The organism is Arthrobacter sp. ZBG10 (assembly GCF_001238605.1).
Classification (GTDB): domain Bacteria; phylum Actinomycetota; class Actinomycetes; order Actinomycetales; family Micrococcaceae; genus Arthrobacter.
Genome location: NZ_LFQH01000053.1, coordinates 56,300 through 113,970 on the forward strand (window position 1 = coordinate 56,300; position 57,671 = coordinate 113,970).

45 protein-coding genes (2 of these 45 running past the window's edge) are annotated in these 57,671 nt (G+C 68.4%); 20 read left to right on the forward strand and 25 right to left on the reverse strand.

Going from position 1 to position 57,671, the window contains the following annotated elements; all coding sequences use genetic code 11:
- Positions 1-192, reverse strand: partial view of an alanine racemase gene (locus ACU18_RS13625; protein ID WP_050686337.1) — the 5' end (the start) only. The gene continues 906 nt to the left of window position 1, outside the view; 192 of the gene's 1,098 nt are visible here — the first part of the coding sequence; it begins with the start codon at positions 190-192; the stop codon falls past the left edge of the window.
- A gap of 37 nt (positions 193-229) precedes the next feature.
- Positions 230-820, reverse strand: a complete 591-nt coding sequence (locus ACU18_RS13630; RefSeq protein ID WP_050686339.1) for a TetR/AcrR family transcriptional regulator — start codon at positions 818-820, stop codon at positions 230-232.
- Between the two features lie 124 nt (positions 821-944).
- Between ACU18_RS13630 and ACU18_RS13635 the strand changes: the two genes are divergently transcribed.
- The gene (locus ACU18_RS13635) at positions 945-2,921 is read left to right on the forward strand and encodes a primary-amine oxidase (RefSeq protein WP_050686341.1); all 1,977 of its coding nucleotides are present in this window, start codon (positions 945-947) and stop codon (positions 2,919-2,921) included.
- Complete coding sequence (locus tag ACU18_RS13640) at positions 2,912-3,355, forward strand: hypothetical protein (protein ID WP_050686343.1); 444 nt, start codon at positions 2,912-2,914, stop codon at positions 3,353-3,355. Before ACU18_RS13635 ends, ACU18_RS13640 begins: the two co-directional genes overlap by 10 nt.
- An 85-nt stretch (positions 3,356-3,440) precedes the next feature.
- Here the strand turns inward: ACU18_RS13640 and ACU18_RS13645 are convergent, their stop codons facing one another.
- Genes ACU18_RS13645 through ACU18_RS13665 form a run of 5 tightly spaced genes read right to left on the reverse strand, consistent with a single transcriptional unit; the run spans position 3,441 to position 8,358 of the window.
- Positions 3,441-4,151 (reverse strand): hypothetical protein, encoded by a 711-nt coding sequence (locus tag ACU18_RS13645; protein WP_050686345.1) that lies wholly within the window; start codon positions 4,149-4,151, stop codon positions 3,441-3,443.
- Positions 4,148-5,077: a carbohydrate ABC transporter permease gene (locus tag ACU18_RS13650; protein ID WP_050686347.1), complete on the reverse strand. Its 930-nt coding sequence runs from the start codon at positions 5,075-5,077 to the stop codon at positions 4,148-4,150. The genes ACU18_RS13645 and ACU18_RS13650 overlap by 4 nt, the downstream gene beginning before the upstream one ends.
- On the reverse strand, positions 5,077-6,000 hold the full coding sequence (locus ACU18_RS13655; protein WP_050686349.1) for a carbohydrate ABC transporter permease: 924 nt from the start codon (positions 5,998-6,000) through the stop codon (positions 5,077-5,079). The genes ACU18_RS13650 and ACU18_RS13655 overlap by 1 nt, the downstream gene beginning before the upstream one ends.
- Before the next feature lie 8 nt (positions 6,001-6,008).
- Complete coding sequence (locus ACU18_RS13660; RefSeq protein ID WP_050686352.1) at positions 6,009-7,289, reverse strand: ABC transporter substrate-binding protein; 1,281 nt, start codon at positions 7,287-7,289, stop codon at positions 6,009-6,011.
- A 55-nt stretch (positions 7,290-7,344) separates the two neighbouring features.
- Positions 7,345-8,358, reverse strand: a complete 1,014-nt coding sequence (locus tag ACU18_RS13665) for a hydroxyacid dehydrogenase (RefSeq protein WP_050686354.1) — start codon at positions 8,356-8,358, stop codon at positions 7,345-7,347.
- Between the two features lie 162 nt (positions 8,359-8,520).
- Between ACU18_RS13665 and ACU18_RS13670 the strand changes: the two genes are divergently transcribed.
- The 4 genes from ACU18_RS13670 to ACU18_RS13685 all read left to right on the forward strand — a co-directional run bounded on the left by ACU18_RS13670 (position 8,521) and on the right by ACU18_RS13685 (position 14,491).
- A complete protein-coding gene (locus ACU18_RS13670; RefSeq protein ID WP_082178331.1) occupies positions 8,521-10,596 on the forward strand; it encodes a heparinase II/III family protein in 2,076 nt (691 codons plus the stop codon).
- Positions 10,593-11,741 carry a LacI family DNA-binding transcriptional regulator gene (locus ACU18_RS13675; protein WP_050686356.1) on the forward strand — a complete coding sequence of 383 codons (1,149 nt, stop codon included), beginning with the start codon at positions 10,593-10,595 and terminating at the stop codon, positions 11,739-11,741. The genes ACU18_RS13670 and ACU18_RS13675 overlap by 4 nt, the downstream gene beginning before the upstream one ends.
- Entirely contained in the window at positions 11,741-12,487 is a 747-nt protein-coding gene (locus ACU18_RS13680) for a ThuA domain-containing protein (RefSeq protein WP_050686358.1), read from the forward strand. Before ACU18_RS13675 ends, ACU18_RS13680 begins: the two co-directional genes overlap by 1 nt.
- A gap of 78 nt (positions 12,488-12,565) precedes the next feature.
- Positions 12,566-14,491, forward strand: coding sequence for a DUF2264 domain-containing protein (locus tag ACU18_RS13685; protein ID WP_050686360.1), 1,926 nt, complete (start codon positions 12,566-12,568; stop codon positions 14,489-14,491).
- A 102-nt stretch (positions 14,492-14,593) separates the two neighbouring features.
- On the opposite strand, the gene ACU18_RS13690 is transcribed toward ACU18_RS13685, so the two are convergent.
- Positions 14,594-18,151 (reverse strand): discoidin domain-containing protein, encoded by a 3,558-nt coding sequence (locus ACU18_RS13690; protein ID WP_082178332.1) that lies wholly within the window; start codon positions 18,149-18,151, stop codon positions 14,594-14,596.
- A gap of 448 nt (positions 18,152-18,599) precedes the next feature.
- Here ACU18_RS13690 and ACU18_RS13695 point away from each other — a divergent pair, with 448 nt between their 5' ends.
- The gene (locus ACU18_RS13695; protein WP_050686364.1) at positions 18,600-19,889 is read left to right on the forward strand and encodes an ammonium transporter; all 1,290 of its coding nucleotides are present in this window, start codon (positions 18,600-18,602) and stop codon (positions 19,887-19,889) included.
- Between the two features lie 133 nt (positions 19,890-20,022).
- Here the strand turns inward: ACU18_RS13695 and ACU18_RS13700 are convergent, their stop codons facing one another.
- Positions 20,023-21,021: a family 43 glycosylhydrolase gene (locus ACU18_RS13700; RefSeq protein ID WP_231686082.1), complete on the reverse strand. Its 999-nt coding sequence runs from the start codon at positions 21,019-21,021 to the stop codon at positions 20,023-20,025.
- A gap of 174 nt (positions 21,022-21,195) precedes the next feature.
- Positions 21,196-24,684, reverse strand: coding sequence for a DEAD/DEAH box helicase (locus ACU18_RS13705; RefSeq protein WP_050686427.1), 3,489 nt, complete (start codon positions 24,682-24,684; stop codon positions 21,196-21,198).
- A 221-nt stretch (positions 24,685-24,905) separates the two neighbouring features.
- Here ACU18_RS13705 and ACU18_RS13710 point away from each other — a divergent pair, with 221 nt between their 5' ends.
- Entirely contained in the window at positions 24,906-25,751 is an 846-nt protein-coding gene (locus ACU18_RS13710; RefSeq protein ID WP_050686366.1) for a DMP19 family protein, read from the forward strand.
- A 64-nt stretch (positions 25,752-25,815) separates the two neighbouring features.
- Here the strand turns inward: ACU18_RS13710 and ACU18_RS13715 are convergent, their stop codons facing one another.
- On the reverse strand, positions 25,816-28,755 hold the full coding sequence (locus ACU18_RS13715) for a glycoside hydrolase family 3 C-terminal domain-containing protein (protein WP_050686367.1): 2,940 nt from the start codon (positions 28,753-28,755) through the stop codon (positions 25,816-25,818).
- 196 nt (positions 28,756-28,951) lie between these two features.
- Between ACU18_RS13715 and ACU18_RS13720 the strand changes: the two genes are divergently transcribed.
- The 3 genes from ACU18_RS13720 (at position 28,952) to ACU18_RS13730 (ending at position 32,804) form a co-directional block, all read left to right on the forward strand.
- Entirely contained in the window at positions 28,952-30,652 is a 1,701-nt protein-coding gene (locus tag ACU18_RS13720) for an extracellular solute-binding protein (RefSeq protein ID WP_082178333.1), read from the forward strand.
- Between the two features lie 164 nt (positions 30,653-30,816).
- Positions 30,817-31,854 (forward strand): ABC transporter permease, encoded by a 1,038-nt coding sequence (locus tag ACU18_RS13725; protein ID WP_442853713.1) that lies wholly within the window; start codon positions 30,817-30,819, stop codon positions 31,852-31,854.
- Positions 31,851-32,804 (forward strand): carbohydrate ABC transporter permease, encoded by a 954-nt coding sequence (locus tag ACU18_RS13730; RefSeq protein WP_050686371.1) that lies wholly within the window; start codon positions 31,851-31,853, stop codon positions 32,802-32,804. Before ACU18_RS13725 ends, ACU18_RS13730 begins: the two co-directional genes overlap by 4 nt.
- Before the next feature lie 47 nt (positions 32,805-32,851).
- Here the strand turns inward: ACU18_RS13730 and ACU18_RS13735 are convergent, their stop codons facing one another.
- Entirely contained in the window at positions 32,852-33,877 is a 1,026-nt protein-coding gene (locus ACU18_RS13735) for a LacI family DNA-binding transcriptional regulator (protein WP_050686373.1), read from the reverse strand.
- A gap of 25 nt (positions 33,878-33,902) precedes the next feature.
- Between ACU18_RS13735 and ACU18_RS13740 the strand changes: the two genes are divergently transcribed.
- Both ACU18_RS13740 and yicI read left to right on the forward strand, forming a co-directional pair.
- On the forward strand, positions 33,903-35,996 hold the full coding sequence (locus ACU18_RS13740) for a beta-galactosidase (protein WP_050686375.1): 2,094 nt from the start codon (positions 33,903-33,905) through the stop codon (positions 35,994-35,996).
- Positions 35,997-36,001: 5 nt separating this feature from the next.
- Positions 36,002-38,182 carry an alpha-xylosidase gene (gene yicI, locus ACU18_RS13745; protein WP_050686377.1) on the forward strand — a complete coding sequence of 727 codons (2,181 nt, stop codon included), beginning with the start codon at positions 36,002-36,004 and terminating at the stop codon, positions 38,180-38,182.
- 85 nt (positions 38,183-38,267) lie between these two features.
- On the opposite strand, the gene ACU18_RS13750 is transcribed toward yicI, so the two are convergent.
- Genes ACU18_RS13750 through ACU18_RS13770 form a run of 5 tightly spaced genes read right to left on the reverse strand, consistent with a single transcriptional unit; the run spans position 38,268 to position 43,392 of the window.
- A complete protein-coding gene (locus ACU18_RS13750; RefSeq protein WP_231686083.1) occupies positions 38,268-39,428 on the reverse strand; it encodes a Gfo/Idh/MocA family protein in 1,161 nt (386 codons plus the stop codon).
- A complete protein-coding gene (locus ACU18_RS13755; protein WP_050686379.1) occupies positions 39,425-40,204 on the reverse strand; it encodes a ThuA domain-containing protein in 780 nt (259 codons plus the stop codon). The genes ACU18_RS13750 and ACU18_RS13755 overlap by 4 nt, the downstream gene beginning before the upstream one ends.
- A gap of 41 nt (positions 40,205-40,245) precedes the next feature.
- On the reverse strand, positions 40,246-41,133 hold the full coding sequence (locus ACU18_RS13760) for a carbohydrate ABC transporter permease (protein WP_442853712.1): 888 nt from the start codon (positions 41,131-41,133) through the stop codon (positions 40,246-40,248).
- A gap of 10 nt (positions 41,134-41,143) precedes the next feature.
- Positions 41,144-42,163: a carbohydrate ABC transporter permease gene (locus ACU18_RS13765; RefSeq protein WP_082178334.1), complete on the reverse strand. Its 1,020-nt coding sequence runs from the start codon at positions 42,161-42,163 to the stop codon at positions 41,144-41,146.
- Positions 42,164-42,168: 5 nt separating this feature from the next.
- A complete protein-coding gene (locus tag ACU18_RS13770) occupies positions 42,169-43,392 on the reverse strand; it encodes a sugar ABC transporter substrate-binding protein (RefSeq protein ID WP_050686381.1) in 1,224 nt (407 codons plus the stop codon).
- A gap of 230 nt (positions 43,393-43,622) precedes the next feature.
- Here ACU18_RS13770 and ACU18_RS13775 point away from each other — a divergent pair, with 230 nt between their 5' ends.
- On the forward strand, positions 43,623-44,648 hold the full coding sequence (locus ACU18_RS13775; protein WP_231686085.1) for a LacI family DNA-binding transcriptional regulator: 1,026 nt from the start codon (positions 43,623-43,625) through the stop codon (positions 44,646-44,648).
- A gap of 25 nt (positions 44,649-44,673) precedes the next feature.
- On the opposite strand, the gene ACU18_RS13780 is transcribed toward ACU18_RS13775, so the two are convergent.
- Positions 44,674-45,168, reverse strand: coding sequence for a type II toxin-antitoxin system RatA family toxin (locus ACU18_RS13780; protein ID WP_050686385.1), 495 nt, complete (start codon positions 45,166-45,168; stop codon positions 44,674-44,676).
- 31 nt (positions 45,169-45,199) lie between these two features.
- Positions 45,200-46,078, reverse strand: coding sequence for a DUF1206 domain-containing protein (locus ACU18_RS13785; protein ID WP_050686387.1), 879 nt, complete (start codon positions 46,076-46,078; stop codon positions 45,200-45,202).
- 168 nt (positions 46,079-46,246) lie between these two features.
- On the opposite strand from ACU18_RS13785, the gene ACU18_RS13790 reads away from it, so the two are divergent.
- Together ACU18_RS13790 and ACU18_RS13795 are read left to right on the forward strand one after the other, a co-directional pair.
- Positions 46,247-47,836 (forward strand): WXG100 family type VII secretion target, encoded by a 1,590-nt coding sequence (locus ACU18_RS13790; RefSeq protein ID WP_050686389.1) that lies wholly within the window; start codon positions 46,247-46,249, stop codon positions 47,834-47,836.
- A 2-nt stretch (positions 47,837-47,838) separates the two neighbouring features.
- A complete protein-coding gene (locus ACU18_RS13795) occupies positions 47,839-48,285 on the forward strand; it encodes a hypothetical protein (RefSeq protein WP_050686391.1) in 447 nt (148 codons plus the stop codon).
- Here ACU18_RS13795 and trmB read toward each other — a convergent pair.
- Positions 48,278-49,207, reverse strand: coding sequence for a tRNA (guanosine(46)-N7)-methyltransferase TrmB (trmB, locus tag ACU18_RS13800; protein WP_050686437.1), 930 nt, complete (start codon positions 49,205-49,207; stop codon positions 48,278-48,280). The genes ACU18_RS13795 and trmB overlap by 8 nt on opposite strands.
- A gap of 73 nt (positions 49,208-49,280) precedes the next feature.
- Between trmB and ACU18_RS13805 the strand changes: the two genes are divergently transcribed.
- Positions 49,281-50,537, forward strand: a complete 1,257-nt coding sequence (locus tag ACU18_RS13805; protein WP_082178335.1) for an MFS transporter — start codon at positions 49,281-49,283, stop codon at positions 50,535-50,537.
- Here ACU18_RS13805 and soxR read toward each other — a convergent pair.
- Complete coding sequence (gene soxR / locus ACU18_RS13810) at positions 50,525-51,010, reverse strand: redox-sensitive transcriptional activator SoxR (protein WP_050686393.1); 486 nt, start codon at positions 51,008-51,010, stop codon at positions 50,525-50,527. The genes ACU18_RS13805 and soxR overlap by 13 nt on opposite strands.
- A gap of 86 nt (positions 51,011-51,096) precedes the next feature.
- Here soxR and ACU18_RS13815 point away from each other — a divergent pair, with 86 nt between their 5' ends.
- Entirely contained in the window at positions 51,097-52,530 is a 1,434-nt protein-coding gene (locus ACU18_RS13815) for an MFS transporter (protein WP_050686395.1), read from the forward strand.
- A gap of 57 nt (positions 52,531-52,587) precedes the next feature.
- Here the strand turns inward: ACU18_RS13815 and ACU18_RS13820 are convergent, their stop codons facing one another.
- Entirely contained in the window at positions 52,588-53,298 is a 711-nt protein-coding gene (locus ACU18_RS13820) for an SAM-dependent methyltransferase (RefSeq protein ID WP_050686397.1), read from the reverse strand.
- Between the two features lie 403 nt (positions 53,299-53,701).
- On the opposite strand from ACU18_RS13820, the gene ACU18_RS13825 reads away from it, so the two are divergent.
- Positions 53,702-55,603 carry a DEAD/DEAH box helicase gene (locus ACU18_RS13825; protein ID WP_050686399.1) on the forward strand — a complete coding sequence of 634 codons (1,902 nt, stop codon included), beginning with the start codon at positions 53,702-53,704 and terminating at the stop codon, positions 55,601-55,603.
- Between the two features lie 97 nt (positions 55,604-55,700).
- On the opposite strand, the gene ACU18_RS13830 is transcribed toward ACU18_RS13825, so the two are convergent.
- Genes ACU18_RS13830 through ACU18_RS13840 form a run of 3 tightly spaced genes read right to left on the reverse strand, consistent with a single transcriptional unit; the run spans position 55,701 to position 56,914 of the window.
- Positions 55,701-56,351: an MBL fold metallo-hydrolase gene (locus ACU18_RS13830; RefSeq protein ID WP_050686400.1), complete on the reverse strand. Its 651-nt coding sequence runs from the start codon at positions 56,349-56,351 to the stop codon at positions 55,701-55,703.
- A 35-nt stretch (positions 56,352-56,386) separates the two neighbouring features.
- Positions 56,387-56,599: a hypothetical protein gene (locus tag ACU18_RS13835; protein ID WP_050686403.1), complete on the reverse strand. Its 213-nt coding sequence runs from the start codon at positions 56,597-56,599 to the stop codon at positions 56,387-56,389.
- A 12-nt stretch (positions 56,600-56,611) separates the two neighbouring features.
- Positions 56,612-56,914 carry a putative quinol monooxygenase gene (locus ACU18_RS13840; RefSeq protein WP_050686406.1) on the reverse strand — a complete coding sequence of 101 codons (303 nt, stop codon included), beginning with the start codon at positions 56,912-56,914 and terminating at the stop codon, positions 56,612-56,614.
- A gap of 269 nt (positions 56,915-57,183) precedes the next feature.
- Between ACU18_RS13840 and betT the strand changes: the two genes are divergently transcribed.
- Positions 57,184-57,671 carry the start of a choline BCCT transporter BetT gene (gene betT / locus ACU18_RS13845; RefSeq protein WP_050686407.1) on the forward strand. 1,678 nt of this gene lie beyond the right edge of the window, so 488 of the gene's 2,166 nt are visible here — the first part of the coding sequence; the start codon lies at positions 57,184-57,186; the stop codon falls past the right edge of the window.

Sequence of the window (57,671 nt, forward strand, 5' to 3'; positions counted from 1 at the left end):
GGCCACCGTCAGTCCGGCCGCCCCGGCAGCGATCTGGCGGGCTGCGATCTCCGGGATCTTGTGCGTCTTGGCGTGCGGCCGAAGGGCCAGGCCCCTGGAGCGCACCGAGGCGGCCATCCGGGCGATGTTCCGGTCCAGGATGTCCACGTCCACCAGGATGTCCGGGGTGTCGATGCTGTGGGGGATGGCCATGGGGGAGCTCCTTCGTGGAAACGGAAAACGGGTGGGGTCAGGCGGCCAGGAGGGCCAGGTAGCCCTCCAGCTGCTCGGCCTGGCCGGCGATGGGGGACCCGGCGGGGGAGAGGGCGGCGGCAATCTGCGCGCCCAGCAGCATGTCCAGGAGCTGGCCCGCCAGGAGTGCGTCGTCCACGGCCGCCCGGATGTCGCCCGCGGCCCGGGCCTCGGCCAGGAGCCGCTGGATGGTGGTGGCCCACTCTGCCATGGACTGCTGGTGGATCCGGGCCTTTTGCGGGTCGTTGACGGCCTTTTGCCAGAACGGGATGACGATCCGGGCCTCGTTGATCCGTTCCTCGTCCAGCGGCAGGACCTCCAGGCAGAAAGCGCGCAGTGCGGCCAGTCCGGTCATGGTGCCCAGGACCCTAGCGATCCGCTGGTTGGTCCGGTTGAACACATGGCTGAAGGCGAATTCCAGCAGGGTGTCCTTGGTGGGGAAGTACGGCTTCAGCGCCCCGTTGGCGAAGCCGGCCTCCAGGGCGATTTCCCGGAGGGTGGCGCCTTCCAGCCCGTTGCGGGCGATGATCCGCCAGGTGGCATCGACCAGTTCCAGGCGCCGTTCGTGATGGTCAACTATCTTCGGCACCGCGGCTGCTCCCAGGAAATATTTTGGCTTCGACTCTTGTGAGCCATGGTACGGAGGTTTATTCTCTACAACTATAGAAAATAAAGCCCGGAGACCCCCAGGGTCCTGACCAAAGGCAGTTCCCATGACACCTGCGCCATCCGCCACAGCAGCCGCGTTCGGCCTGGCCAACGAAGCCGAGATCCTTGCCGCAGCAGCCATCCTCCGGGCATCGGGCCACCTGGAGCCCCACCACCGGATTGCCTACCTTGGCCTTGTGGAACCCGCCGGCCGCAGGGGTGCCCAGGGCGCGGACGACGCCGGCCCAACAGCAGGCGGGCAGCCTGCGGACAGGCGGTTCCGGGCCCTTGTCCACGACATTTCCGGCGGGGCGCCCACCGATGTTGTGGTCTCGGTGACGCACGGGCTGGTGGTGTCCGCCGTGGTGCTGGATACCTCGCTGACCGGTGAACTGCCGGTCCTGGAAGAGGAATTCGGGCTGGTGGAAGACCTGCTGGCCGGCGACGAACGCTGGCTCAAGGCGCTCGCCGACCGCGGTTTGGACGTGGCCAGGGTCCGCGTGGCCCCGCTGTCCGCCGGCGTCTTCGACTACCCGGAGGAAAAAGGCCGCCGGATCCTGCGCGGTCTGGCCTTTGTGCAGGATTTCCCCGGCGACAGCGCCTGGGCGCACCCTGTGGACGGCCTGGTGGCCTACGTGGACGTGGTCAGCAAGGAGGTCACCCGGGTACTCGACCTGGGGGCCATGCCCGTTCCGGCTGAGCACGGAAACTACACGGATCCGGAACTGACCGGCCCGTTGCGCACCACGCAGAAACCGATCAGCATCACCCAGCCCGAAGGCCCCAGCTTCACGGTGACCAACGGAAACCACGTGGAGTGGGAAAAGTGGAGCGTGGACGTCGGGTTCGACGTCCGCGAGGGGGTGGTCCTGCACAACCTCGCGTTCCAGGACGGGAACCGGCTTCGGCCCATCATCAACCGCGCCTCGATTGCCGAGATGGTGGTTCCGTACGGCGATCCCTCCCCGGTGCGGTCCTGGCAGAACTACTTCGACACCGGCGAATACCTGGTGGGCCAGTACGCCAACTCACTCGAACTCGGCTGCGACTGCCTGGGCGAGATCACCTACCTCAGCCCCGTAATCAGCGATGCTGTGGGCAATCCGCGCGAAATCCGGAACGGCATCTGCATGCACGAGGAGGACTGGGGGATCCTGGCCAAACACAGCGACCTGTGGAGCGGGATCAACTACACCCGCCGCAACCGCCGGCTGGTGATCTCCTTCTTCACCACCGTGGGCAACTACGATTACGGGTTCTACTGGTACCTGTACCTGGACGGCACCATCGAATTCGAGGCCAAGGCCACCGGCGTGGTGTTCACCAGCGCCTTTCCCGAGGGCGGGTCGGACAACATCTCCCAGCTCGCCCCGGGCCTGGGCGCACCCTTCCACCAGCACCTCTTCAGCGCCCGGCTGGACATGGCCGTGGACGGCTTCACCAACCGGGTGGTGGAAGAGGACGTAGTCCGGCAGGCCATGGGCGAAGGCAATGAGCGCGGCAACGCCTTCACCCGCAAGCGCACGGTCCTGGCCCGCGAATCCGATGGCGTCCGCGAGGCCGACGCCAAGGCCGGCCGGACCTGGATCATTTCCAACCCGGAGTCCCGCAACCGGCTGGGTGAGCCGGTGGGCTACAAGCTCCATTCCCAGAACCAGCCCACTTTGCTGGCGGACCCGGACTCATCCATCGCCAGGCGGGCAGCCTTCGCCACCAAGGACCTCTGGGTCACCCGCTACGCCGAGGACGAGCGGTATCCCACGGGCGACTTTGTGAACCAGCACCCCGGTGGGGCCGGCCTGCCGGCCTACGTGGCGCAGGACCGGGACCTCGACGGCCAGGACCTGGTGGTGTGGCACACCTTTGGCCTCACCCACTTCCCACGGGTGGAGGACTGGCCCATCATGCCGGTGGACACCGTAGGCTTCAAGCTCCGGCCCGAAGGCTTCTTTGACCGCAGCCCGGTGCTGGACGTCCCCGCCGGCACAAGCGCCGCCTGCCACGCCGAGGCCGGCGGTGCGCCATCCACCTCCTGCCACTGAAGCCGCCGGCCGCAGCGGGCCCGGTCCTGCACCGCAGGCTGTGCGCCGGGCTGACTGCGGTGTCCTGCGCGGTGCACCTGTGGCTCGCGGCCGCAGGGAACCACGGAGCCTGGCTGGGCGTGCTGATGGTGCTGCTGGCCGCTATCTGTGTCCCCTGCGCCGTCCATATCTGGCGGCACGGTGCCGTGCGGCCGCTCCGGCAGGTTGCCGGGGCGGCGGTGCTGATGGTGGCCGTGCACAGCGTCCTGCTGCTGGGCGCGGGAGGTGCCGGCCACGCCCACGGCGGGGGCCCGGCGTCGTCCGCTTCCCCTGCAGCCGGTGCCGGGCCGCTGCTGCTGGTGATCGGGCTGGAACTGGGCACGGCACTGCTCGCGGCAACACTGGTGGCAAGACTGCGCGCCGCGGCAGGATTCCCCTCGCGAGATGGCATTTGACGGCAATGTTTGCCGCCGGGACTGCCGCGAAGTGCCATCTCGCGGGGAACTGCGCCGGCTTAGGCAACCGGCTTAGGCAACCCGGTCAGGGCGTCCGCAGCACCTGGTGGAACGCGTAGGCGCCGTTGCTCCAGATCACAAACAGCAGCGGTGCGGGGGCCAAGGCAATGCCCAGCACCGGCTGCAGCAGCGCGGCGGAGGCGATGATCCCCAGCAGGACCAGCATGGCCAGACTCAGGTACCAGCGCTGCAGGCAGAGGTAGAGCGAGGCCTTGAGCAGGGCTTTCAACCCGGCCCCGGGCAGCAGGACGGTGCCCGCCGCTGCCGTCACGGTGACGCCCACGGTGACGGCGGCGGCCACAACGATCAGCGGAGCCAGCACCGCGGCGGCGGGCATGGACTGGACAATCACCAGGTCCACGCCGAGGAACAGGAGCGCCGCCACGGCGGCCAGGCCCAGCGGGGCCGTCCGCCGGAACGCGGCTGCGTAGCCGCGCAGGAAGGCGGCGACCGGCTTGACCGCGCCGCCGTCGCCGTTCAGTGCCTGGAAGGCCGCGAACAGGCCGGCCAGCGACGGCGGGACCGTCACCGAGAGCGCCAGGAAAAACGGCCACGCCGCCAGCGGATCGGCCACCAGGGCCAGGCAGAGCACCAGCGGCGCGTTGGCCAGTGCCAGCAGCATATTCCCGGCCAGGAAGGTGTAGATGAAGCCGAAGATGCTGCCAAACGCCTCGAAGCCCGGACTGGGCACGCGGCCCAGCAGCCCGCGCCGCCCGGCTCCTCCCACGGCGGTCATCCCTTCATGCCGCTCGTGGCGATGCCCTGGATGAAGTACCGCTGGCCGATCAGGAAGATCACCAGGATGGGGATCACCGAGATGACGGACCCGGTCATGATCATGGCGTATTCGGCGTCGAACTGGCCCACGAAGGAACGCAGGCCCAGCTGGACCGTCCAGAGCCGGTTGGACGTGAGGTAGATGAACGGTCCCATGTAGTCGTTCCACGTGTTCACAAACGTCAGCAGCGCCAGGCTGGCCAGGGCCGGCTTGGACAGCGGCAGGATCACGCGCGCCCAGATGCCGTACTCGCTCAGGCCATCGATGCGGGCGGCCTCGCAGAGTTCATCCGGGATGGTCATGTAGTACTGCCGCATCAGGAACACCCCGAACGCGCCGAACGCCTGCAGCAGGATCAGGGCGTTGAAGCTGTTGGTCAGCCCCAGGTTCTGCATCATGATGTACTGCGGCACCATGTAGGCCTGCCACGGCACGGCGATGGTGCCGATATACGCCAGGAACAGCACGTCCCGGCCGGGGAAGCGGACCTTGGAGAAGCCGTAGGCGGCCAGCGAACCGGTCAGCACCTGCAGGCACGTGATGATCACTGCCAGGTAGAGCGAGTTCTGCAGGTAGCCCAGCATGGGGATCCGGGTCCAGATGTCCGTGTAGTTGCTCCACACAAAATCGCTGGGAATCCATTGGATGGGGACGGTGAGGACCTGGTTGTTTTCCTTCAGCGACGAGGACAGCATCCAGAAAAAGGGCACCATCAGCGCCACCACCAGCACGGCCAGCACGCCGTAGATCACCACGTCGGTGGTGCGCTTCTTCCGTTCGCGCGGTGATTCCCGTTGCGTACGACGCCGGTCTTCCGGAGCAGGTGCCGGGGCGCCGCTGAGGAAGGGTGCCTCTGCCTTGAGGTCTTCGGCCATGTTGGTCATCAGCGTTCCCTCCGCTGTTGAAGCTTGAACTGCAGGACGGTGATGGACAGCACGATCAGGAACAGCACCAGGGAGATGGCCGACGAATAGCCGAACTTCCCTTCGCCGATGCCCTCCTGGTAGATGAGCTGGGACAGCACGGTGGTGGCGCGCCCGGGTCCGCCGTTGGTCATCACCACAATCAGGTCGAAGACCTTGAAGCTGGACACCGTCAGCATGACCACCACAAAAAACGTGGTGGGCCGCAGGGACGGGATGGTGACGTTCCAGAACCGCTGCCAGCCGCTGGCGCCGTCCACCTCGGCTGCCTCATACAGTTCCGTGGGGATGGCCTGCAGGCCGGCCAGGTACAGGATCATGTAATAGCCCATGTCCCGCCACACGCTGGTGATGATCACTGCCGGCATGGCCCAGTCGGAGCTGGAGGTCCAGCCCGGAGCCTCGGCGATGCCGATCGCATTCAGGAACTGGTTGATGGGTCCGTTGTCCGGGCTGAACAACATGTTCCAGACCACTGCCACCGCCACCAGGGAGGTGATGTAGGGGAAGAAGATGGCCACCCGGAAAAAGCCGATCCCCTTGAGCTTGCGGTTAAGCAGCATGGCCAGGCCCAGGGCCAGGGCCATGGTGAGGGGCACGTGGCCCAGCGCGTAGACCACGGTGTTGCGCAGGGCCACCCAGAACGTGTCGCTCTGGAGCATCCGCTGGAAGTTTTCCAGGCCCACCCAGCGCGGTGCCATGAACGAGGTCCATTCCATGAAGGAGAGCGCGAACGCCGCGATGACGGGGATAAGGGTGAAGGCCAGGAAGCCCAGGAAGTTCGGCAGGATGAAGGTCCAGCCGATCAGCGTGTTGCGCCGCGCCTGTTTGCGGTTGCCCCGGCTGACGGGCACCGGTGCGGGTGTCAGTGTTTCGGTGGTCATGGCAGAAGCTACTTGCCGAGGACTTCGCCTGTGACGCGCTTGCCCATTTCGGCGATGCCATCCGCCACCGGGCGCTCGCCCACCATGATGAGGTCGTGCTCCTGGTTCAGGATCTTGTCCACGGCGCCGGATTTGTCGCTGACGGGCATTTCCAGGGCGGTCTTGTCCGGTGTGAAGGCCTTCTTGGACAGCTCATCGGAGGGCAGGCCCTCGAGCTGGAAGTAGGCGTCGGTGACGGCGTCGTTCTGCAGGGCGGGGACCACGCCGATCTTCGAAATGACCTTCGCGCCCTCTTCCCCGGCGGCCCATTCGATGAACTTCTTTGCTTCGTCGGAGTGCTGGGCGTTTTTGTTGACGGCGAACGCGGTGGGCGAACCGAACGTGGTGACCTTGCCGTCGTCGGACTTCTGCGGCAGCGGCGCCAGGCCCCAGTCCACGTTGGTTTTGCCGTCCTTCTTGGCCTGCAGGAAGCCGGCGATGTACCAGGTGCCCATGGGCATCATGGCTGCCTGGCCGGTCTCGAACATGGTCCGGTAGCTGGTCTTCTGGCTCTTGGCCGTACCGAAGTCCAGGGTGGCGCCGCTCTTCTGCAGGTCCAGGGCGGTGTTGTACTGGTCCTCGAAGAAGCCGTAGTCGCCGCCGTTCTGGTCGCCGTCGTTCTGCGCCGCGGCGATGGCCTGGACCACCGAACGCCAGATGTGGTGGTACGTGCCGTAGGTGGTTTTGCCGTCGGCGTTGGTGGTGAGCTTCTTGGCCAGCGCCGAGTATTCGTCCCAGGTCAGGTTGGCCGGGTTGTCCACGCCGGCGGCCTTGAGGAGTTCCTTGTTGTAGTAGAGCAGCCAGAAGTCCTGGCGGTAGGGGGCGGCGAAGTACTTGCCGTCGATGTTGAAGGCATCCAGTCCTGCAAGCGAATCCTTGCCCACGGTGTCCACCACGCCGTTGATTTCCTGCAACTGGCCGTTGTTGGCGTAGCGGGCGTAGTCGATCACGTTTTTCATGGTCAGGACGTCGGTGGTGTCGCCGCCGGCCAGCATGGTGGTGACCTTCTGCGGGTAGTCGTCGGCCAGGATGTCCACGGGCTCAATATCGATGGCCGGGTTCGCTGCCTCGTAGCTGTCGAACAGGGCCTTGAACTCGGGGGTTCCTTCGTAGTTCCACACGGACACGGTCAGGCGGGTTTTACCTTCCTGTCCCTGTTCTTCGGCGGGGCCGGCTGCGCCGGCGCAGCCGGTCAGGCCCAGCCCGGCGGTGACTGCCAGGGCCAGTGCGGCGAGAGTGGTGCGCTTCATTGCGTTCTCCTTAAGGGGATTTTGGTGGTGCCGCGGATGCGGCGGTGATGCCGGGTCAGGCGCTGAGGGAGAGATCTTCGGAAACCACCTGGGCCAGCAGCTGGCGGCCGGTGAGGTAGCGTTCCAGGTCGTTGAGGGCGGCATCGGACATCCGCCGGGTTTCGGTGCCGAGCGAGCCGGCGATGTGCGGGGTGATCACCACGTTGGGCAGTGAATACAGGACCGAGTCCGCAGGCAGCGGTTCCGGCTCGGTCACGTCGAGCAGGGCGTTGATCCGGCCGGTGGCGCACTCCGCCTCCAGCGCCGCGGTGTCCACCAGGGAGCCGCGGGCGGTGTTGATCAGGGTGGCGTGGTCCTTCATGGCGCGCAGTTCCAGGCCGCCCAGCATGTGCCGGGTCTCCGGCAGGGCGGGGGCGTGGACGCTGACCACGTCGGAGGCGGCCAGCAGCTCCGGCAGGGTTACCAGCGTCCCACCGGCGGCTGCCACGGCTGCAGGGTCGGCGTGCGGGTCGCTGACCAGGCAGGTCACATCCTGCAGCTGCTGGACCAGTTGGACCACACGGCGGCCGATCCGGGAAAAGCCGATCACGCCGATGGTACGGCCGATATTCCCCAGCTCGCCCCGGCGGGTGGTGTAGCTCCAGTCCGTCCTGAAGGTCCGGGCATCGTTGGCCAGGACGTGGGCCTTCTTTCCCGCCAGCACGATCGAGGCGAAAGTGAACTCCGCCACGGGGATGGCGTTGGCATCGGCGCCGTTGGTCACCAGGATGCCGCGGTCCCAGAGTTCCTGGCTGACGAAGCTGCGGACAGTCCCGGCGCAGTGGAACACCGCCTTGAGCCTGGGCAGGCGGTCCAGGGTTTCCTTGTCCAAGGCGGGAACCCCCCAGCTGGTGAGCAGGATTTCCACCTCTGCCAGCCGGTCCGCGAGGCCCGGATCCGTCAGGGAAGCGGTCCAGGGCGTGCTGCCAAGGTCCACCATTGAGGCCAGGCGCTCCAGCCGGGCGGCGTCGAACTGATCGGAGTAGGTTTCACTGTTCATCACCAGGATTGCCTTGGGTTTAGCCGGCATTCGGGCCTCCTTTTCCGTTCTTGGGAACTGCTCCGGGCCGGGCAGTTCATGGCTTGCATCACATCTGGAATCCAGTACATACTCATGAACAGCACAGTTCAACCAAGCCATTCGTACTCGATCTGAAACGATCAGAGTCGAACAAAAAGAAGAGTTTCCCCGATGACGTCCCAGCACGGCTCTCCCGAACTCCCTCCCGCCTTTCCGTTGGCTGCCGCGTGGGGCGATACCGCTTCCGCCGGCAACCTGGTGTCCCTGCTGGCCGGCGCTCGCGGGCGGCTGGCGGCTCCCGCCGTCGGCGATCCTGCATGGTGCGCGGCGGCAGGACCGCGCACCGGCCAACTGCAGCGGGACGCCCGGGCGGAACGCGGCACACCGTGGCCGCAGCCCCTGGTGTCCCACTACGCCCGGTATTTCCGGGACGGCAACCGCACCGCCTACGAGGGGCTGGTGAGCGCCCGGCAGCAGCGGCTGACGCGTGCGGTGGTACTGGCACTGGCACTGGCAGCGCAGCCCGGCCAAAACCCGGGCCCGGAGGGACCGTCGGGGGCAGCACCGGCCTGGCTGGATGAAGTGATCGACGGCGCCTTCCTGCTCTGCGAACAAAGCTCGTGGAGCTGGGCCGCGCACGACGACGTGTTCACCCGCACGGGGGACGTGCTGCCGGATCTGGACCGGCCTTATCTTGACCTGGGCGCCGGGGAAGTGGCGGCGCAGCTGGCCTGGCTGGACCTGGTGCTGGGTGCCGAACTGGACGGCAGGGCGCCGGGACTGCGGCGCCGGATCCGGGACGAAGTGCAGGCCCGCGTGATCCGGCCCTTCCTGGACCGGCTGGACTGGCACTGGCTTGGCCTGGACGGCGATGTCCACAACTGGAACCCCTGGATCCATTCCAACCTCCTGGCCGCTGCGCTGTTCCTGGTTGACGACCCCTGGGTCCGGGCCCTGACTGTTGCGCGGTGCATCGAAGGCCTGGACCGGTTCCTGGCCGCCATCCCGGCCGACGGGGCCATCGATGAGGGTTTTGCCTACTGGTGGAACGGCGCGGGCAGGGCGCTGGAGGGACTCTCGCTGCTCACGGAGGCAACCGGCGGGGCGCTCGACGCCGACCTGCCGGTGGTCCGCGAAATGGCGGCCTTCCCGCACCGGATGCACATCGGCGGCAGCTGGTACCTGAACGTGGCGGACGGTCCGGCGCAGGCAGCTCCGGCGCTGCCGTGGAGCATGCTGCGCCGGTGGGCCGGCCAGCTGGGCAACGCCGACGCGGCAGCGCACGCCGAAGCCGCAGACTCCGGGGAGCCGGCGCCGGCCGCGGGCCTGGGCAGGATGTTGCGGCCGATCCTGGCCGCCGGCGCCCATGGAGTGGCAGCTGGACCATCCGTCGGCGAGGAAGCCGGTCCGGGCTCCGGCTCCGTGGTCGGCGCGGGGTACCCGCTGGTGCCGTTCGCCTACCTGCCCTCGGTGCAGGTGATGGTGGCCCGCGAAACTGCCGGCAGCAGCACCGGACTGTTCCTGGCAGCCAAGGGCGGGCACAACGGCGAGCACCACAACCATCGCGACGTGGGATCCGTGGTGGTGGCCGTGGACGGTGTGCCGCTGCTGGTGGATGCCGGTCAGCCCACATACACGGCCCAAACGTTTGGGCCCGACAGGTACAGCATCCGCGCCATGCAGAGTGCCTGGCACAGCGTCCCGGCACCCGCCGGGCAGGAGCAGGGCACCGGCAGGGAGTTTGCCGCGCACGTTGTCCACGTGCCGGCTGCCGGGAATCCCGTGCTGGGACTGGAACTGGGGGCCGCCTATGGGCTGGCCCCCGGGCAGTGGGTCCGCACCGCGGCCCTGGACCGTGACGCCCGGCAGGTACGGGTGACAGACACCTGGGACCTGGCTGCTGCACCGCAGGAAGGCGCGGCCGGGGACGGTACCTCCATCACCTACCTTGCTGCCGGAACCGTGCGGATCGGCACCGGCGCCCACGCCGGCACCGCAACAATATCGCCGGCAGGGATCCCCGTACCCGTCCCCGGAACCGCCGCAACGCCCGGCAACCCTGCCACCCGCGGCGCCGCCCTGCGCTGGGAGCCGGAATCCGCCGTCGTGCTGGTGGACGAATGGCAGCTCGACGACCCGCTCCTGGCCGGCGTCTGGGGTGCCAGGCTGACCCGCCTGCGCTTCAGGATGTCCGCCGACAACCGCGCCGCCGGCGCATTCACCCTCACCGTGGAGGCCACACCATGAGCACCCCGCCAGCATCCGTCCCCGCCGGGAAGTCCCTGTTTTCACTCCAGCGCAGGGAGCGCCTCATGGAGGAACTCCGGGCCCACGGCGCCATCACCGTCCGCGGGATCGCGGCCAAACTGGGTGTCAGCGAACTGACCATCCGGCGGGACGTGAACATCCTGGCGGACGAGGGCCTGGTGTCCCGGGTGCACGGCGGCGCCACCCTCCGCAGCCCACTGGACCGGTCGGCGGCGGCCAGGCCGGCGTCGAACAGCTACTCCATCGGCATGGTGGTGCCCTCGCTGGACTACTACTGGCCGCAGGTGATCAGCGGCGCCCGGGCCGAAGCCGAAGAGCAGAACCTGAGGATCCTGGTCCGCGGCTCCGCCTACGACGCCGCCGACAACCGCCGGCAGGTGCAGGCGCTGCTGGACACCCAGAACATCGACGGCCTGATCGTGGCACCGGACATGACCGGCGAACACGGCCGTGAGCTGCTCCGCTGGCTCAACACGCTGCCCATCCCCGTGGTCCTCGCCGAACGCCGTCCGCCCGCGGAGGTTCCGGCGCACCGCCTTGAGTGGGTGGCCACCGACCACTCGTTCGGAGCCGGCATGGCCGTGCGGCACCTGTGGCAGGAGGGGCACCGGCAGATCGGCTGCCTCACGGACTCCGCCAGTCCCACCAGCCCACACGTGGTGCGCGGCTGGCGGCAGGCCCTGGCCGCCATGAAGATCCCGCTGGAAGGCTCGGTCCATGAGGACTCGGCCACGCAGGGCCCGGGCGGCAGGGCGGAACACTTCGACCACGTCCTTGAACTCTGCCGTGCCACCGGAACCACCGCCATGCTGGTCCATTCGGACACCCAGGCGGTGGCGTTTGTGCAGCACTGCGTGGACCGCGGCCTGCAGGTTCCCGGGGACATGGCGGTGGTGGGCTACGACGACGAGGTGGCCTACCTCGCCGAACCCGCCATCTCCGCCGTTCGGCCGCCCAAGCAGTATGTGGGGAAAGTGGCGGTGCAGCTGATGGCCGCGCGGCTCGCAGAGGGAAGGCAGCGGCCCGTGCACCGGGTCGGCCTCAACCCCGACCTGATCCTGCGCGACTCCTCCGTGGGAGCGCCCCGCGTCCCCGCCGCCGGCCTGCTGCAGGAAACGCTGTGATGGCGGGGGCAACGCCGGCACGTCCCACGGCGCTGCTGCTCAGCGGGACCGGCCGCTACGCCGACCCGTGGCATCCCTTTGCGGAAACCTCCGCAGCGCTCGCGGACCTCCTCCGGGAGGCAGGGTTCGACGCCGTCCTGCCGCCGGAGGTGGACGCCGCACTGGCTGCGTTGGCGGACCTGCCCAGCGCGGACCTGCCGGCCCTCCTCGCCATCAACGTGGGCCTGCCGCGGGACGGCGCACCCTCGCCCGGGACGCCGCAGGCCGCTGCCGGGTTGTCCCGCTGGCTCCGGCTGGGCCGGCCCCTGCTGGCGTCCCATTCCAGCGCCACCAGTTTCACCGACCTGCCCGAATGGGAGGACGGGCTGGGCGGACGGTGGATCCGGGGTACGTCCATGCACCCCGACTACGGCCCGGCGGCCATCTCGGTCCGGCCGGAGTCCGGACCCGTGGTGGCGGGCATCCCGGACTTTGTGCTGCCCGATGAGAAATACAGCTACCTGCGCACCGCGCCGGGCATCACCGTGCACGCCACGCACGTCCACAACGGCCTGGACCATCCCACCGTGTGGTCGCTGGAGCGCCCGGGCGCAGGCAGCGGCGGCTCCGGCCGCACTGTGTACGACGCGTTGGGCCATGACGCCGCCTCCTACGCCTCACCCGAACACCGCAGGCTGCTGCGCCAGGCCATCGGCTGGCTCACCGCCGGCAGCCCGGACGGCGCGCAAGCCCCGGCCCCCGCATGACCCGGCTCCTGCCAACCTGTTTTTGACCAGGCGCCTGCCACCGATCAACCGCCCCTGCCACCGACCCGCCAGGACACCATGACCCATCGTGCCGCCCCGCCCGCCCTTGTCCTTCCGCCGCTGGACCGGAAACTGTCCCCGCTCACCGGCCTGACCCGCGACCATTGGTGCGCCTACGCGGACCATATGCTGCGGTCCGCGCACCGGTTTGCCACCCCCGACCACGCCAACCTCTACCTTCCCGGCGCCAGCAGCGCCTACGGCCCGCGCAGCGATTCGCTGGAGGCCTTCGCCCGCACATTCCTGCTGGCGTCCTTCCGGCTGGCCGGTGACCCGGACGGAACCGGCTGGCTGGCCGACTGGTACGCAGCAGGCCTCGACGCCGGCACCAACCCGGCCAATCCGGACCGGTGGCCCACACCCGGCGAGCTGGGGCAGGCCAAGGTGGAGGCGGCGTCGTTGGCTGTTGGCCTGGCCCTGACCCGGGACGTGCTGTGGGACAAACTGCCGCAGCGGGTCCAGGAACAGCTGGTGGCCTGGTTCGAGACGGTGATCGGCGAGGAGTACCCGCCCATCAACTGGGTGTGGTTCCAGATTGTGGTGGAGATGTTCCTGGCCAGCGTGGGCGGCCGGTACTCCGACGCCGATATCGACGCCGGCCTGGCAACCCACGATGCCCTCTACCGCGGCCACGGCTGGTTTGCCGACGGCCCCGAACGCGCCTACGACCATTACGTGGGCTGGGCCTTCCACGTCTATCCGCAGCTGCTGCAGCTGATGGCGCCCCAGGACCCCCGGGTCCGGGCCCGGCGGGACCTCGACGGCGGCCGGCTGGCGGATTTCCTGGCCGACGCCATCCATCTGGTGGGCGGCAACGGGGCCCCGCTGATCCAGGGCCGCAGCCTGATCTACCGCTTCGCCGCCGCGGCGCCGTTCTGGTCCGGCCAGCTGCTGGGCCAGACGCGGCTGAGTCCCGGGGTGTCCCGGCGGGCGGCGTCCGGGATCCTGTCCTACTTCATGGAGCGGGACGCCCTCACCCCGGACGGGCTGCTCTCCATCGGCTGGCACGGCGAGTTCCCCGGCATGAAGCAGTCCTACTCCGGTTCCGGGTCGCCGTACTGGGCAGCGAAGGGCATGATGGGCCTGGCCCTGCCCGCGGATCACCCCGTGTGGACTGCCGTGGAGGAGCCCTTGCCGGTGGAGGCCGCGGACACCCGGCGGCTGATTGCCGCCCCCGGCTGGCAGGTAAACGGCACGGTGGCGGACGGCGTGGTGCGGGTCCGGAACCACGGCACCGACCACGCCAACCCCGGGAGCACGGTGGCGGATTCGCCGCTGTATGCCCGGCTTGGCTACTCCACCCACACCTTCCCGGACCTGGCACCGGAATCCCTGGACAACGCGGTGGTGCTGCAGTCCGGGTCCGGGCAGCTGACGCACCGGACCGGCTTTACCGTCCTGGCGCAGGCGGATCTTGATGGTGTCCTGCTGGGTGCGTCCCGGTTCACGGCGCACTGGATTTCCGTGGACCCCAACGCCGGCCCCGACCATGGCAGCGGCACAGCCGGCGTGGCGGTCGCCGGGCCTCAGGCCACCGTGGTGTCGCTGACCCGCGGGGCGGTGGAGCTGCGGCTGGTGCGGCTCCGCGGGACGGCCGCCGCCGGGGCGGATTCCCGCCTGCGGATCGGCGGCTGGCCGGTGGACCAGGATGGAGCGGACTCCGTTTCGAGCAGGATCCTGGCCGCGCCTTGTGCCGGCGGGCCACTGGACGACGCCGGCACCTGGGTCCGGGAGGCCGCGCACCCCATGGGGGAGCGGCTCACCATCCCCTGGGTTGGTACCGCCGGCGCCGCCCGCGACGGTGACTATGCCGCCGTCGTGGGCCTGGGCGGTGCCGGGCTGGAGCGGGAACTTGCCGGCGCGCGGTGGTCCGACGGCGGCAGCTTTGTGTTTGCCGACGGCACCGCCGTGGACCTCGCGGCGGTGTGGGCGCGGCTGGAATAGCGCCGCAGGTTCCCTGGGTCCAACCGGCCAGGCAGGCAGGCACACACAGCGGGGCCCGCGGCGGGATTGACACCCCGCCGCGGGCCCCTTTTTGCCGTGCGGTTACTTCCCGGCCGCGAAGTGGCTTACACAGGCCCCCTGGTTCCGGAAGCCCGGGTCCAGGTTGGTGGCCCAGCCGCCGTTTTTACAGGCGTCCTTGCCGTTCACAAACGCCACGGTGTATGCCCGCGTGGTGCCGTCCGGGGCGCTGACGGTGACTTCCGCCGTCGGGTTCCCGCTGCTTGCCTGGATCACCGTGACCCGGGCGTTGGTGTCCAGCGGGACTGCCGCCACCGTGGGAAAGGCTGCGGTGGCCGTGAGGACGCTGTACCCGGAGTCATCGGGATCGAACCCCGCCACCGACTGCTGGTCCACCAGCAGCCTGCCCAGGGTGGGCAGTCCGGCCGGAGCCGGCCGGGTGCCCCGGATGGCCACCTCGGCCACCTTGGTGTAGGAACCAGGGGTGGCCAGCACCACCCGGATGCCGCGCGTTGCCACCGGGCTGAAGGCCACGGTTGCCGGGGCTGCGGTGCTGAGCCCGGTGATGGTCCCGGCGGACGTGTCCTGCCATGCTCCGGCCGCGTCCTGGTACTGAACCTTCAGGCTTTGCGCGGCCTTTTCGGCTGACGTCACCGTCACCGAATCCACCGTGTACTCCCGGCCGAACCCATACGTGAGGCTGTCACCCGCACGGCCGGCGCTGACCCAGTTGGACCAGGCGGAGCCGGCATTGCCGTCGCAGGTATTGCGGGCCAGGTAGGACCCTTCCGTGAAACTGGCGGTGGCGGTGGTGGCGGGATCCGCCCGGCAGATGTTGTCCACGGTTTCGCTGGCCACCACGATCACCGTCAGTACGGCTGCCAGCGGCTGCTCCCCGGAAACCCCGGTGGCCGCAGTCCCGCGGACGGTGTACGTCCCGGGCACCTGCAGCGCGGCGGCGTCGAAGGAATTCCAGTCCCACGTTGCCGTGAGCCGGTTCCGGGCCGGCCCGGCGCCGATCTGGCCCGGCACGGTGCCCGGTGCTGCCGCCTGGAGCGCGGCCAGGGTGGAGCCTGCCCCCACGGTGGCCGATACCGGATCGGTGGCGGCGTAGCGGCCCACCTCCACCGTCACGGTGGCGTCATTGAAGCCCGCGCCGTACAGGTCCGTCCCGGAACCCGTGACCGTCACGCGGCCCGCCCTGTCCCAGGCGGCAGGGTCAATCTGCTGCCACTGCACCGCAATCGGCCGGCCCGCACCGTTGCCGTACAGGGGGATGACGGTCGCCGGCAGTTCCGGGGCCACCCCCACCGGCGTGCTGAGGTCCACCTTGGTGGTGCCCAGCAGCTGCAGGTCTTCGAGGTCGGTGAAGCCCCACACCTGGTGCGGGTTGGCGGTGGCCGTGGCGGTGGTTCCGGTGGACGAGCCCAGGGAAACCGCGGTCCCGGCCGCCGTCTGGCTGCCCGCCACCTGCAGGGCACTGGCCGCGGCAGCGTTGACCAGCGACCACTTCCGGCCGTTCTCCGTGCTGAGGATCCACTGCGCCGCGGGCGTGGCCTTTGCCTGTTCCAGCGTCATTCCGGACAGCGTGGCGGTACCGGCCTGGCTGCCGTTGAGCACGCCGCCGGTTCCGGCCAGGACCCGGCCGTCCTTGTTGGTCAGCACCCAGCGCCGGTTGTGGGCGTACTCATCGTCGCTGCGGACGGCGTTGAAGGTCCACACCTGCGGGGCCACCGCAGCCATGCTGGACCCCGGGTCCTGGATGGCGGCGGAACCGTCGGCGCGGGCCGTCAGGTCCTTGGCGCTGGCGTCACCGGTGAGGTGGTAGCTGTGGCCGTCCTGCACCGGTGCGGCGTCGGCGGCAACCCCGCTGACGCCGTCGACGACGAACGTCACCACCGAAGCGGCCGGCACCTCCAGCGTGGCGGACTTCGCCGCGGCATCAACGGCGACGGGGGCGCCCTTGACCAGCGCGTTCCGCTCGATGTCCTCGAGCGGGGACTTGGTGGTGATCACCGGGGTCACGGTAGCGCCGGGGGCGATGGAACCGAAGCGGCTCAGGTCCAGGGTGACCTTCTCCGGCGTCGCGGTGTCGTTGAAGTGCACCAGCGTGGCGCCTTTGCCGTCCGCCTTCAGGGCGCTCGCGGTTTTGGCGTTGTCGTTCTGGATCAGGAAATCGCCCGGCCGGATGTAATGCGTGAAGTTCCGGGTGGTGTTGTACTTCTGGTTGGTCAGCACCTTGCACTTGGCGGCTTCGGCACTGGCTCCGTCGTTGATCCGCCGGTTGGAGGACCCTTCACGGCCGGCGTAGTTGCAGTCGAAGTCCACGTAGATGGAGCCCCAGCCGCCGTCGCCCTTTTCCTGCTTGTAGGTGTCCTCCACGGGCTGCCAAAACACCCAGGCGTCCGGCTCCAGCTCACGCAGGTCATCCACCATGCGCCCGGCGATGCCCAGCCCGTTCGCGATGTTGGACCGGTCCCAGCCCCCGGTGGAGTCGCCGAGTGCGGGGTTGCCGCGCCAGGAGCCGCCCACTTCGCTCATCCACAGCGGCTTGTCCGCAGACTTGGCCAGGTCCCGGACCCGGCGGCGGTCGCCGGTGCCGTAAGTGTGGACGTTCAGCTGCGCCACGGCGTCCTTGGCGGCCTGGCTGTAGCCGTTCCAGTTGGTCATGAACTTGCCCGGATCCGTCTCGTCCATCCCGGAGATGACGGCCCCGGTGGTGGTGCCGGCCTTGGCCAGTTCGGCGGCCAGCAGCCGGGTGACGCGGTCCTGCGCCGCAGGATAAATCAGGGCACCTTCCTGCTTCTGCGTGTAGCTGGTGGGGGGTTTGCCCGTGGCAGCGTCGATGTCGGTGCCCCAATAGCCGGAGTTGGGCTCGTTGAACGGGTCGATGGTGTTCACCGTGATGCCGCTGCCCTCCTCCAGCAATTGCACGGCATGCTTCATGTACGCGGCGAACTTGGCCTCCGCCTGGGGCAGCAGGTTTTCGCCCTTGGCGGGGGTGGGCTGGCCCGAGACGTAGCCGCTTTTGGTCATGAACCAGGGCGGGGAGTTGCTGAAGGCTTCCCAGTGGGTGATCTGCTGTTCCGCGGCGAGCTTCTCCACCCACCAGCGCTGGTTGGCGTCCGCGTCCGGGTTGTAGGACGCGGGATCATGCGGGTTCCACTGCTCCAGGAAGGCCAGCTTGTTGGCCTGCGCTTTGTCCACCGTGCCGTCAGGGTTGTACAGGTTGGACGGAGCGGTGCCGGCGGGCACTTCCGTTTTCGGCTGCCACCAGCCTTCCACCGCGCTGCCGTCGTTGAGGTAGTTCTTTACGTCGGAGGCGTTGCCGCCGCCCACGTTGTAGCGGGCGATGTTGAGGTTCAGGCCTTCCTGCCCAAAGACCTTCTGGTACAGCTCTTCGCGGAGTTCGGGGGAGTAGCCGGCCGTCGCGTTGGCGAACCAGACCAGGCTGGTGCCCCAGCCCTCGAACGCGGCTCCGCGGCTTGCCGGGTTGGGCGTGATGGTCACCGGAGTGGGCGGGTCTGCAGCGCCGGCGGGTGCCACGGGGAGCAACGCCAGCCCGGCCACCGCCGTCACCGCGGCAGCGAGCGCGGCCACCGGCTTCCTGGCCCGTCGGGTTCTTCGTGCGGAAAACGTCATTGTTGTACCTCGCAGTCATGGGGGTGCGGAGCTGTTGCCGGTCCCGCAGCCGGGAAGTCCGGGCACAGCGAGACTATGGGCGGGGTCGGAACGGAACAAGGCATCCGAACAAGTTCGGTCGCACTCGGTCACGGGTGTTCAGGACGTGTTCGACGGCGGTACCGGCCGTGGGCAGGCCGTCCCGGCCGCCGGCGAAACTTCGACTTCGCGTCCTGCAGGACAACCCGTGCCGTGCCCGATGGCCGCGGGACGCCTGAAACATGCGTGCGGCGAACCGAAACGATCATTTAACACACCGGAAACCCACCCGGAGATGCCAGCTTTACTCTGGAAACAGACGGCGAAAGCTGCCCTCCGCTGGACGCGGTTCTGATTCCGCGCCCCTTCTGCCGGAGCGGCATTCACGGGCGATTTCCGTTCTCTCCTCGCATCACGAAAGGGGTTTCCCATGGATTCGGGAAATGTCGCTTGGATTTTGGCCAGCTCAGCGCTGGTCTGCATGATGATCCCCGCCCTTGCCCTGTTCTACGGGGGCATGGTGGGCTCACGCCGCATTCTGAACATGATGATGATGTGCTTCGGCGGCGCCAGCCTGGTGGCTGTGCTGTGGGCACTCTTTGGCTACTCACTGGCCTTCGGCAACTCAGTGGGCGGACTGGGGCTGATCGGCGACATCACCGAATTCCCCGGCCTGGGACAGCTGCTCGCCGCGGATGACGAGGCGTCCATCCCGGTAGCACTGTTCGCAGCTTTCCAGCTCTTCTTTGCCTGCGTCACCACCGCACTGGTGGCGGGCGCAGCGGCGGGCCGGATGAAGTTCGGCGCCTGGATGCTGTTTGCCGGCATCTGGGCCACCATTGTCTACTTCCCGATCGCCCACTGGGTGTTTGCGTTCTCCTCTGCGGACGGCAGCGTCACCGGCGGCTGGATTGCCAGCGGCATCAAGGCAATCGACTTCGCCGGCGGCACGGCTGTGCACATGAACGCAGGCGCCGCGGCCCTGGCCCTGGCCCTGGTCCTGGGCAGGAGCTCGGGCTGGCCCAAGATGGAACACACCAAGCCGCACAGCCGGCCGCTGGTGCTGATCGGTGCCGGCCTGCTGTGGGTGGGATGGTTCGGCTTCAACGCCGGCTCCGCCCTGTCCGCAGGCCAGTCGGCGTCGGTGGTTTTCCTTAACACCGCAGTTGCTGCCTCGGCCGGCCTCCTGGCGTGGGCCCTGGTGGAACGGATCCGCCACGGCGCGGCCACCAGCATGGGCGCCGCCTCCGGCCTCATCTCCGCGCTGGTCGCCATCACGCCTGCCTGTGGCGCCGTCAGCCCGCTGGGCGCGGTGGCCATCGGCCTGATCGCCGGTGCGGTTTGCTCGCTGGCGATCGAACTGAAGTTCCGGCTCGGCTACGACGACTCACTCGACGTGGTGGGCGTCCACCTGGTGGGCGGCATCCTGGGCACCCTGCTGATTGGGCTCTTCGCCACGGACGCAGCCCCGAACGCCGTCAACGGGCTCTTCTACGGCGGCGGCTTCGAGCTCCTCGGAACCCAGGCCCTGGCCACGGTCACGGTGCTGGCCTACTCGTTCGGTATCACCTGGCTCCTGGCCAAGATCCTGGACCGGACCATTGGCCTGCGCATCAAGCCCGAGGATGAAATGCGCGGCATCGACCTCGCGGCCCACTCGGAGCTTGCCTACCTCACCGATGAAGACCCGGTGGAGCTGGGGTCCCCCCAGCGCAGCTAGACCCTTCCGGATGGTGCCAATGCGCCGTCCGGAAGACGAGCCAGGCAGAGGGCCGGGCCTTGGGACGTACCAGCGGGGGGCGCTGGGCGGCCGTTCCAGGAGCCGGTCCTCTGCCTTCGTTTTGCCGTCTGTCTCAGCCGGCGGTGCAGACCAGGACGCCGTCCCGGACCTCCACCACGGCCGCGCGGACGTGGCTGAGCCTGGTTTTGGGGTCCGGTGCCATGGTGTCAATGTCCTCGCCGCCCCAGTGGGGATGCGTGAAGTAGACCACCAGTGCCTGGTCCGGGCCGCCGTCGGACGACAGGGGAACCACGTCCGCGTGCCGGCCCACCACGGCCCGGCCGGCCACGGACTCGGGGGCGGCAAGGATCAGTCCGTCGCCCTCCTTCTGCCGCAGCCAGCCGCCTGCCGCGTCCTCCGACCGGTACACCGCCTGGCCGCGCCACTCGTCCACAACCATCCAGTACCAGCCGCCGAGCCGGAATACCTTGGGACCCTCGTGCGGGCGGCCCGGAAGCGTGATGCCTTCGACCGCCCACGACGACGGGTCGTGCGGCGCGTCGCTGACCGCGCTGTAGGTGTTGGACCCGCGGGCCTCGTCCTTGTACCAAAGGCGGTAGCGGCCGTCCCCGCACAAGGCCACGGCGGCGTCGATCACCCGGGGCGAGTCGAGGTCCACCTGGCCCAGGTATTCCCAGTCGGTGAGGTTCCGGCTGGCCAGCTGCACAATCCCGGCCCCACCTGTCCAGTCAGTGCGGACACCGCCCAGCACCGTCAGGTACATGAACCACTGGTCGCCCAGGCGGACGACGTCGGGCGCCCACAGCGTTGCCGGCAGTTCCGTTCCGGGCGGCACCAGGCCGGCCACGGTGCCCTGGTAGGTCCAGCTGGCTCCGCCGTCAGCGGACCGGGCGACGCCGATGCCCGTCCCGTGCACCCATTCCACGCCGGTCAGCCCGTCCTGGGTGGCCCTGCGCTGGGTGTAGAAAAGCACCCAGTCCCCGGTGCGGTGGTCCCGGACCAGGACGGGATCCGTTGGCCCGTCCCAGACGGGGTCCCGGTAGGGGGTTGCGAAGGCGTCCGGCCGCAGCGGAATCACGGCGGGGACGGCATTGGCCTGCTGCTGTGGCACATCTTCTCCAACGTTGTACTTACTTCGTTGGCTTCAGCTTAGGGGGTATCTCCGACGCGCAAAAGCATCCGCGCGGCGCAGATTCCCTGGCGCGGCACTTATCCGGGGTGCGTCACGGAATCTGCGCGTCGACAGCAGGTTTGCGTGTCGCCAATGGACGCCGCCACGGGCGCCCTACTCCCGGAACAGCCCGGCGAGGTCCTCGGCCGTGATGGCGCCGCCGGACAGGGCGTCGCCCTCCATCACATCCGCGAAGAGCTGGGACTTGCGCGCCTTCAGGGCCATGACCTTTTCCTCGATCGTGTCCTTGGCCACCAGCCGGTACACCATCACGTTCCGGGCCTGCCCGATCCGGTGCGTCCGGTCCACCGCCTGCGCCTCCGACGCAGGGTTCCACCACGGATCCAGGAGGAACACGTAGTCGGCCTCCGTCAGGTTCAGGCCGAAGCCGCCGGCCTTGAGGCTGATCAGGAAGACCGGGGCGCTGCCGTTTTTGAACTCGTTGACGACGTCGGCACGGTTGCGGGTGCCGCCGTCGAGGTAGCAGTACTCGATGTTCTCCTCGTCAAGGCGCTCGCGGACCTTCCCCAGGAAGCCGGTGAACTGGCTGAAGATCAAGGCGCGGTGCCCCTCGGCCACCAGGTCCTCGAGCTGTTCAAAAAGCACGTCGAGCTTGCTGGACCGGACCGCGGACAATGACGGGTCAACCAGCGAAACGTCCAGGCTGAGCTGCCGCAGCAGGGTCAGCGACTGGAAGATGGTGAACCGGTTTTTGTTGACGTCCTCAATCAGGCCCAGGATCTTCTGCCGCTCCCGCTGCAGGTGCGTCTGGTACACCTTCTGGTGCCGCGGATTGAGCACCACTTCGAGGATCTGCTCCTGCTTGGGCGGCAGGTCCTTGATTACCTGGTCCTTGGTGCGGCGCATCATCAGGGGACGCACCCGCCGCCGGAGCTTGTCCAGCTGGCCCTTGTCGGCGTTTTTCTCCACCGGCTTCTGGTAGTTTTCGGCAAACCGCTTGGGACTGGCGAACAGCCCGGGCGCCACGATGGACGTCAGCGCCCAGAACTCCATCAGGTTGTTCTCCAGCGGCGTTCCGGTGATGGCCAGCTTGAAGGGGACCGGCAGCTTCCGGGCGCACTGGTACGCCTTGGACTGGTGGTTCTTCACAAACTGGGCCTCATCCAGCACCAGCCCGGACCAGGCGTGGGACGCGTACGCCTCATAGTCGATCCGGAACAGCGCGTACGACGTGATCACCAGGTCGGCTCCCGCCATCGCCGCCGCCGGCTGCCGGCCGCTCTTCGCGAACGTCTCGCTGACCGTGTGGACCTTCAGCCCCGGACCGAAGCGGGCAGCCTCCGCCGCCCAGTTGCCCACCACGCTGGTGGGGGCCACCACCAGGAAGGGGGCGCCGCCGTCGGGACCTGTTGGTTGAGCGTCAACGCTGCCGGGTACGACGGCGGCAGCGGTTCCGTCAGTGCCGGCGGACTGGGCGGCCAGGTCCTTTGCCGCGCACATCAGGGCCAGTGCCTGCACGGTTTTACCCAGGCCCATGTCGTCGGCCAGGACACCGCCGAGGCTGTGCCGGTACAGGAACGTCAGCCAGTTGAAGCCTTCCAGCTGGTACGGCCGGAGGTCCGCGTCCAGGCTGGCCGGCAGCGGCAGGCCCTCGATGCCGCCTTCCAGCAGGCCGCCCACCGCCGCGCGCCAGGACGCCGCCTGCTCGTCCACGATTCCCAGCTGCGCCAGTTCATCCCACAGGCCGGCCTGGAACCGGCTGATCTGCAGCGGCGCATCCTTGTTGTCCTGCAGTTCGCGGGCTTCGTCGATCAGGGCGCGCAGCTGGTGCAGCTCCGGCAGGTCCAGGGAGAAGTACGCGCCGCTGGGCAGGAGCATCCTGGTCTGCCCGGAAGCGAGCGCCGAGAACACCGCGGCGAAGGAGACCGGCTGGCCTTCGAGCGAAATCTGGATGCCCAGGTCGAACCAGTCGCGCTGTTCCGTGGCCTTGGTGGAGATCGACACAACGGGAGCTTCCTCGGCCTCCCGGTAATCGGCGATGTCACCGGCGGTGTCCACATCAACGTCCGGCGCCTCCCGGAGCCGGGGCAGCACGTCCTCGGTGAACGCCAGCGTGTCGAGGCCCTTGAGTTCCACGGAGGCTGCCAGCCGGGGTGTGCCCCAGCCGCCGGTGGCTGATTCGCCCAGCGCCGGAACCGTCTCCCAGGGCTGCCCGATGCCGTCGAGGATGCGCGCCTCGGCGGTGTCATCGCGGTAGCCGTGATCGCCCGGGTGCCGCCACAACGGCTGGGCCGTGACCAGCTTCCCCGACGTGTAATGCCACTCCCAATGCAGCCGGACCCGGTGATCGGCGCCATAGTTCGCCAGCAGCGAGAGGGTGGGAACAGCCAGGGTGGGCAGCTCCACGGATTCGTCCCGCGCCGTCACGCGTGCTGTTTGCTTCAGCTTCGGGTAGAAACCGGTCAGGAACCGCGACTCGTCCTTGGCCGGGATGCGGAGCGCGCTGCCGGCCGTCACGAACGCCAGGAGTTCCTCGCTCAACCCGTTTTCCAGGGGCGCCAGGGTGATCACGGTGTCCGTGGCCGGCCCGTCGGTCACGCCGGGCAGCGTCTCCGGGACAGTGCCGTCCGCCGTGGTGGTGAAAAAGAGGCCATGCGCCGGCCGGCCCAGGGTGCCCACCGCGGCCGGGTCCACTTCGCTGCCGTCAACGCTGATGGTGGGCGAGAGCTCCAGGCCGCCGTCCGGCGGTGTGCCTTCCGCCGGGGCGGGTGTACCGAAACGGCCCAGGTTAAGCCCGACGGCGGCGGGGGACTCCGCGATCCGGACCGGTTCGGTGCCGCGCGAATGGACCAGGGCCAGGCCGATCTTGCGGGCGTCGGCCAGCAGGCTCCACAGGTTCCGGCCCGCGTAGGAGTTCAGCCCCAGCCACAGCCCGGAGGAGTTGTGCATCCGGCTGGCGGATGCCGAGTGCGCGGCCAGGAACTCCTGCATCCATTCGACGTGCGCCTCGTTGCATTCGCGCCGGAAGTTCAGGTAGCTGAGCGTGTTCCAGGAAACGTCGCCACGGATCCATTTGCCCTTGGACCCCATGATGACCGGCCGGGCCTTGAGCTGCCGGACGCCGCGGACCGGATCCCGGCGCCCTGTGTAGGAGAAGTGCGGCGCGGGTTCCTCGATCTCGAACTGCAGGGCCAGCGGGACGCCCGTGCCGGCGGGGGCCGTCCCGGTGCGGGAGATCAGCGGGCTGAGGGCTTCCTCCCAATCGGTCAGGGCCACGGCCGCCGGATCCCGCGCTACCTGCGTGGCGGTGGCAGGGGAGAGCAGCTGGACCCGGATCGCCGGGCTGTCCTCGGCGGCGAAAAGCAGGGCGGCCACATGCTTGCAGTCCTTGCGGACCGGGCAGCTGCAGACACCAACGGTGCAGCTCCAGCCGCCGGCCTTCCGGACCAGTTTGGCGGTGGTGGAATACGGCACCTCTGCGCCGCCGCGGACCTTGCCGAGCATCAGCCCGGTGCCGGCGTCGAACGACATCCCCGAGACGCGGCTGCCCATGGCATAGGCGAGCCCGGCCGCGAGGGAGCGGTCGTTGATGGCGGGGGTCTGTATTGCCAGGGCCGCACTCTCGTCCGGTTGGGATGGCATGGTGCGCGCTACTTTCAGCAGGCCACGGCGGGGCCGGGTCCGGTGGTTGGTGATCTGATCCATCTTAGTTCGCCGGGCGGCACCGGTGCGCACGGGCCGGGTGCCAGGTCCCGCCCAAACTTCGCCTGACGTTCATGTGCCCCGCAACGCCACGGCTCCCTGGCCCCCGTAGCGTGACAAATATCCGAGCACCACCACCACCGCCAGCAGTGAGGATCGCCATGATCACCAGCCAGCAGCCCGTTGTCCTGACCAGCAGCAGCATCGAAGCCGGCGACGAGGAGACCGTCGAAGCCAACGTGGGCCTGGTGGATGCCATGCATGAGGCACTCCTCCACACCGCCGAGATGTCACCCGTGGCGGTCCGCAGCTACTACGTGGACTTCTACCTGACGCAGGCGCTCGAGGGCGGCTTCGCGCAGTACGTCTTTATGGCGATCGACCGGGAGGACACCGACACGCTGATCCGCGAAGGCATGGCCGGCATGGGCGCCACCGCCCACCTGGCGCTGTTCAACCGAACAGCCGGTTTCTTTGACAACCTCTCCGGCACTGACCGCGAGCATTACCTGGATGGCGGAACCGAGGACTCCGATCTGACGCCCGACGCCGTCCTCCGGATGGAAGAGCTCGACGGCGAGTTCGAGGAGCTGCTGGAACACGAAAACATCACCGCCCTGAATGCGGCCTGGCTGCGCGGCCAGGCCGCCCTTCTTGTCCTGGCCGACGACGAGGTGGACGCCCACATCGACCGCCTCGTGGCGCTTGTGCCGGACCTGGCCGAACGCCAGGCACAGGCCGACGCCGACGAGCTGGCTGACGCTCCGGACTTCGAAGTGATCATCCGGGAACTGTGCGAGGTGGCAGGGTTTGCGCTTATAAAGATCACCATGGGCGACCCGAACTACCTGCACCACGGGATCAAGACGCTGGCCTGGCACTTCAGCACCGACCACGGCGACTTCCTGATGGTCGAGGAGGACGACGAGGCGTTCATGATCAATCCCGAAACCCAGGAGATCGTGGCGGCCGTGGAGTTCGCCGAGGCCGACATGGTGGACGCGTAGCCAACCGGCTGCTCCCTGAAGGGACCGCCGGGCCGCCTTTTCCGGGGCGGCCCGGCAGTCCTGCCTAAGCCAGCTGCACCCGGCTGACGGTCACGCCACCCTCAAACACCAGCCGGAACCCTGCCGCGCCGACGGCTGGTCCCTGCCCCAGCGGAATCCGCAGGACACCAGTGAACGCGGCGTCCACGTGACCGGTTCCCGCGGTGTTCCACGTACCTGCGGGGCCGGGAACCTGGACCCGCACGGTGGCCCGGGCTGCCGGGCCGGACGGGGTGCAGGACACCACGTCCAGCAGCACGGATTGCGCCCCGGCGGCAGCCTGGCCGGCAGCCGCTTCGGTCGAAAAACCCCGGTAAACGGACCAGGCCGGCTGCCCGCATCCTGCGGGAGCGATTGCGGTGCCGGCCAGCGGCGTCTCCGGGACCAGGGCCAGGTTCCCGCAGGCGTCGTAGGTCTCCGCCCGGAACCACGCGCCGCGGCTGCGGCCCGGCGTGGGGCTGCCGGCCACCTCAAGCGTCACCGCCAGCGGCAGGTCCGCAGCGGAGGCGCCGGCCAGGAGCAGGTAGCTGCCCGGCTCCACCACCAGGCGCCCGGCAGCCACGTTGAAGGTGGCCAGGCGTTCCAGGGGAACCCGGATAACGGCCGTGGCGGAGCCACCCGCGGGAATGTCCACCCGCTCATGGCCCACCAGGAGCCGGCGCGGGAACCCGGACGGGTGGCCCGGCGCCGAGGCGTACACCTGGACCAGTTCCTGCGCCGGCCGCAGACCGGCGTTATGGACCTCGATGGTGAGCTCCGCGGTGTCGGCGCGGTCCGGGGTCCCGCCGGACAGTTCCCGCAGGGCAACGGAGCCGTACCGCACCTCGCCGTAGGTCAGGCCGTGACCCAGCGGATAGAGGGGCTCGGCGCTGCTGTAGAGGTAGGTGGACTGCGAGGTGATGATGTCGTAATCCAGGATGTCCGGCAGGTCCTCGTCGCGGCCGAACCAGGTCTGCGGCAGCCGGCCGGTGGGCCCGGAGTCCCCGCTGAGGATCTCCGCCACACCGTGGCCCAGTTCCTGGCCGCCATGCGAGGTCCAGGCGACGGCGGGGGTGTCGGCCAGCCCGCCCAGCGCGTAGGGGTAGGAGGACACGATGACCAGGACGGTGCGCGGATTTGCCTCGCGGACAATCCGGATGAGCTCCTGGTCGGCCAGCGGAAGGTCCAGCGACGTGCGGTCCAGCGTTTCCCGGCCACCCAGGTGGGGATCGTTGCCCACCACCACAATGGCCGTGTGGGCCTGGGCCGCCGCGCTCCGGGCAGCTTCGTGCCCGGAGCTGAGGACGCGGAGAACAAAGGAATCGGCCAGGCCGTAGTCCGGGACCAGCGCCGCGCTGCCCGTACCTGCCTCGATCCGCAGCCATTTTCCGCTCCCCACATGCTGCAGGGCAGCTGTGCCGTCGGCGGCGTAGGCGGCCCGGAACGTCTCCTGGACCACCCAGCCGCCCACCCGGTCCGCCGCTGCCCGAAGGTAGCCGTCCCCGGTATCCGTGACGAATTTTCCGGTCTGCACCAGCCGCAGCGTCAGTTCGCCCGAGCCCCAGTCCTTCAGATTGAACGAATGCTCCGGACCGGGCGCCCCGGCACGGGCGGTAAGCACCGCCCCGCCGCTGCCGCCCAGGTAGCCTCCGGTCCGCACGCACCGGAAGGCAACAACGTCGGTCCCCTCCTCAGCGGTAACGGAACCGGGATAGCGGTGGCCCAGGCCTTCGGCGATGCTGACAGCATCCTGCAACGTTCCGCTGTACCAGTCGCTGAGGACCCGCGAACCCAGCGCGCCGATCACCGCGATGGACCCGGCCGGGTCACCCAGCGGCAGCAGCCGGTCCGCTGATCCGGCCGCGGGTTCATTGCGAAGCACCACCACCGCCTTCGCGGCGGCCTCCCTGGCCAGGGCAACATGGGCCGGTGTGCCAATGGCCTCGGGCCCGATCGAAGCATACGGATCGCGTTCCGGCGCGAACTCGCCGGTCCTGGCCCGGAGGGTGAGGAGTCGCAGCAGCGCGGCGTCCACGGCCGCTTCATCGATCAGACCCTTCGCCAGGGCCCCGTTGAGGTACGCGATGGAGGGGCCGGGGTTGTCACCGTCGTCAGTAAAGCTGTCGACGCCGGCGTGGAGGGCTGCGGCGTACGCGGCAGGGCCGTCGTCGAAATACTTTTCCGCCCGGAACAGCGAACCGGGCGCGCCGGCGTCTGTCACCACGGTGATCCCTTCCCCGTTGCGCCACTGCCTCAGGTGCTCCCGGACCAGGTCGGACACGTGCGCAGGCCGGCCGTTGACCAGGTTGTAGGAGAGCATCACGGCACCGGCCACCCCATCCTCGATGGGGCCGCGATAGGCGGGCAGCTCGTACTCGTGGAGTACCCGGGGGCTGAGGTTGCTGGAGGTGACGTTCCGGTCCCGCTCATTGTTGTAGCCCAGGAAATGCTTCAGCGTGGGCACCGTGAGCCACGTGTGGGGGTCCCGGCCCTTCATGCCGCGGCAGAATGCCCCGGCCAGCTCCGCCGTGAGGTGCGGGTCCTCGGAAAAGCCTTCCTCGTTCCGGCCCCACAGCGGGTGGCGCAGGGGGTTCACCACCGGCGCCCAGGCGTTCAGGCTGACTGACGGATCAGTGGCTTTTTTGCCGCGCAGTTCGTGGCCGGTGGCCTCGCCCAGGCGCTCGATCAGGTCCGGGTCCCAGGTAGCCGCCATGCCCACCGGCTGCGGAAAAACGGTGGCCGGTCCCAGCCACGCAACACCGTGGGCGGCCTCGGCTCCGGTGTGGAACGGCGCCAGGCCAAGGCTGTCAACGGCCGGCGAATGCTGGTGCAGCATCGCCACCTTCTGCGCCAGTGTCAGCGCCGCCAGGATGGCAGCCGGTGACCCGGCGGCCTCAGCCTCCACCGTCGGCTCTGGCCCCTGCGGTGGGGTGGGTGCCGGAGCGTTGATGTCCACGGCGGGGGAGGCGGCTTGCTGGTGGGGCACTGGAATCCTATCGGCTGGTTATCGAATCGCTTATACAAAATCCGGCAGAATCCAGTGTTGCACTGGCGCTTGTGAGTCGCAACACATTTATCCCTTGCCGCGAAGGTGGGTGGTGGCCTACGCTAAACGCAGTCGAATCGATTCGATGAATCGCTTGAAGCTTTGTCTAAATGACTTCCACGAAGGAGTGCTGGTTATGCGCAGTTCCCATGTTGATCCCGCAACGGGCCACCCACGAAAAACAGCCGGTCAGTTGCTCGGTGAGGCTGCATCCCCTGCTGTAAACCGCCGGTCATTCCTGGGGATCCTCAGCGGCGCAGTGTTCCTGGCTGCGGCCCCCGCGGCGCTCACCGCGTGCTCCGGCACCGCCGCACCGCAGGCCACCTCCTCCGGCAGCCTGGCTGAAACCGTGGCCAAGCTGGTCCCGGCCTACAAGCCGCTGGAGCTGCTGAAACCGGACATCGCCTCCGTGAACGGGTCCACCCCCGGCTTCACCAGCGTCCCGGCGTCGCTGGTGAAGTCCGTGGCCAAAACCCCGGGCAGCGGCGGAACCTACACCGCCATGACCCCCGCCTGGTGGGCCGTGCCGCCGGCGCTTCCGGAGAACGGCTACTACAAGGCGGTCAATGAGAAGCTCGGCGCCACCGTCAACTTCCAGGTGAACGACGGCAACGCCTACGCGGACAAGGTGCAGACCGTCCTGGCTTCGCCCAAGGACGTGCCGGACTGGATGGTTATCCCGGCCTGGAACCTGCCGCCCCGCTTCGGCCAGGCCGCCGCCGGCGTTTTCCAGGACCTGTCGCAGTTCCTGGCCGGCGACAAGGTCAACAAGTACCCCAACCTCGCCAACATCCCCACCGCGGCCTGGAAGATGGGGTGCTTCGAAGGTGGCCTCTACGGCCTGCCGTACCCCGGCGCGCTCATCTCCGATGCCCTCTTCTACCGCGCGGACCTCTTCAAGCAACTCGGTGTGGAACCGCCCAAGTCGGCCGACGACTTCCGCAAGGTGGCCAAGGAACTCACCGACGAATCCAAGAACCGCTGGGGCTCCGAGGACGTCTGGACCGGTGCCCAGATCATGCACGGTGTGGTCCCCAAGTGGAAAAAAGTGGGCGGCACGCTGCAGAACAAGTTCGAAACGGACGAGTACCGGGCGGCCCTCGAGTGGACCGCCAAGCTGTTCGCGGACGGCTCCGTCCACCCGGACGCCGTGGCAGGCAACGCCCAGCAGGCCAAGCAGCGTTTCGAATCCGGTGCCACCCTGATGGCATCCGACGGCATGGGCGGCTGGCACGAGGCTCTGGCCCGGGTCCTGCCCACCAACCCGTCCTTCGACCAGCAGCCCATGGACTACTTCGCCCCGGACGGCGGCAAGCCCACGCTGTTCCGCGCGCAGCCGGCCGCAATCTTCAGCTTCATCAAAAAGGCGGACGCCGCAAAGGTGGAGGAGATGCTGGCCCTGGCCAACTTCATGGCCGCCCCGTTCGGCACCGAGGAACACGTCCTGATCAACAACGGCGTGGAAGGGGTGCACTTCACCCGCGACGCCCAGGGCGTGCCCAAGGCCACCGACAAAGGCAGCACCGAGGTCACCAGCACCTACGCGTTCCTGGTCAGCCCCCCGGTGGTCAACTCCATGGTCCAGTACCCCGGGCTGGTGCAGGCACAGTCCGGCTGGGAAGCCCGGCAGGCCCCCAACGTGGTGGAGGATGTCTTCTTCGGCGTCCAGATCCAGGAGCCGGCCAAGTACGGTTCCCTCGGCAAGCCGTTCGATGACCTGGCCAAGGACATCATCCGCGGCCGCAAAACCATGAAGGACCTGGACAGCGAACTCGCGTCCTGGAAGAGCAAGGGTGGCGACGAACTCCGCGACTTCTACGCCGGATTCCTGGCATAGCCGTGGCACGCACGGGCACAGGGACGGAAAGCGGCGCAGCAGCCACCCCGGCGCAGGAGGCGGGCCTGCGTCCGGCGGCGGCCGGGACAGCAGCCGCCGGGGAGCGGCCGACGGCGACGCCACCGGCCGTGCCGGGCCGCGGCAGCGGGCGGGCCGGGGGAGCCGTGGCCGGGAAAGCAGCCGCCGGATCCCCCGGCGCGGGCGCCAAGGGAACAGGCACCAACAAAACGGGTCCTACAAAAACAGGCTCTACAAAAACAGGCTCTACAAAAACAGGCGACGGGACCAGGCCGAGGGCCAACTTGCGGCTGCGGTTCAAACGGGACCGCTCCCTGGTGCTGATGGCACTGCCCGCGGTGCTTCTGCTGGCGGTCTTCGCCTACCTGCCCATGCTGGGCAACGTGGTGGCGTTCCAGGATTACTCCCCGTACGTGGGCATCCCGGACAGCCCCTGGGTGGGACTGGAAAACTTCACCCGAGTCCTGGCCGACGCCGACTTCTGGCACGCCGTCCGGAACACCCTGGTGATCACGGCCTTCCAGCTGGTGTTCTTTTTCCCCATCCCCATTGCCCTGGCCATGCTGCTGAACTCCCTGGTCAACCCGCGCCTGCGGTCAGTGATCCAGGCCGTGGTGTACCTGCCGCACTTCTTCTCCTGGGTCCTGGTGGTGTCCGTTTTCCAGCAGATCTTCGGCGGCGCCGGGCTGCTCAACCAGTCCCTGCGAGCCAACGGCTGGCAGGCGGTGGACATCATGACCAACCCGGACACGTTCCTGTTCCTATTGACCTCCCAGGCTGTCTGGAAGGACGCCGGCTGGGGCATCATCGTGTTCCTGGCGGCCCTGAGTGCCATCGACCCGGCCCAGTACGAGGCCGCTGCCGTGGATGGCGCCGGCCGGTGGAAGCGGATGTGGCACGTCACCCTGCCGGGCCTGCGCAGCGTCATTGTGCTGCTGCTGATCCTGCGCCTCGGTGATTCCCTGACCGTGGGGTTCGAACAGATGATCCTGCAACGCGATGCCGTAGGCGCAGGGGCGTCCGAGGTCCTGGACACGTTTGTCTATTACACCGGCGTGCAGAACGGCGACTGGAGCTACGCGGCCGCTGCCGGGCTGATCAAGGGCCTGGTGAGCCTGGCCCTGATCCTGACAGCCAACAAAATTGCCCACATCTTCGGTGAGAGCGGTGTCTACTCCAAATGAGCATCCTGACCAGCAAAACCCCCGTCTCCGCCCGGCCCGGCAAACCCGCCCGTCCGCCGCGGATCAAGCCTGAACGGCCCGTCTGGGACGAAGAGCCCGGCGCCGGGGCGAAGATCGGCAAAGTGGTGGTGCTCGCCGTGGTGGTCCTGGCAGTGCTGGGGCCGCTCTACACCATTGTCCTGACCAGCATTTCCTCCCAAGGCACCATCACCAGGGCCGGCGGGCTGGTCCTGGTCCCGGGCGAGATCTCCTTCGCCGCCTACCAGCAGATCCTCAGCGGCGGGGTGGTCACCCGTGCGGTGCTGGTCAGTGTGGGCATCACGGCAACCGGCACCGCGCTCAGCATGCTGGTGTCGATCCTCTGCGCCTACGGGCTGTCCCGGCCGGGATCGTTTGCCCACACGCCCATCCTGTTCACGCTGCTCATCACCATGTTCTTCAGTGCCGGCATCATTCCCGCCTACCTGCTGGTGTCCGGGCTGGGCATGATCAACACGTACTGGGCGCTGATCCTGCCGGGCTGCATCTCGGTGTTCAACATCATCATCCTGCGCGGATTCTTTATGGGGATCGACCGCGGCATCCTGGACAGTGCCCGGATCGATGGGGCCAGCGAATGGCGCACCCTGACGCAGATCGTGCTGCCCATGTCCAAGGCCGTGACGGCCGTGATCGCACTGTTTTACGGCGTGGGCTACTGGAACGCCTTCTTCAACGCCATCCTCTACATCAACGACAGCTCCATGAACCCGCTCCAGGTGGTGCTGCGTTCCTACGTGCTCCAGGGTGTCTCGGTGCCCGGCCAGGTGGATGTGGGCTCCGGCGCGGCGGCCGGTCCCGCGCTGCAGATGGCCGTCATTGTGCTGGCCATGGTGCCCATCCTGATTGTGTACCCCTTTGTGCAGAAGCACTTCACCAAGGGCGTGATGATCGGCGCGGTCAAGGGATGACGGCCCCGGGACAACGGCCAGGACAACGGCCGGAACCAGCCAGTCCGCTAACGGGCCGGCGAGGTGGTCTCGCCCTCCGACAGGGTGGGGGCGATCAGCCGCAGCTCTGCGGGTTTGGCCAGGCTGAGCCGGTCCATCACCATCTCCACGGCGGCCCGGCCGATGTCCATGGCCGGGATGGACACGGCCGTCCAGGGATGGACGGCTGCCGCGGCCACGTCAGCCGGCGCGATCACCGCCACCGAGATGTTGTCAGGGATGGCCAGGCCGCGGGCCGCGAGGTTCTCGCGGAGGATGGGAAGCAGGCCCTCGTTGTGGACCAGCAGCGCGGTGGCAGGATGCGGTGCGGCGAAGATCTTGTCGAGTGCCTTGGCCAGGTCCTTCGAATTGGCCTCGCAGGCCACGGCCAGGTCCTGGATCTCAAGGGAGCGGCACGCATCCTCGAAGCCCGCCAGGGCCCGGTCCGCATAGGTGGCATGCCGGCGGAGCGACGCCGGCGGCGAACCGATGAACGCGATGCTCCGGTGGCCCAGCTCCGCCAGGTGCCGGACCGCTGTGCGGGACGCCCCGGCAAAGTCGAAGTCCACGCAGCTCAGGCCGCGCGGATCGTCAGGCATCCCGATCAGGACCGCCGGCTTCTGCAGCCTCGCCAGCAGCGGGATGCGCGGATCCCTGGCCTCGATGTCCATCATCACCAGGCCATCCACCATGGACTGCGATGTCACCCGTTCGATGCTGCCGGCGTCGTCCTGCGTCAGCAGCAGGACGTCCTGGTTGTGGGTCCGGGCGGTGGTGACCACGGCGGTCACGAACTGCATCACCACGCCCACGTTCACATCCGCCCGCAGGGGGACCACCAGGCCCAGGACATTGGACCTGCTGGACGCCAGCGCCCGGGCACTGGACCGGGGGCTGTATTTCAGCCGCCGCATCGCTGCTTCGACTACATCACGGGTCTCCTGCGAGATGGGACGGTTGCCGCTCATCACGTAGGACACGGTACTCGTGGACACGCCGGCTTCTTTGGCCACGTCACTGATGGTGGCCGCCGTTGAAGCCTTTCGATTGCTCATACCCCCCATTTAACCAAGGAATCCCATGCAACTTCGCAGCCACGGCCTGAGCAGCATCACGGACCGCACCGGCCTGCTGTTCGGAGCCGACTACAACCCCGAACAGTGGCCGGAGGAGAGCTGGCCGGAGGACATCCGGCTGATGCAGGAAGCCGGGATCAACCTGGTCACCGTGGGCGTCTTCAGCTGGGCGCGGCTGCAGCCCACCGAACACACCTGGGACTTCGGCTGGCTGGACCGCATCCTGGATCTGCTGCACCAGGGCAACATCAACGTGTGCCTTGCCACGCCCACCGCCTCCCCGCCGCCGTGGCTGGGCCACCGCCACCCAGGAACGCTGCCCACGGATGAGTCAGGCGCCACCCTCTGGTACGGCTCGCGCAACCAGTTCTCGCCGTCGTCGGCCGAATACCGCAGCGCCGCCCTGAAGGTCACGGCCGCGCTCGCCGCCCGCTACGGCAGCCATCCCGCAGTGGCCATGTGGCACGTGGGCAACGAACTGGGACAGATCAGCTACGACGACGAAACCGCCGCAGCCTTCCAGGACTGGCTCAGCCGCCGCTACGGTTCGCTGGCAGAACTGAACACCGCCTGGGGCACCACGTTCTGGAGCCAGGGGTACAGCGGGTGGGACGAGATCCTGCCGCCGCGCACCGCCCCCTACCTGCACAACCCCACCCAGCTCCTGGATTTCCGGCGCTTCACCTCCGACGCGCTGCTCAGCTTGTTCACAGCGGAACGGGACGTGATCCGCAGCCAGTCACCCCTGGTGCCCATCACCACCAACCTGATGGGATTCTTCCGCGGCGCCGACTACTTCAGCTTCGCCGCTGAAGCCGACTTTGTGGGCAACAACTGGTACACGGACCCGGCGCAGCCCCACACCTGGGAACTCGGCGCCCTGACGCACGATCTCTGCCGCGGACTGGCCGGCGGGAACCCGTGGCTGCTGATGGAATCCGCCACCTCCGCTGTCAACTGGCGGCCGCACAACACGGCCAAGGACCCGGGCGCGCTCAGGGTCGACTCGTATTCCGCCCTGGCCCGGGGATCGGACGGGATCTGTTTCTTCCAGTTCCGCCAGTCCGCCTTTGGCGCCGAACGCTTCCACTCCGCCGTGGTGCCCCTGGCCGGCGCCGACACCCGCGTATTCCGCGAGGTGGCAGCCCTGGGCTCCGGCCTCCAGGAGCTCCGCTTCCTGGCCGGCGAACCCGCACCCGCGCCGATCGCCATCCTGTTTGACTGGGACAGCTGGTGGGCGGCGGAAGCACCGGACCGCCCGTCGGACCGGCTGGCCGTACTGGACCAGCTGCAGGCCTACCACCGGCAGCTCCTGCGCCGGGGCCTTTCCGCCGAAGTGGTGCACCCCGGCACCGACCTGGACCGGTTCAACCTGGTCCTGGTTCCCAGCCTTTTCCTTCTGCGCGACGAGCACGCCGCCCGCCTGGCCGGCTGGGTGGAGCGGGGCGGCAGCGCCGTGGTGGGCCCGTTCAGCGGTGTGGCGGACGGCAACGGCCACCTCCGCCAGGGCCGGTTCCCGTCGGTGCTGGCCGGAATGCTGGGGGCCAGCGGCGAGGAATGGCGCCCACTGGCAGGCCCGGTGGGACTGGACTTCGGTGCGGCACCGGCCGCGGGAACACCCGGCTCCGCCCCCGCTGGACCTGAGCTGTCCGAATCCGGGCCGGCTGGCCTGGCCGCGGCCAGCTGGTCCGAGGACCTGCGCCTGGACGCGCCGGGAGCCACCGCCGTGGCCACCTTCACGGAAGGAGCCCTGGCCGGAAAACCCGCGGTGGTCCGCAACAGCCACGGCCGCGGCACCGCCTGGTACGCCGGGGCGGACCTGCCGGACGCCGCCCTGGCGCTCCTGGTGGGGGACGCGCTTGCTGCCGCCGGCCTGGCCTCACCGGTGGTTGGCGAACTGCCCTCCGACGTCGAACTTGCCACCCGCGGAACCTGCCATTTCCTGCTGAACCACAGCCCGGAACCGCGCGCCGTGCACCTCACGGAACAATCCGTGGACGTGCTCACGGGCGCCGCGCACGGCCCCCACCTGGTCCTGGAGCCCTACGGCGCCCTGGTCCTCAAAGCCACCCCCGCCCCCACTGAGAACGGACACTGACCTCCATGAAATTCACTGACGGCTACTGGCTGTACCGCAAGGGCTACTCAGCGCTGCACCCCCGCGACGTCGCCGAAGTGGTGGCCGGCGACGGGACCCTCACGGTTTACGCCCCCACCAAACGCATCGCCTCCCGCGGTGACGCCCTGAACCTGCCCCAGCTCACGGTGACGTTCGAGGCGCCGATGCCGGACGTGATCGGGGTGACCATCGAGCACCACCAGGGCGGCCTGGACCGCGGACCCCACTTCGGCGTCAACCGCACCGGCGCGGCCCCGGAACTGTCCACGGCGGACAGCGACGGCACGGCCAGCATCACATCCGGCGGCCTGACGGCACGGATCAGCACGTCCGGGGACTGGGGGGTCGAATTCCTGGGCGACGGCAGGCTGCTCACCGGTTCCACCGCGCGCAGCGTTGGGGTCATTACGGACGACGCCGGGCGCAGCTTTGTGCACGAACAGCTCAGCCTCGGCGTGGGCACCAATGTCTACGGCCTGGGGGAGCGGTTCGGCGCCTTTGTGAAAAACGGGCAGTCGGTGGACATCTGGAACGAGGACGGCGGCACCTCCAGCGACCTCGCCTACAAAAACGTGCCGTTCTTCATCACCAACGACGGCTACGGCGTGTTTGTGAACCACCCCGAGAAGGTTTCCTTCGAGGTGGGATCCGAGGTGGTGTCCCGGACCCAGTTCAGCGTCGAGGGCCAGCGGCTGCAGTACTTTGTGATCCACGGCCCCTCGCCCAAGGACATCATCCGGCGGTACACGGAGCTCACGGGCCGGCCGGCCCGGATCCCCGCCTGGTCCTACGGGCTGTGGCTGTCCACCTCCTTCACCACCGACTACGACGAAAAGACCGTCACTTCCTTCATCGACGGCATGGCCGAGCGGAACCTGCCGCTGTCCGTGTTCCACTTCGACTGCCACTGGATGCGCTCCTTCCACTGGAGCGACTTCATCTGGGACCCGGCCACCTTCCCGGACCCCGAGGGCATGCTGGCCCGGCTGCACGAACGCGGCCTGAAGGTCTGCGTGTGGATCAACCCCTACATCGCCCAGCGTTCGTACCTGTTCAAGGAAGGCCTGGAACGGGGCTACCTGGTGAAAAGGCCTGACGGGTCCGTGTGGCAGTGGGACATGTGGCAGGCAGGAATGGGCCTGGTGGACTTCACCAATCCGGACGCCGTGCTCTGGTACCAGGACAAACTCCGCGGACTGCTGGGCCAGGGCGTGGATTCCTTCAAGACCGACTTCGGCGAGCGCATCCCCACGGACGTGGCCTGGCATGACGGGTCCGATCCGGAACGGATGCACAACTACTACTCCCAGCTCTACAACCGGACGGTGTTCGACCTGCTGGCCAAGGAGCTCGGGGAAGGCCAGGCCGTGGTCTTTGCCCGGTCCGCCACCGCCGGCGGGCAGACCATGCCGGTGCACTGGGGCGGCGACTGCGAATCGACGTTTGCCGCCATGGCCGAATCGCTGCGCGGCGGACTGTCCCTGGCGGCGTCCGGCTTCTCGTTCTGGAGCCACGACATCGGCGGCTTCGAAGGCACCCCTGAGCCGGAGATCTTCAAGCGCTGGATCGCCTTCGGCCTGCTCTCCTCACACTCGAGGCTGCACGGCTCCAACTCGTACCGTGTTCCGTGGCTGGTGGATGAGGAGTCCGTGGATGTGCTGCGGCATTTCACCGAACAGAAGATGCGGCTGATGCCCTACCTGCAGACAGCGGCGGAAGAGGCCTACACCCAGGGCATCCCCCTGATGCGTCCGCTCTTTATGGAGTTCCCCGGCGATCCGGGCTGCGCGCACCTGGACCGGCAGTACATGCTGGGCCCGGACCTTCTGGTGGCACCTGTCATGGACCCCTCAGGGACCGTGTCCTTCTACCTTCCTGAAGGAACCTGGACGCACCTGGAAACCGGCGAGCAGCTGGCCGGCCCGCGCTGGCACCGCAAGGAGTACACGGTGATGCAGGCCGCCACGTGGGTCCGGGAAGGCGCGGTGCTGCCGCTGGGCACGGTCTCGGACCGGCCGGACTACGACTGGGCCACGGAAATGGTGTTCAAGGCGTTTAATGCTGCTGACGGATCCCGCCGGATCGCGGTGCCGTCCCCGGACGGCACCAGCACGCAGTTCGAGGTCACTGTCAGCAGCGGTGCCGTGACGGCCCGGGTGGTCTGAGGCCCATAATCCCCGGCGCACAAAAGCCCGCCTCCCGGATTGGGAGGCGGGCTTTTGGTCCGGGGCAGGAGTTGCCTGTCCTGCGTCAGCCGGCCCGGCTGCCTGCCGGCTGCACGTGCCGCGGCCCGCCGATCCGGGCGTGCGGTGTTTCCCAGGACGCCAGTGTGGCCCGGACATCGGGGCGCCGCTCGGCGGCCAGCGCCTCCGCATAGGCCCGGTCCAGCACGTCGCTGATGAGTACCTTTTCCTGCCGGCCGGCAGACTGCACTGAAGCTTCCACCATGGCAAGGCTGAGCACGTTGGAGTGCACCTCCCCGGACGGAACCGTCCCGGTCCGCAGTGCGGACACAAATTCCACCAGCGCGCCGGAAATCTCCTCGGCATGGCTGGCCGGCTCCAGCGCAACCGGACCGGATAAGGCGGCCGCCAGCGGTTCGCCGGCACCGTCCCACAGGGCAGTGCCACCGGCGCCGTTGACGCGCCAGGCACCGTTCCAGGAGGTCTCCAGCCCGTCGGCGCACCAGCTGCCCGTGTAGGTGTACCGGGTACCGCCGCTCATCTGGAAGACGGCGGTGGCTGCCGCGTTCCCGTTGTACCAGCTCCAGGCGGGGTTGAACTCCTCGCAGTAGACGGAGACGGGGTCCTGGTCCAGGAGGAAGCGGACGGCGTCGAACTGGTGGATGGCCATGTCCACCAGCAGCACGTGCGCCATTTCCTCGCGGAAGCCGCCGAAGTGCGGGGCCTTGAAGAATTCGGTGGTGACCACGCCAATGCCGCCCAGCTGGCCGGCAGCCGCTTTGAGCTGGGTGAGGCCGTGGAAGTACCGGCGGGACTGGCTGATCATCAGCAGCTGCCCGCTGGCTTCCGCGGCCGCCGCCAGGGACAGGCCCTCGGCCACTGTAGGGGCCACCGGCTTCTCACACAGCACGGGCAGGCCGGCGAACAGTGCCTCCACGTTCACGGGATGATGGGCGGCCGGGACGGTGACGTTCACAACTGCTTCGGCGCCGGTGGAAGCGGCAACCTGGGCAACGCTGGTGCCCAGGACCAGCCCTGCCAGGCCGGCGTCCTGCACGGCGGCCCGGGCGGTGGCCAGGTCCAGGTCCACCAGGCCCACCAGTTCCACGTCCGGGTTGGCCTGCAGGGCGGCGATCCAGGCCCTGCCCATGCCGCCGGCGCCCACCTGGACCACCTTGAGCGGCGTCGCCCGGGGAAGGACCGCGAAGTCAGGTTCGAAGGCGCTCAATTGTGCATCGCCCCCTGGTAGCCGTGGCCCGAGTAGAAGTCCTCGGTTTCGTACCGCAGCAGCACCGGATCGGTGCGTTCGGGCCGGAGCGTCCTGGCCCAGCTGACCCCGTTGGCGATCACCCGCCGGACGTCCTTGTGGTGGTACACGGGGTAGTCCTGGTCGCCCGGGCTGAAGAAGAAGATCCTGCCGTAACCGCGTTTGAAGGTGCAGCCGCTGCGGAACGCCTCGCCGCCACTGAAGGTGCTCAGGAACACCAGCTCGTCGGGGACCGGGATGTCGAAGAACTCGCCGTACATTTCCTGGGCCGGGATGATGAACGGGTGCGGGATGCCCTGTGCGATGGGGTGCATGGGGTCCACGGTCCAGACGATTTCGCGGTCCTGCCCGGAGCGCCAACGCAGCGTGCAGGAGGTGCCCATCAGCTTGCCGAAGATCTTGGACCAGTGCCCCGAGTGCAGGACCAGCAGGCCCATGCCGGCCAGCACATGCCGGTGCACGCGCTCCACCACCTCATCCGAGACTTCGCCGTGGGCGGCGTGGCCCCACCAGACCAGCACGTCGGTGTCCCGCAGGACTTCCTCGGTGAGGCCGTGCTCGGGCTCGGCCAGGGTGGTGGTGCGGACCCTGGCGTTGGCGCCGAGGTTCTCCTCGATGCCTTCGCGGATGGTGGTGTGCATGCCGGCGGGGTAGATGGCGGCGACGTGCGGCTGTTCCTGTTCGTGGCGGTTTTCGCCCCAGACAAGGACCCTGACGGGCTCGGTGGTGTGCGTCATTCGTTTTCCTAACTGGTTGGATCTGCCCGTGCGGGCGATGGTTATTTGACGGCTCCGCCGGTGGCGCCGGCCGCAATGTATTTCTGGGCCAGGATCAGCAGGGCGATCGCCGGCAGGGAGGACAGGACGGCGGTGGCCATCACGGCGCTCCAGTTGGAGACCTGTGTCCCCAGGTACTGGTAGATGCCAAGGGTCACCGGCCGCACCTCATCCGTGGTGGTCAGGGTCAGGGCAAAGAGGAAGTCGCTCCAGGAGAACAGGAACGCGAAGAGCCCTGCGGTGATGAGCGAGTTCCTGCTGATGGGCAGCACAATCGAGACGAACGAGCGCACCAGCCCCGCGCCGTCCACCCGGGCCGCCTCCACGATGGAGGTGGGAATGCCCGTCATAAAAGCCCGCATGATGAGGATGACAAACGGGATGGCGTGGGTGGAGTCCGCCAGGATGAGGCCCGGGATGCTGTTAAGCAGGCCCAGGTCGTTGTACGCCGTGTACAGGGCGTTGGCGATCACGATCCCCGGGATCATCTGGGACACCAGGATGGCCAGCAGGGCCAGGTTGACCCACTTGTAGCGGAACTGGGCCAGCGCGTAGGCGGCCGGTGCCGCCACTGCCAGGCTGAACACCACCGTTCCCAGGGACACGGCAAGGCTGGTCAGCAGGTTGGGGCCCTGCTCGGCGATGGCGCGGGCATACCCGTCGAAGCTGGGGTTCCACGGGAAAAAGCCGGCGGTCAGGGTGTTGCCGGAGGGCTGCAGGGAGGCGTTCACCATCCAGTACACGGGAAACAGCATTACGGCCAGGAAAACGATGCCCAGGCCCGTGTACCCGACGTTCCGCGGCTCGGTTTTTGCGGTGCCGGTGCGTCCGGTGCCGGTTGCCCGGGTCCGGGCTCGGGTCCGGGTGGCTGTGGGGTCCATGGTGGTCATGGCGGCCTCCTTACTCGTCCACCGCGCGCCGGTTGGCGCGCAGGTAGATCACGGCGAACACCAGCGAAATCAGGATCAGGATGTTGCTGAACGCTGCACCCACCCCGAATTCGAAGTTGGTGAACGACTCCTGGTAGGAGCGGATGGACAGGGTCTGGGTGGCATTGGCGGGACCGCCGTTGGTCAGGCCCAGGATGATGTCCAGGACTTTGATGGTGTAGACCACGCCGAGCACCAGCACCACGCTGACCACGGGCTGCAGGTTGGGCCAGGTGATATGCCGGAACGCCCGCCAGCCGGTGGCGCCGTCCAGCGCCGCGGCTTCGTACAGTTCATCGGGGATGTCCTGCAGGCCGCCATAGATGATGGTCACGTTGAACGGGATGCCCACCCAGATATTCACCATCACGACGGCGATCAGTGCCACCGTTGGGCTGGTCAGCCAGGGCACGGGCTGGGAAATGATGCCCAGGCTGGTGAGGAACTGGTTGAGGACGCCGCTGTCCTGGTCCAGGATGGAGCGCCAGGTGGCGCTGCTGACGATCAAAGGCAGCAGCCAGGGCAGCAGCAGCATGGCACGCAGGAAGTTGCTCAGCGGGAAGCGCCGCCGGAAGAAGCAGGCCAGCGCCAGGCCGATCACAAACTGCCCCGCGATGGAGCCGATGGTGAACAGTGCCGTGTTGACCATGGCCGGACCGAACAGGTTGCTGTTCACCACGGTGGCGTAGTTGGCCAGCCCCACCCAGGGGGCCTCGCCGGTGAAGAACGTCTTGGTGGTGTAGTCCTGCAGGCTCATGGTGATGTTTTTAACCACCGGGTAGCCGAAGAACAGCACCAGGAACAGGCCTGCCGGTGCCACGAACAGCAGCCGGGTCACGGCTTCGCGGGTCACCTTCCTGCGCCGGGGCGCGACGGCGTTCGTTGCCCCGGGCTCCCGTGCGGCGGCCGACCCAGCCGCCCCGGGACGTTCCGGATGCACCCCCACCCCGCCTTCCGCCGTCGTGCCCTGCACATCCTGCGTGCGGTTCATGGCCGTTACCCCGCCGAGGCCTGTTTGAAGGCGTCGGCAGGGCTGGCCTTGCCGGTCAGTGCGAGCTGGATGGCGTCGTAGATGACGGTGGCGGCCTCCGGCCAGGCCTCGCCGAGTTTGCCGGTCCGGGAGCGGGCCGTAGCCACTTGTTCGGTGAAACTGGCCATTTCCGGGACCCGCGACACGTACTCCCCGGCCAGCGCCGTCCTGGTGGGCACGGTGAAGCGGGCCTCCGCCAGGGCGAGCTGGTTTTCGTCGCTGCTGATGCATTCGACGAACTCCGCCGCCTTGGCCTGCTTGGCCTTGTTGCCTGTCTCAGGCACGGTCCAGACTTCGCCGCCCAGCGGCGCCACGGATTCCTGGCCGGCTTCGCGGACGGGGATCTTAACGGAGTCCCAGGCGAGGTCCGGGCTCTTGCGCAGGGCGGGGATCTGCCAGGGGCCGTTGACCATCATGGCGGCCTTGCCGGCCACAAACTGGTCCTTGACGTCCGCCTGTGACCAGTTGATCACGGATGCGGAGGCGGAGCCGCCGGTCACCAGGTCCTGCCAGAGCGAGAGGGCCTGGGACACCTTGGGGCTGGTCAGGTCCGTCTCGTCGCCGCCGTTGGACCACATGAACGGCAGGAACTGCCAGCTTCCCTCATAGGTGGCGATGCCGGAGAACGCGACGCCGTAGCGGTCGCCTTCGGTGAGTTTGGCCGCCGCAGCCTTCAGTTCCTCCCAGGTGGTGGGCGGCTGAACGCCGGCAGCCTGCAGCAGGTCCTTGTTGTAGTAGATGCCCAGGGTGTTGACCGTGGGGGCGAGGCCATAGACCTCACCTTCGTAGGTGGCAGCTTCGAGGATGCCGTCGGCAAAGCCGGACGTGTCCACGTTGTAGGTGCTGAGCGGGGAGAGGCCGCCGGTGGCCGCAATTTCCTGGACGTCCGGGTTATCCAGCATCAGCACGTCCGGGAGCGTCTTCGAGGATGCACGCTGCAGCACCTTCTGGATCAGGTCCTTGCCGGGCACGGTCTCGCGGTTGATGCTCACCCCGAGGTCCGCAGCGCAGCGGTCCAGGGCCGCCTGGACCAGGGACTTGTCCGGGTCGTTGTTGTAGTAGTCAACAATGCTGAGGCTGTCCACGTCACCGCCGTCGCCGGCCCCGCCTCCGCTGCTGCAGCCGGCCAGGGCGAGCGGTGCCAGGGCTGCAAGGGCGGTGAGCGAGGCTATCCTGCGGGGTGTTTTCATGGGTGGCTCCTTTGCCGGTTCACGGGATCGTCACAGCTTCAGTAAAGCGCTTAACCGATGGTTCGACCCGCGGTGTGCCGGGGTTTGGGTGGAAGGCTTTAGAAGAGTCTGGGGCCGTCCGCCCGGCCTTGTCAAGGAAAAAGTTAACCGCTTTACTGGAAGGGTGCCGCCGGCACGTCCCGTCGTGTATTCCCTGGGATTTCCCTCCGAAAGGATCTGCCGTGGTCACCATGCAGGACGTTGCACGCCATGCGAACGTCTCGATCGCCACGGTGTCGTTCACCATCAACAACACCAAACCCGTCTCGGCCAGGACCCGGGAAAAAGTGGAAGCCGCCATGCGGGAACTGGGCTTCCGGCGCAACGCCGTGGGACGTGCCCTGGCCAGCAAACGCACGCGGATCATTGCGCTGCTGTTCCCGGCCCTGCAGCATTCCATGAGCGGCACGGTGATCCAGTTCTTCACCAGCGCTGCGGCCACGGCCAGGGAACTGGGGTACAACCTGGTGCTGTGGCCCATCAGCAACGAGGCCGGCCAGGCCACCGAACTGACGGCCAACGGCTTGGTGGACGGGGTGCTCCTGATGGAGGTTGAGCTGGACGATCCGCGGGTGCAGGAACTGCAGGAATCCGGCACGCCGTTTGCGCTCATCGGCCGCACCAGGGCGCCGGAGGAGCTCACCTACGTGGACATCAACTTTGAGGAAACCCTGGTGGCTGCGGTGCAGCACCTGACGGCCCTGGGCCACCGGAACATTGCCCTGCTGGATGACGCCATCGGCAGCCGCAGCCTTGCCGCCTTCGGTCCCGTCAGCCGCTCGCGGGACAGCTTCGAGGCGGAGATGCGGCGCCAGGACCTGGTGCCCACGGCCTTCACGTGCGAGGCGAACCCGGCCGCCGGTAAAGCGGCCGCCGCGGAAATCCTGGCGGCCTACCCGGGGGTTACGGCGCTGATCGTCCAGAACGAGCAGGCCGCGCCGGGCCTGGCCAGCGGGCTGCGGCGCGCCGGCCGGCGGATTCCCCAGGACCTGTCCGTGCTGTCCGTGGCATCCTCGGCGGAGATGGCTGCCATGGTGGACCCGGAACTGACTGTGCTGACCTCCCCGGGACACGAACTTGGCCGGATGGGGGTGGCGGCCCTGATTGACCAGCTGGAAGGCCGGGCCACGTCGCTGCGGCAGGAGCTGGTGATGTGCCGGCTGGAAGGCGGCGGGTCAACAGGTCCCGTGCCCGCGCAGGAGGAGGCCGTGGAGTAAGGCGCGTTTCCGCAGGGCTAGGCGCTCAGGCGTTCGACGGCGGTGCGGCCAGGGTGCGGAATTCCGCCACCAGTGCGGGGTCCTCGCAGGCCCTGGCAAAGGCTTCGATGCGGCGCTCGATTTCCCGGCCCAGCAGCCAGGTGCCGATCCGCTCCATCACCGGCCGCAACAGTGGTGGGCGGCAGGAAAAGGTGTACTTCCACACGGCCCTGGTGCCGCCGTCGTGCGGGGTGAAACGCCAGCCGCCGCCGAACGTGCCGAAGAACCACGGCCCGGAGACCATTGTCATGCCCACATTCCGGGGCGGGGCGTAGGAAACGTACTCGCTGACCATGCCAAGACCCAGCCGGGAGCGGGTTTTGGTCTGCACGCCCTTGCCCGCCGCCGTGGCGCCGGCCAGAAACCCCTGCCCGGAGATGAACGGGTCCCATTTCAGCCGGAAGGCGCCGGTGGTCTGCGAAAAGGCGAAGACAGTCGCGGGATCGAGGCGGATGAGTCGTTCGGCGCGTACCTGGGGCATGGTTCCAGCCTAGCGAAAGGGGATCCTGGGGCTACTTCTCCATTTTGGCGAGCCGCGCCCGGACCACCATGTAGACGCCATAGCAGATGAGGCCGGCGCCTACCGCCGCGAGCAGGTACACCCCGAATGGCTGGTCGCGGAGGGCGCGGAGGCCGCCGTCCAGGCCGGTGGATTCCTCCGGGTGTGCCCGCAGCGTGGCGATGGCGATCAGCATCCCGGTCAGCAGCAGGACCGTGCCCTTGGCCACATAACCGGCCACGCCCAGCACCGTCACGGCGGTGCGTGCCGTGTGCGAGGACGGCATCAGCAGCTGCTTTTCGAACGATTTACGCAAGCCGCGGATGGCGTACACCACGCCCGTGACGGCGATGCCCACACCCACCAGCACCAGCAGTGCCACACCGCCCGGAGCCTTCATCACGGCGATGGTCAGGTCCGTGGCGGTCTTTTTGTTATCGCCGCCGGAGCCCGATCCCATGGCGAAGGACATCAGGGTCAGGGCGAGGCCCGTGAAGACCACTGCCTGCGCCGCGGCCTTGGCCTTCTTGCCGGCTTTGTCCTTGGTGGGAAGGTGGTTGTAGTCGAAAATCGCGTCGCTGACCTGCCACAGCGCCAGCGCCGCGCAGGCGGCGAAGCTGGCCCACAACAGGAACGGGCCGGCCGGCTGGGCCGAGAGTTCCTCAACGGCGCCGCTGAAGTCGGCGCTGCCGGAGCCGCCCATGGCAAGCCTGATGGCGATCAGGCCAACCAGCAGGTGCAGCACGCCGCTGGCGGCGAAGCCCGCGCGTGCCAGCAGTTCCAGCGACCGCGAGTTGGTGACAGTCTCTGCGGTGTCAGCTGCCTGTTTAAGTTCTTTTTTGATGGCTGTTCCTCCGTGCGAGCGCTGTGTGGCGCTAAGTTTCCCCCACACAGATGCAATCGTGCCACGCCGGCGGTGCGCGGGGTAGTTCCCGGTGCAATGGGCCGGGGTGATGGGGAGCCGTCCCCATCGCCCCGGCCGGGCGACCGTGCAACGATGAAGACCAGCACTTCACAGCGCGGCACGAACCACGTACCGCGAAGGTCACCGGGGGAACACATGACTTTTTACGGCGCCGACGTCAGCCAGCTGCGCGCCCTGGCTAAAGCGGTCGACCAGGCCGCCGCCCTGCTGGGCAACAGGTCCACCTCGCTGCACAGCCAGATCCAGGCGGCGCCGTGGAAGGGTACTGACGGTGAGCGTTTCCGCCAGGACTGGACCGGCAGCCACCGCCCCAGCCTGGAACGGGTGGTTGCCAGCCTCCGGGCCAACTCCAAAATCCTGCGCCAGCACGCCGATGAGCAGGACCAGGCCTCATCATCGGGCGGCGGTGGCGAAAGTGGTGGTGGTGGCGGCACCTGGGACCGGATCACGTCCTTTGCTGACCAGGCCAAGGAGTGGCTGAAGGAGCAGGCGGCCAAGGCAGAGGCCGCCGCCGAGCACCGCCGTGAGCTGGAGTCCGGTCTGGCGTCGATGCTGAAGGCAAGCCCGGAGGAGCAGGCCGCGTGGTGGGCGTCCCTTTCCGCCGAGGACCGGCAGTACCTGATCGAAGGGGAGGGTGCGGACGGCCCCTTTGCCGAGGACCTGATGCGCATGGACGGCGGCATCCCCGCCGCCGCCCAGGAACAGGCCAAGGAACACCTCCAGGACCTCGCCAAGGCCGACATCCCCGTCTATTCCGAAACCGGCAGCGCGTCCATCGAAGCGCGGGTGGCGTGGGTCCACGGCGGCGCTGAAGTGGGAACGGAAGTGGTGGAGAATGCCGACGGGTCCGCCACCATGAAGGTTTACGGCAACATGGGCCTGGGCGTTAATGACCCCTCCGGTGCCGCCGGGGTGACGCTGAACGGTGAGGTGTCCCGCGAGTACACGTTCGGCAGCGTGGAGGAAGCCATGGCGGCCCGCGAACAGATGTACCGCGACCTTCCCCCGGACAGTGTGGGCGACATCAAGGACGTCGCTTCCAACCCGCCCGGGTACATCCTGGACACCATCAACGATTCCGCCGACGACAACGGCTCCACCGGCCAGACCGACAAGGCCAAGGGGACCCTGTCCCTCTCCGCCGAGGGTGAGGCCGGCGCCGCCTCCGGGTCTGTCCAGCTGGACCTGGCGTATGAACGGAACCTTTCCGACGGCACGGCCGCCGCCACCGCCGAGGTGACGGCCCAGGGCAAGCTTGACCTGGACGGCCGCGTGTTTGAGGCCTCCGGCACGGGCGGGCTGCAGGTCAACATGGACAAGGACAGCAACATCGAGTCCGTGTCCGTTTCCCTGGACGGCACCGTGGCCCAGGGTGTGGTGGCCGGCGGGGACGTGGAGGCAGCCAAGGTGGAGTCCTCCGTGACGGTGGGAACGCAGGGCAACGTGAAGATCGACGTGGACTATTCCGGCGACAACCGTGCGGTGGTGGACAGCTACCTGCGCAACGTCGCACTGGGCAACGACACCGCTGCGGCAGCCGACGCGGCCAGGCTCTACGAGGCCGGTTCCGCCACTGTCCAGGTCAACAACGTGGTGACAGCCTCCACCGAGGCCGGCATCGACGTGAAGGTGGGCGAGGTGGAGGTCAAGACCGAAAGCCAGGCCACCACCAACGTCTCCACGTACTATAAAGTCCCCAATGACACCACGCTTGAGAGGCTGTGACCATGTCCGTGCACATTGAATCGCCGCTGGGTTTCACGGCAGAGTTCCCGCCGCACACCCAGCCGCTGGACGACTCCACCGCCGGTCCGGACACCGAACAGTACGGCCTGGCCAACGGGGTCCTGGTGACGGTCATCAAGGATGACACGTCCGTGCAGGGCGCACCGCAGGCCAACGGCTGGGCCCACCTGATGGCTGATTTTTACCTCGAGGACCGGGCCGGGACCCAGCTGGCCGAGGGCGAACTGAACCTGCCCGGCAAAGCCGCGTACGCCGTCGTTGTTGGGTATAACGACGCCGGCGGGAACGGAAAGGTGGCCGCCACCGTGGGCCTGTGGGAGAGTGGGCGCTTCCTGGGGGTTGTGGTGGTCTGGCCCTACCTCGATGCCGGCGTGGAGCCCCGGCTGGACATACTCAAGGAGATTGTCGCCGGAATCCGGGTCAGCTGAGCCGGCGCCGGTAACAGAGGTCGAAGATCAGCCGGCCGGCCTCGTGCGCCTTGGCCTCGAAGCTGGTGCGGACCCTGCCTTCGAAGCGGGGCGCCCAGCCACCGGTTTCGTCGATGCCTTCGTTGGGGCCGGTGTGTTCGGTGCTGACCGGTGCCCGGCCCTCACGGACCGGGGCGCCGCCCACCAGGGATTCGACGCCGGACTGCCACACCTGGGTCAGCGGGCTCTCGGGGCCGCGGCGCTGGCCGGTGTGCAGGTTCTCGAAGTCCACGGAATCCGACAGGACGTCCCGGACGTGCACGGCGTAGTTCGACCAGTCGGTGGCAATGCGCCACAGCCCGCCCGGTTTGAGCGCCCGGGCGGCCAGGTCCGCAAATTCGGGCTGGATCAGGCGGCGTTTGTGGTGCCGGGACTTGTGCCAGGGGTCCGGGAAAAACACCCACAGTTCGCTGACGGACCCTGCCGGCAGCATGGTGGCCAGGACCTCGGGAGCGTTGGCCTCCACCACGCGGACGTTCTTCAGGCCGCGGCTGTTGATTTTGATGATGGTGTTGGCCAAGCCGGGGGTGTACACCTCAACGGCCAGGAAGTCGGTGTCCGGGTTTTCCTCTGCGGCGTGGCAGATGGCATCGCCCAGCCCTGAGCCGATTTCCACAATCAATGGAGCGGTGCGGCCAAACTCCGCCTGCGCGTCGAACGTGTAGTCCGGGTGGACCGACGTGTTGGCGATGTGCCGGGGCACATCCACGGCCCAACGCTCCGCGTGCTCCTCCCAGGCTGCCTGCCGGCGGCCCTGCAGGCGAGTGCCGCGGCGCACAAAGCTGACCGGCCGGCCGCCGTAGGTGCCAAACGAGGCCTGGGTCCCGGGCGTCACGGGCCGGGGGACATGCGGCTGCTGGGGGGATTCTGGGGATTCACTCATCCCCTCCAGAATAACGCCCGGGCACCCCGGAGCGGTTTCCGGCGGCGGCCACGCAGCCTGTAAGAATGGGCGGGTGAGCGAAGCAGCAGCCCGTGCCGCGGGCCGGCCCCGGACCGGCACCGGCGGCGATGCCCCGCCCGCCAGCAGGCGGCAGGCCATCTACCTGGGTGTGTGCCTGGTGCTGATCGGGCTGAACCTGCGCACCGTGTTCTCCAGCTTCTCCGCAATCCTGCCGGAAATCACCGCGCAGGCAGCACTCCCTGGCTGGGCGGTGGTGGTCCTGACCACCGTGCCGGTCACGCTGCTGGGGGTGTTTGCGCCGCTGGCGCCCGTACTGGCCCGCCGGTTCGGGCCGGAGCGGGTGCTGCTCGGCGCCATGGCGGTCCTCACCGCGGGGCTCCTGCTGCGACCGGCCGGCGGACCCGGGACCAGCGGACCCGGGGCCGGACACCTGCCCGCCCTCCTCGCCGGCACCGCGGCCTGCGGTGCCGCGATCGCCCTGTGCAACGTGCTCCTGCCGGGCCTGGTGAAACGGGACTTCCCGCACCGGCTGGGCCTGATGGGCGGGCTGTACACCACGGCCATCTGCGCGTCCGCAGCCCTCGGCGCCGGCTTCACCTACCCCGTGTACACGGCCACAGGGGAGTGGACCGTGGCGCTGTGGGCCTGGGCGGTGCCGGCCGCCGTCGTCCTTCTCCTCTTCCTGCCCGCCGCCCTCCGCAGCCGGCCGGCCCGGCTGCGGGTCCACAGCGGGGGCGCCAACGTGTGGCGGTCCCCGGTGGCCTGGCAGGTCACGCTGTTTATGGTGCTGCAGGCGATGATGTCCTTCAGTGTCTTCGCCTGGCTGGCGCCCATCCTCCGCGAGCGCGGCGTGGACGGTGCCACAGCCGGGCTGATGGTCTCCGTCAGTATCGGCCTGCAGATGCTGGGCTCCCTGTTCGCCCCGGCCCTGGCCGCGCGGTTCCGGGACCAGCGGGCCATCAACACGGTGGTGGCGCTGATGACCGGCGGCGGGTTCGCGCTGAGTATCTTCGGCCCGCTGGACCTGGTGTGGGCCTGGGCCGGCTTGCTGGGGCTGGGGCAGGGCAGCCTCACCGCCGTCGCGTTGACCATGATCATGCTCCGCACCCGCGATGGCCACACCGCAGCCCACCTGTCCGGCATGATGCAGGGCGTGGGCTATGGGCTTGGCTCCACCGGAACGCTGCTGGTGGGCCAACTCCATCAGGCCACCGGCTCTTTCACTGCCGCTGGCATCATGTTCCTGCTGGTGGGCGCGCTCGCAGCGGTATTCGGCTACCGCGCCGGCATCCGCCGCTACGTGGACTGATGCGGGCGGGCCGCGCCGGGGCTGCGCCACCTGACCGGCCCGTCGCCGTCGCCCGCCAATGCGTCCCCCGGGTTCTGCAGCTGGCAGGATTTCAGGCTGAGGCAACCGCAGCCGATGCAGCCGTCCAGATCGTGCCGGAGGTGTTCCAGCGCCGCGATGCGGGCATCCAGCTCGGACCGCCACAGCCGGGACAGCCGTTCCCAGTCGCGTTTGGTGGGGGTGCGGCTCTCCGGCAGGGACTCCAGCGCAGCCAGGATGTCCTTCAACGGAATCCCCACGCGCTGCGACACCCGGATGAACGCCACCCGCCGCAGCGTGTCCCGCCGGTAGCGCCGCTGGTTTCCGGCCGTCCGTTCGGAACTGACCAGCCCGTTGCGTTCATAGAAATGCAGGGCCGACGCCGAGACGCCGCTGCGGCGCGACACCTCGCCGACGCCCAGGAGCTGGTGCGCCGTTGCCGCCTCATGTGCCATGCTTCCCCCAAACCCGTTGCCGCCCGCAGGCAGGCACCCGCTGCGCTTTTGACCTCAACCTTGGTTGAGGTCTTAGCGTAGCCTCCATGACCACCGAACAGGCCCAACCCGTGCTCGAAAAACCGCAAGACCCCGCCAGCCCGGGAATCCTCCAGCGCCCGCACGTGTGGGTCACCATCGGTGCCTGCGCCCTGGTGTTCCTGAGCGCCTTCGAGTCCCTGGCGGTAACCACCATCATGCCGCTGGTCAGCCGGGAACTGGACGGCGCCGCCCTGTACGCCCTGGCCTTCGCAGGGCCGCTGGCCACGGGCGTTATCGGCATGGTGGCCGCCGGAAACTGGTCCGACCGCAGGGGCCCTACAGCCCCGCTCTACCTCTCCGTGGCCATGTTTGTGGTGGGGCTGCTGATCGCCGGGACTGCCCTCACCATGCCGGTCCTGGTGGCCGGCCGGCTGGTGCAGGGCCTGGGCGGCGGCGCCATCACGGTGGCGCTTTACGTGATGGTGGCGCGGGTGTACCCGGCGGCGCTGCACCCCAGGATCTTTGCCGCATTCTCCGCGGCCTGGGTGATCCCGTCCCTGGTGGGTCCCTTCGCCGCCGGTGTGGTGGCGAGCGCCCTGAGCTGGCACTGGGTGTTCCTGGGCGTGGTGTTCCTGGTGGTCCCCGCCCTGGCCATGCTGGTCCCGGCTCTCCGCGGGATGGGCCGGCACGAACCTGCCGGCTCCGTGCTGCCGCCTTGGGAATTCGGGCGGCTGGCCTGGGCGGCGCTGGCAGCGCTGGCCGTGCTCGGGTTGAACCTGTCCGCCGGGGTCCGGGTGGACGGCTTTGCCGCGGCGCCCGTCCTGCTGGCAGCAGTGGCAGTCGCCGTGGCCCTGGTGGCGGTCCGCCCGCTGGTTCCCGGCGGGACCCTTCGGGCGCGCCGCGGGCTGCCCAGCGTCATCCTGGTCCGGGGCCTGGTTTCCGCTGCGTTCTTCGGCACCGAGGTGTACCTGCCATACCTCCTGATTGAGCGGTACGGCTTTTCGCCGCAGTTTGCCGGGCTGACGCTGACCGTTGGCGCCCTGGCCTGGGCCGGGGCTTCCACGGTGCAGGGCAGGCTGGGGGAGCGGCTGGCCCACCGCACGGCCATCCGGATTGGCTCCGCAGCCGTGTTTGGCGCAGTGGTGGTGGCGCTGGTGACCACGTGGCTGGACTGGCCGGCGGCTGTGGCCATTGCCGGCTGGGTGTTTGCCGGGGCGGGGATGGGGCTGGTGTATCCGCGGCTCAGCGTCCTCACCCTGGCGTTGTCCACCAAAGCGACCCAGGGCTTCAACAGCTCCGCGATGAGCATCGCCGACTCGCTGGGCGGGGCCCTTGCCCTGGCGGCCACGGCAATCATCTTCACCGGGTTGGCGGCGATGGGCGGCAGCTTTGTGGGCGTGTTTGGGCTGGCCGCGGTATTGGCGGCCATTGCCGTGGTGGTGGCGCCCCGGATCCCCGCAGCCGACCGGCCGGCACGAAAGGCAACGCGGGTTCGGTAGGGGGCTTTCCCGGGCTGGGATCCGAGCCGGAGTCCGGGTCCGGCTGCTGGCCGCCGGCTACAGCAGCCGGGTGGCGCGCAGCACCACGTCGGCGATGGTGAACTCCTGGCCCTCAGGTCCGGTGATGGGACGGTCGCGGGTGGTGAGCACCTCGATCTGCCACTCCGCGGCATCCAGTGACAGCTCCCTGGCCAGGTCCTCACAGGTGTAGAACATTCCGTCGTGGGTGTGGGCGCCGCCCCACGGGGGCAGTTTGTCCGGGTGATGCCCCACCACCAGCAGCGTACCGCCCGGCTTGACCGCGGCAGCGGCTGCCCGCAGCGGGACCTGCCAGGCCAGGTCCTGGGAGTGCAGGAACTGGGAGGTGACCAGCTCGTACTGGCCCTCCGGCTGCCAACGGGCCAGATCCGCCTGCTGCCAGGCGATCCGGCCCGCAATGCCTTCGTCGGTGGCCTTTTTATGGGCGGCTGCGGCGTGCGCCTGCGCGCGTTCCAGTGCCACGGTGGACACGTCCACCGCGGTTACGTGCCAGCCCTGGTGCGCCAGCCAGATGGCGTCCGCACCTTCCCCGGCGCCAAGGTCCAGGGCTTTCCCGGGCCGCAGGCTGCCGGCCTCACGGACCAGTTGGGGATTGGGTTTACCGGACCAGACCTGCGCCTTGGAACGGTACCGTTCGTCCCATTCGGCGGCCGTGGCCCCGGTGCCGATCACTTCGGCGGAGGCTCCGGCGTCGTGCGTTCCCTGCTGGTGCGCCGCGTGTTCGCTCATGCCTCAAGCCTGCCCCGCGGCGCCCCCAAAGGCAACGCCCGGACCAGCTTTGGCGCCCTGCCTCCACAACGGGTTTTACGGCCCTTGCCAGCGGCCCGGAGGCGCGTTCCGGGAAGGGTCGCGGGCGGGGGATGCTAGACTGGAGGAACTTGATGTGCAGTGATGCCCACTTTCTCCCCTGAAATCCCCTGCGGATGCCGCGGAGTCCCGGAACCGGGAAGTGGGTTTTTTCATGTGAGAGGCACATCCTGCGTCGATGAACGCGTTCCATTTGGTCCCGGCCGGCTGCCCTTTTATGCAGCGGCCCGGTTGATCACCTGACTTTTCTTCGGCGAACCCCTGGTCCAACCGGCGCCGGGGGCCGATATCCGCCTGGATACCGCCTGAAAGACCGTATAAATACATGACTACTTTCGCTGCCCTCGGAACTCCCAAGGCACTTGCAGACACCCTTACCGCGCAGGGAATTGTTGAGCCGTTCCCCATCCAGGTCAAGACCCTTCCGGACACGCTGTCCGGACGAGACGTCCTGGGCCGCGGCCGGACCGGCTCCGGTAAAACCATCGCTTTCGCCATCCCGCTTGTAGCACGACTCGCTGAGCGGGAAGCCAAGCACTTCCGCAAGCCCGGCCGCCCCATGGGCCTGGTCCTTGCACCCACCCGTGAGCTGGCCACCCAGATCAACGCCACCATCGAGCCGCTGGCCAAGGCTGCCGGCCTGAACACCACCGTGATCTACGGCGGCATCTCCCAGGCCCGGCAGGAAAAGGCGCTGCGCGCCGGCGTCGACATTGTCATCGCCTGCCCGGGCCGGCTGGAGGACCTCATCCGCCAGCGCATCCTTACCCTTGAGGCCGTGGAAATCACCGTCCTCGACGAGGCCGACCACATGGCTGACCTGGGCTTCCTGCCCGTGGTCAAGAAGCTCATGGACATGACCCCCACCCAGGGCCAGCGCCTGCTCTTCTCCGCAACCCTGGACAACGGCGTCGACAAAATTGTCCAGCGTTACCTGTCCAACCCGCTCACGCACTCCGTGGACGATCCGCAGGCCGCCGTGACCACCATGGAACACCACGTCCTGGTGGTCAACGACCAGACCGTCAAGAAGCAGCTGATCGTTGAGCTCGCGTCCGGTGCAGGCCGCCGCGTCCTCTTTATGCGCACCAAGCACCACGCCCGCAAGCTGGCCAAGACCCTCACGGACGCCGGCATTCCCGCCGTCGACCTGCACGGCAACCTGTCGCAGAACGCCCGCGACCGCAACCTTGCCGAATTCTCCTCCGGTGATGTCCGCGTCCTGGTCGCCACCGACGTCGCAGCCCGCGGCGTGCACGTGGACGACGTCGAGCTGGTCATCCACGTGGACCCGCCCACCGAGCACAAGGCGTACCTGCACCGCTCGGGCCGTACCGCCCGCGCCGGTTCCGACGGAACGGTTGTCACGCTGACCCTCCCGGAGCAGCAGTCCGATGTCAAGAAGCTGATGAAGGCCGCCGGAGTTGAGGTCAACTTCGAGCGCGTCACCGCCAACTCACCCCTGGTGGCCGAGCTCGTGGGCGAAATGGCCGACAAGATCGATCCGCGGACCCGTGCGGCCCTGCTGGCCAAAAAGGCTGCGCAGCAGGGCGGCGGCACCTCCACCGGTGCCAACGCCGAGCGCAAGCGCGCACGCCGCCAGGCTGCACCCACCACAGGCGGCCGCGGCGGCCGTGGCGGACGCGGCAAGGTGTCGGCTGAGCCGGTCCGTTCCGACGTTCCCCGCGCTGAGCGCCGGGCCGTGGCTTTCGAAGGCCGCACCGAAGCACGCGCCGCTTTCGACCGCGTCAGCGAGCAGAACGAGGACCGCGCCGTCGCGGCAGCTGCGGCCCGCCGCAACGCCCGGGGCCGCGGCACCACTGCCAGCACCCACCGCAACGACGTCCCCGCGGCAGGTGGCCGTGCAGCGGCTGGCCGCGGTTCGGACGGCCGCACGGACTCACGCGTCACCCGCAGTGAGGCTCCCCGTGGCGGTACCGGCCGGCCGGCTTCCTCCGGTGGCCAGCGCAGCGGCCGTCCCGCCACCGGCCAGCGTGCCGGTGCTCCTGCCGGTGCCCGCACCGGTGGCCAGCGTTCGGCGGCAGGCTCCGCCAACGCCGGCTCGGCCGGCAACAAGGCTGTCTGGTCCTCCAACACCGGCGGCACCTCCGGCGGCTCCTACGGTGGCGGCAAGGATGGCGCAGGCAAGGGCGGTTCCGGCCGTCCCGCACGCGGCGGCCCCCGCCGTGCGTCAGCTCCGGCCTCCAACGAGCGCCGCAGCCGCTAAGGGTTTCTGACCTGGTCCAGGTGCCCCGCACCGCCGTTCACCACGGCAGTGCGGGGCACTTGGTGTTTAAGGGCTTACCAGCCGAGGGCGAGCCAGGTCACCAGCCGCGGGCGCGCCATTCGGGCAGGCTGGGGCGCTCGGCACCGAGCGTGGTGGGCTTGCCATGGCCGGGATGGACGACGGCGGAATCAGGGTAGGCGTCGAACAGCCGCTCGGTCACGTCCCCCAGCAGCTGGCCAAACCGTGCGGGGTCCGTGTGGGTGTTGCCCACGCCGCCGGGGAACAGCGAGTCACCCGAGAAGATGTGGGCGGGCCCGTCGGGGTCCTCGTAGACAAATGCGATGGAACCGGCGGTGTGGCCGCGCAGGTGCACCGCGGTGAGGTCGAAGCCGTCGAAGTTGCCCACGTCCCCGTTCGCCAGGAGGACATCGACGGGGACCGGCAGTTCCGGGGCGTCGTCAGTTCCGGCCGCCGTCCTTGCGCCTGTTTTCGCGACGAGTCCCGCCAGCGCCCGGACGTGGTCCCAGTGCCGGTGTGTGGTGGCAATAAGTTCCAGCCGGGGTTCCGCGGAAGTATCCGCTGCCGCGTCCTGCAGCAACCCCTGGATGGCCGGAAGGTCGTCGGCGGCGTCGATCAGCACCTGCGCGCCCGTAGCCTTCGCGGTCAGCAGGTACACGTTGTTGTCCACCTCGCCCACGGAGATCCGGCGGATGGTCAGGGCGGGCAGGTCGTACTCGAGTGAATCCATGGGCCCAGTCTAGGGATGCCCCGTGCCTGGCGCAGCTACACCCGCGGCAGGTTGGACGACGCCACAACAGTGCCCGCCGCGTTCCTGATCTGCAGGGCCGCCACATCCCCGCGCAGCACCGCTGCGTTCATCCTGCAGGTGACCGTTTGGGCGGCCCCCAGGAAGGTGCCGGAATCCAGCTCCCGGCCGTCGGTCCGGACCAGCACCACTTCGAAGGATTCCCCCACGGGGAGCCCGTCGATGGCCATCCCTCGCGGGTGCTAGATACCCAGGTCCATGGTGGTGGAGTAGATCTGCTTGGCAGGCGCGGCCGCCAGGATCTCACCGAGACTGCTGGCGCCTTCGGGCGTGGTGCGCCAGGCAGCGTAGTCGCTGTGGTCCTGGGTGGTGGCCCACTTCTCCACCACAAGGATGTGGCCCGGATCGGCATCGTCCACCAGGGCCTCGATCCCCTCATTACCCGGCCAGGCGCGTGTCGCTGCCAGCGTTTCGCTGAGGAACCGTGGGGCGTCCGCCAGCCGGTCAGGAGCGATCCGGACTTCAAAATGAACAATCGTGGACATGTATTTCCTTCGGTTCGGTGCCCCGGCCGGTGATGCCGGCCCGTCAAAGATGCAACGGGGCAGGATGCGGTTTTCTTCCGTTGCGGAACATTCTGCCGGGCAGCCTTGCCCGTGACAGGTTTCATAAAAGTCGGCCCTTTGGTGGTGGCGTTGATAGCGTCGAAAGTGAGCGAGACCCACCATGACGCGGGCTGACTGATTGCGGAGCGCCCCGACGAGCCACGCAAACCCCGCCGTCCACACCAGCCTCAAAACTGAAATGGGACCCATTGAGCCAGAATTCGCAACCGCCCGCGCACGCCGCGGGACCCTCATCCGAAGAAACGCAGCAATCTCCTGCCGCCAACGCCGCGCCCGCCGCCGAAGCCAAAACCAGAGTCAACAAAACAGTCTTTTTGGGCTCCGCCATCGGCGTGGTGGCCATCGCACTGTGGGCCATCCTCGCCAAAGACAACGCAGACGCAGTGATCGGCTCCATGGTGGGCTGGGTGTCAACCAACATGGGCTGGTACTACTTCCTGATCGTCACCGCAGTGGTCGTTTTTGTCCTGGTGGCGGCACTGTCGCGGGTCGGGAAAACGAAGCTGGGCCCGGACCACTCCAAACCGCAGTTCGGGATGTTCACGTGGGCGGCCATGCTGTTCGCGGCGGGCATCGGCATCGACCTGATGTTCTTCTCGGTCTCCGAACCTGTCAGCCAGTACCTGGCCCCGCCGCAGGGCGAGGGCGGCACGGCTGAGGCGGCACGCCAGGCCCT

Bases quoted from the DNA above. Each gene is read 5' to 3' on its own strand.
- ACU18_RS13635 (WP_050686341.1), top strand. From the start codon at position 945: ATGACACCTGCGCCATCCGCCACAGCAGCCGCGTTCGGCCTGGCCAAC.
- ACU18_RS13645 (WP_050686345.1), bottom strand. From the start codon at position 4,151: ATGACCGCCGTGGGAGGAGCCGGGCGGCGCGGGCTGCTGGGCCGCGTG.
- ACU18_RS13650 (WP_050686347.1), bottom strand. From the start codon at position 5,077: ATGACCAACATGGCCGAAGACCTCAAGGCAGAGGCACCCTTCCTCAGC.
- ACU18_RS13655 (WP_050686349.1), bottom strand. From the start codon at position 6,000: ATGACCACCGAAACACTGACACCCGCACCGGTGCCCGTCAGCCGGGGC.
- ACU18_RS13660 (WP_050686352.1), bottom strand. From the start codon at position 7,289: ATGAAGCGCACCACTCTCGCCGCACTGGCCCTGGCAGTCACCGCCGGG.
- ACU18_RS13665 (WP_050686354.1), bottom strand. From the start codon at position 8,358: ATGCCGGCTAAACCCAAGGCAATCCTGGTGATGAACAGTGAAACCTAC.
- ACU18_RS13670 (WP_082178331.1), top strand. From the start codon at position 8,521: ATGACGTCCCAGCACGGCTCTCCCGAACTCCCTCCCGCCTTTCCGTTG.
- ACU18_RS13675 (WP_050686356.1), top strand. From the start codon at position 10,593: ATGAGCACCCCGCCAGCATCCGTCCCCGCCGGGAAGTCCCTGTTTTCA.
- ACU18_RS13680 (WP_050686358.1), top strand. From the start codon at position 11,741: ATGGCGGGGGCAACGCCGGCACGTCCCACGGCGCTGCTGCTCAGCGGG.
- ACU18_RS13685 (WP_050686360.1), top strand. From the start codon at position 12,566: ATGACCCATCGTGCCGCCCCGCCCGCCCTTGTCCTTCCGCCGCTGGAC.
- ACU18_RS13690 (WP_082178332.1), bottom strand. From the start codon at position 18,151: ATGACGTTTTCCGCACGAAGAACCCGACGGGCCAGGAAGCCGGTGGCC.
- ACU18_RS13695 (WP_050686364.1), top strand. From the start codon at position 18,600: ATGGATTCGGGAAATGTCGCTTGGATTTTGGCCAGCTCAGCGCTGGTC.
- ACU18_RS13705 (WP_050686427.1), bottom strand. From the start codon at position 24,684: ATGCCATCCCAACCGGACGAGAGTGCGGCCCTGGCAATACAGACCCCC.
- ACU18_RS13710 (WP_050686366.1), top strand. From the start codon at position 24,906: ATGATCACCAGCCAGCAGCCCGTTGTCCTGACCAGCAGCAGCATCGAA.
- ACU18_RS13720 (WP_082178333.1), top strand. From the start codon at position 28,952: ATGCGCAGTTCCCATGTTGATCCCGCAACGGGCCACCCACGAAAAACA.
- ACU18_RS13730 (WP_050686371.1), top strand. From the start codon at position 31,851: ATGAGCATCCTGACCAGCAAAACCCCCGTCTCCGCCCGGCCCGGCAAA.
- ACU18_RS13735 (WP_050686373.1), bottom strand. From the start codon at position 33,877: ATGAGCAATCGAAAGGCTTCAACGGCGGCCACCATCAGTGACGTGGCC.
- ACU18_RS13740 (WP_050686375.1), top strand. From the start codon at position 33,903: ATGCAACTTCGCAGCCACGGCCTGAGCAGCATCACGGACCGCACCGGC.
- yicI (WP_050686377.1), top strand. From the start codon at position 36,002: ATGAAATTCACTGACGGCTACTGGCTGTACCGCAAGGGCTACTCAGCG.
- ACU18_RS13755 (WP_050686379.1), bottom strand. From the start codon at position 40,204: ATGACGCACACCACCGAGCCCGTCAGGGTCCTTGTCTGGGGCGAAAAC.
- ACU18_RS13760 (WP_442853712.1), bottom strand. From the start codon at position 41,133: ATGACCACCATGGACCCCACAGCCACCCGGACCCGAGCCCGGACCCGG.
- ACU18_RS13765 (WP_082178334.1), bottom strand. From the start codon at position 42,163: ATGAACCGCACGCAGGATGTGCAGGGCACGACGGCGGAAGGCGGGGTG.
- ACU18_RS13770 (WP_050686381.1), bottom strand. From the start codon at position 43,392: ATGAAAACACCCCGCAGGATAGCCTCGCTCACCGCCCTTGCAGCCCTG.
- ACU18_RS13775 (WP_231686085.1), top strand. From the start codon at position 43,623: ATGCAGGACGTTGCACGCCATGCGAACGTCTCGATCGCCACGGTGTCG.
- ACU18_RS13780 (WP_050686385.1), bottom strand. From the start codon at position 45,168: ATGCCCCAGGTACGCGCCGAACGACTCATCCGCCTCGATCCCGCGACT.
- ACU18_RS13790 (WP_050686389.1), top strand. From the start codon at position 46,247: ATGACTTTTTACGGCGCCGACGTCAGCCAGCTGCGCGCCCTGGCTAAA.
- ACU18_RS13795 (WP_050686391.1), top strand. From the start codon at position 47,839: ATGTCCGTGCACATTGAATCGCCGCTGGGTTTCACGGCAGAGTTCCCG.
- trmB (WP_050686437.1), bottom strand. From the start codon at position 49,207: ATGAGTGAATCCCCAGAATCCCCCCAGCAGCCGCATGTCCCCCGGCCC.
- soxR (WP_050686393.1), bottom strand. From the start codon at position 51,010: ATGGCACATGAGGCGGCAACGGCGCACCAGCTCCTGGGCGTCGGCGAG.
- ACU18_RS13815 (WP_050686395.1), top strand. From the start codon at position 51,097: ATGACCACCGAACAGGCCCAACCCGTGCTCGAAAAACCGCAAGACCCC.
- ACU18_RS13820 (WP_050686397.1), bottom strand. From the start codon at position 53,298: ATGAGCGAACACGCGGCGCACCAGCAGGGAACGCACGACGCCGGAGCC.
- ACU18_RS13825 (WP_050686399.1), top strand. From the start codon at position 53,702: ATGACTACTTTCGCTGCCCTCGGAACTCCCAAGGCACTTGCAGACACC.
- ACU18_RS13830 (WP_050686400.1), bottom strand. From the start codon at position 56,351: ATGGATTCACTCGAGTACGACCTGCCCGCCCTGACCATCCGCCGGATC.
- ACU18_RS13835 (WP_050686403.1), bottom strand. From the start codon at position 56,599: ATGGCCATCGACGGGCTCCCCGTGGGGGAATCCTTCGAAGTGGTGCTG.
- ACU18_RS13840 (WP_050686406.1), bottom strand. From the start codon at position 56,914: ATGTCCACGATTGTTCATTTTGAAGTCCGGATCGCTCCTGACCGGCTG.